Raw genomic sequence first — 57,671 nt, 5'->3', positions numbered from 1 at the left:
CGACCGCGAAACTTTAATGTACCCTAACAATTTGATTCTTACTCGCCCAGTGCTACTCAATCCGAAAGAAAAGTGGGGCGCAATGGGCAAAGTCGTCGCAAAGTCGAGTGTAGAAACGCCGGTGGTTAAGACAGAAGAAGCCAAACCACATGACGAGTTATTGTAAGCGCGTCTTCATTAAACGTTTTTCGCTTCTCTTATATAGCGGGTCATACTTTGAAGTAGCGCACGAAGCTTCGCTGGTTTTAGCGGCTTGGCTAGAAAGTTAACGCCTTGTGCTTTGCATTGTGTAACTAAGCTCTCATCTGGTGTTGCTGTTATCAGCGCTGCCGGCACTACGATGTTTAATCGATGCCTTATTTCTTCAATCAGCGCCAGCCCGTTTTTCTCGCTATCGTGGCTTAGCTGATAATCCATTAGTAAAATTTGAGGCTGGATAACCTCACAGACCTTCAGTGCATCATCCCAGTTATTCGCTAAGAAAACGTTCACTCTCCATTTTTGTAACAAGGTTTGCATGGCGTCCAAATTTTCCCGTTGGTCGTCCACACAGAGTACATTCATTCCAGTAAATGTAGTGCTGCGAGGTTTTGCAATAACATTAGATACCAGTTTGGGCTCAGCTTTGGTAAGCGAAAATGAAAAACAGCTTCCCTTTCCAACTTTCGAGTTAACGCTAATATCACTGTTTAACTGCAAACTTAAGCGGCGCACAACACCCAAGCCTAGACCTAAGCCATGCTCTTTACTTTCGTTCGCACGGAAAAAGTCGCCGAATATGCTGTCTTTTTTATCATTTGATATACCAATACCTGTGTCGATAACCTTGAAATAGACGGTTTCTTTCACCGGTTTTACGACAAATAAAACTCGACCCATTTCCGTGTACTTCACAGCATTTGATAGCAAATTCTGAGTTATTCGGTATAAATACGTTTTGTCAGCTTTAACCCAGCAAGGGCGAATTATGGCTTTGAAGGCCAGTCCTTTCTCGCGGGCTCGCATGGCCATTTCATCAACAAGCGGAGAGAGTAAGACGCGAACATCGATAGATTCAATGTCGGGCTTCATTTCACCTTGATCTAAACGCGCGATATCTAACAAGGTGCCGATAAGGGTTTCACTCGACGTGACGCTATGGCCAAGCTTTTGAATAATAGCTTGGGCCTGATCAGAGAGTTCCTGCTCTTCCAACGCACTTACATAGAGCTTAGCTGCATTAAGTGGCTGCAGTACGTCATGACTGGCAAGGGCTAAGAAACGAGTTTTACTGGCGTTGGCGTCTTCTGCGGCTTTTCGTGCCCTTATCAATTCTTTCTCGGCCTCTGAGCGGCGTTCTATTTCAAGGCGAAGCTCTGCGTTAATGGAGTGCACTTCTTCGGTGCGTTTCTTAATACGGGCTTCTAGATCAATATTCGATTCTTCTAACGCTTGCTGAATTTCCACGTGCCCGGTGATGTCGTTGAAGCTTGTTACAAAACCGCCGCCAGGTAGCGGATTACCTACCATTTCAATGACCCGACCATCTTTGCGCTGACGAGTAAAGCGATGGGGCATACCGGATCGCAAGTGCGCCAAACGTTTTTCTACTTCAGCATCGACATCGTGAGTTCCAAACTCGCCTTGCGACGCGTTGTATCGAATGAGCTTTTCAATGGGCGTGCCGACAGCAAGTAAGTTGTCTGGGTAGGGATAGAGGTTGGCGTAGCGTTTATTCCAAGCGACCAAATTCAAATGTTTATCTACCACGCTAATTCCCTGATCCATGTTTTCAAGCGAGGTTAATAGCGCCGTCATATTAAATTGCATCGCCTGCGTGGTATCGTCGAAGAAGTTAATGACCTCCGTAAAATCCATTTTTTTACCGCGCAGCGCACTGTCTAGTAATACCTTCGCGCTCGATGCTCCAATTACACCACCGAGAGCCCGTTCACAAAAGGATAAAAAAGACTCATCAGGCGTATCAGTATGATTTAGCTGGCAATTATTTAACTGCTGATATTGAGTAAGAAGTTGATCGCAGCGGCCTGTTCCCATAAAGGTTGAAAGCAGGGTGATAAGGTCAGACACGGTGACATTAGTCGCTTGTGATTTAACCGTATTAGTACCAGATATAGCGGGTGAAACAAACGCTTCTGCTTGCATTCTATCAATGAGGCGCTGGGGTGCAAAGTGGGAAAATAGAATGTAGACAAGGCTATTTGCTGCCAAGCTAATCATGGCGCCTTGACTAATAAGCTCGTTCTGTTCCATCTGAGACACTTGTTCACTCACAATGGGAAGCACTAACCACAGCACCCAGATAACAAGCCCTACCATTAGGCCTGCGTAGACACCATGGGCGTGAGCGCGTTTCCAATAAAGGCCGCCAACAATGGCAGGCATTAGCTGTATTACAAGAGAAAACGCAATAAGACCAATAGAGTGAAGAGACCGACTGCTGGTCATTTGCTGGTGGTATAAAAAGGCCATTAATAAAATGAAGGCAATAACGATACGGCGGATAAGGCGGATTCTTTTCGACACGTCTTTTTTATCATCAGTATTGCCGGAAAATGCAAGAATACGCGGCAATATCACGTCATTAGTAAGCATGGTACTTAGCGTTAACGTGGCGACAATAATCATAGCGGTGGCCGCAGAAAGCCCTCCCACAAAAACTATGACCTGAAGCAATGCTGACTCAGAAAACATAGCGAGTGATAAAACGTACGAATCGGGCTCAATGCCTTGGCCTGCAAAAATGGCTTTACCCGCAATAGCGATAACAGGAATAACAGCAGAAATAATGGTGAGGTACAGCGGAAACAGCCAGCGCGCTGTGCGTAAATGGCCTAAGCTCAAGTTATCAATAATGGCTACATGAAACTGACGAGGTAAGCAAACAATGGCTGCCGCAGCCATAATCGTTTGTGCGATGAAGCTGAATGAGCCAAATTGAGCAAGTGCTACCTCATTCGTGAAGCTCTCAAAGAATGCCCCTGATTGCGTGCGTTTCCAAGCGCTATAGCCGACAATGGCGACTAACACTAAGGCAAGTAGCTTAATGGTTGACTCAAAGGCTATGGCTAGCATTAGACCACGTCTGTATTCTGTAACGTCGGTTTGGCGTGTACCAAAATAGATCGCAAAAACAGCGATAAAGCCCGTGGCTGCAATGATAATTCCATTACTGTTGGGTTGCTGAGTTAACAGTTGAAAGGTTGCGCCAACCGCTTTTAATTGGAGCGCGATATAGGGGATGGTGGCGAGTAATGCAATCAGGGTTACTACCAGGGCAACGGTTTGTCGCTTTCCGTAACGAGAGGCAATAAAGTCGGAGATGGTAGTAATATGCTGCTTTTTACTGACTAATGTCAGCTTATAAATAAATTTGTATCCCAGCACATACACTAGGATAGGGCCAAGCATAATTGGCAGATAAATCCATGTATCTCTGCTTGCTTGCCCCACCATGCCAAAAAACGTCCAAGCAGTACAATAGATTGCCAGGGCCAATGAATAAATGGCGGGATGGGAAGTTAATGCTCTTGCTGTAGGCGAATTCTTCTCTCCCCAACTTGCCAGTGAAAACAGCAAAAAGAGGTACAAGACTGCAAGTGTTACCCAACCAAAAACCATAATCTTCCTTTAACCTAGTTTTAACAACTGTGCCGATATTATAATCATTTCGACCATGGTCTACCTACGACCATGGTCTCATTTTGAAATTCACACCTCAGGTCTAGAGTAGTAGCTGACCTCCTAGATGCTTGACTTTTGCTGCTTGGTTTCTGCTTTGTGCAAAACTTCCAAACGCAGCAATAACGTTAACAAAGCCGAGCGTTAGGGAATTGTAAAATCATAACAACTAGTTAACCTGACATGAGGGTGAAACAATGGCATTTAGAAACGAAGAGGACAAAAAAGCCTACTGGAGTGAAAACCTAGCACTCCTCGCTAAGCTTTTAGTCGTTTGGTTCATCGTATCATTTGGTGCCGGCATACTGTTTGTCGATATCTTAAATGAAATTCAGTTTTTTGGCTTTAAATTAGGCTTCTGGTTTGCACAACAGGGCTCAATTTACGTATTTGTTGCATTGATCTTTGTCTATATGGCGAAGATGAACGCCATGGACAAACGCTACGGCGTAGATGAGGAGTAAATCATGGACGTTCAAGCTTTAACATTCATTATCGTTGGCGCGTCGTTCGCGCTGTATATTGCAATTGCAATTTGGGCCCGCGCCGGGTCGACAAATGACTTTTATGTAGCAGGTGGTGGCGTACCGCCTGTTATGAACGGTATGGCTACGGCGGCAGACTGGATGTCGGCTGCATCGTTTATCTCTATGGCGGGCCTTATCTCATTCATGGGCTACGATGGTGCGGTATACCTTATGGGCTGGACCGGCGGCTACGTTCTACTTGCACTTTGTTTAGCACCTTACCTACGTAAGTTTGGCAAGTTTACGGTACCTGACTTTATTGGCGATCGCTACTACTCACAAACCGCACGTACGGTTGCGGTATTTTGTGCCATCTTCGTTTGCTTCACCTATGTAGCAGGCCAAATGCGTGGCGTAGGCGTGGTATTCAGCCGCTTCTTAGAAGTGGATATTGTGTCTGGCGTAGTTATCGGCATGGTTATTGTGTTTTTCTACACCGTGCTTGGCGGTATGAAAGGCATCACTTATACTCAAGTAGCGCAATATTGCGTAATGATATTCGCTTACATAGTGCCTGCCGTGTTTATCTCAATGATGGTAACAGGACACATCCTGCCACAAACTGGCTTTGGGGCAACTTTAGCTGACGGTTCGGGGATGCATATGCTGCAGAAACTCGATAATTTATCCGTCGAACTCGGGTTCAATGAATATACGTCAGGAACGAAAAGTACTATCGATGTATTCTTTATCACCTTTGCACTAATGGTGGGGACTGCGGGTCTTCCACACGTTATTGTTCGCTTCTTCACTGTGCCTAAAGTTCACGATGCACGTAAATCTGCCGGCTATGCCTTAGCATTTATCGCCATTCTTTACACTACAGCACCGTCGTTAGCAGCGTTTGCCCGTGTGAATATGATCGAAACCATTAACGGCCCTGAAATGACGGGTACCAGCTATGAAGAAGCGCCGTCGTGGATTAAAAACTGGGAACAAACTGGCCTTATCTCATATGAAGATAAGAACGGTGATGGCAAGATGTTCTATTCGGGTGATGAGCGCAACGAAATGAAAGTTGACCGCGACATCATGGTATTGGCTAACCCTGAAATTGCTAATTTACCAGCGTGGGTTATTGCACTCGTTGCCGCGGGTGGTGTGGCAGCAGCCCTTTCTACTTCAGCGGGCTTGCTGCTGGTTATTTCAACCTCTGTATCACACGACTTACTGAAGCGGAACTTTATGCCGAATATTACCGATAAAGCCGAGCTTATGTATGCGCGACTGGCTGCTGGTGTGGCGATAGTGATAGCGGGTTACTTCGGTATTAATCCACCTGGATTTGTGGCGCAGGTGGTGGCATTTGCCTTCGGCTTGGCGGCGTCGAGTTTCTTCCCGGCAATTATCATGGGTATCTTTAGCAAGCGTATGAACGATAAAGGTGCTATTGCTGGGATGATTTCAGGTATCGCGTTTACTGCGGCTTACATTATTTACTTTAAGTTTGTAAACCCAGCGGCTAATACGCCTGACAACTGGTGGTTTGGTATCTCTCCTGAAGGCATTGGTACTTTGGGTATGATGGTGAACTTCATTGTGGCTTTCCTTGTGTTCAAAGCAACAGATGAAGCGCCAGAAGAAATCCAAGAACTGGTTGAAAGCATTCGTTATCCTAAGGGAGCGGGTGAAGCATCAGCGCACTAAGCTAATGTTGCCTAAAGATAGGCTTTAGCAAAATAAAACCAATCTACTGGCGAAAGTGAGTAGGTTGGTTTTTTCTTTTTGTGTACCGGACAATTTCTATGACTGCAATGGCTAAGCAAGTTGAAGACTTTCTCAATACATCAGCGCCTTTCGAACTACTAGATAATGATCAGAAACACGCGTTGGTAAAGCACACAGAACTTATCTATTTAACTAATGAAAATGTTAACGATGTTTTCAAAGATAAGGTGTCGCTGTTTCTTATTCAAAGTGGACAGTTTTCTGTGAAAGATTCCGATGCTCCCACGCGCCACTTGAGTGATGGGGACTATTTCGGTTATACGAATATAATAGAAAAGAGCAATTTCCCACTAAGCATAACGGTCGACAGCCCTGGGTTGGTCTATTGTTTCGATGCGCTAGCCATTGAGCCTTTACTAGAGATCCCAGTAATACGGCACTTTTTTGATGGGCTTAGAAATAATGCACTTCAAAATCACGCTATAGCAGATAGTAATTCAATGTGGCTCTACAAAGGCCTTACTGATGCTATCGAAAAAGCCCCGGTTTCCGTTGATGCTCAAACACCCATTACGGTTGCTGCTCAGTTAATGACGTCGCAAAAAGTTTCTTCTTTGTTGGTTACGCAAGAAGAGAAGCTTATAGGCATTATTACTGATCGTGACTTAAGGTCGAGAGTAGTTGCGGCATCTTTAGACATTCATCTCCCTGTTAGTCAGATAATGACGGCTAACCCCGCCCAAATTATGGGAAACAGAACGCTTTTTGATGCATTAGCGCTAATGACAGAAAAAAATATTCATCATTTGCCTGTTATCGACAACCAAACGCAAGTGCCGCTTGGAATGGTAACGGCCAGCGATATTATTCGTCATCAGCGGGGGAACGTACTGTTTATAATTGGTGAACTAAGCAAAGCCGAGAACTTATATGAACTCACTCGCCTCTCGTGGCAACTGCCTCACTATTTCTCTGCTCACGCGAAAAAAGCGGGTGATTACGATATTGCTGGAAAAATACTGTCACAAGCAACCGATATTATGACCAGAAAACTCATTGGTTTTTTCCAACAAGCTAACGGTAAAGCTCCCATGATGTTTGCGTGGTTGGTGTATGGCTCGCAAGCTAGAGAAGACCAAACTATGGGCTCAGATCAAGACAACGGCTTGCTTCTTGCAGAACGACCTTCCGAAGCGCAATCCGCATACTTTTCAAATATGGCTCAGTACGTATGCAACGGGTTAGCGAAGTGCGGTATTAAGCTGTGCGATGGCAATATTATGGCCAGTAACCCCAAGCTTAGGTTGTCATTGGATGAGGCTCTTGAAGAGGCGAAACAATGGGTAAAAGCGCCCACCAAAGATGCGATTATGCATTTTAATATTTTTCTTGATGTTCGATGTGCAGCGGGAGATATAAGCTTATTCAAGCACCTTCAAAAACGGCGTGCGCCTTTGATGCAGCAAAACATGTTTTTAGCAGCACTTGCCAGGCATAGTAATGAAATATCTGTGCCGCTTTCCATGTTTCAGAAGTTTGTTTATGAAAAGGGTAGAAAACAAAAAGACCTTATCGATCTTAAAACCCGTGCTGTCGCTTTAATTAATAATATCGCCCGAATTTACGCACTAGCCGATGGCGTGACTTTACCTAATACACTTGCACGCCTAGAAGTTCTTTCTGAACGCTCTCAACTATCGAAGCGTGATGCAACAAATCTTCGCGATATTTGGCTTTTCCTGAATCGCCTGCGCTGGCGCCATCAACTTGAAAACAAAGTTACCGACAACCGAGTGTCGATATCCAGCTTGTCCTCAATTGAGAAACATCAGCTTAAAGCGGCATTTAAAGCGATAGAGAGAACCAATCAAGCTATGGTGATGAAGTTTTCTGGCGGCGTAAGTTAACCGATATGATTAAAGAGTGGATTAAGGCATGCTCACAGGCGCTCTCTAGCAAAGCTAAGCTGAAGCAGTGCTTTAGCAATTTTGACGTTTATAAAACATCGTTCACCGCAGTTGATTTGGAGCTTACGTCTCTAAACCCTTCTAAAACGCAAATTACTTCCGTGGGTTATGTGAGTGGTATAGGTAGTCGTATTGATTTGTCTTCTTGCGGCTATCATGTCATTAATACAACCGCAGATTTAGGGCAAAGCCCGGTGATTCATGGGTTAACCCTTGATGTTTTGCAAAAAGGAGAAAACCTAGCGCAGGCAATTGATGCACTCGCACCCTTATTTCAACAACACGTACTTATTTTTCACAACGCTAGGCTAGACTTAACGGCGTTAAACAGAGCTTTTAAACAGTGCGGCGCACCAAAGATAAATGTGCTTTACATTGATACCCTGCAGCTTGCGCTATATCAGCTAAATAAGCAGCATCAAGTTTTGCCAAGTAATAGCGCTACGCTAAGTGTCTGCCGCCAACGCTTGGGCCTTCCTGCTTTTAATGAGCATAATGCGCTAGATGATGCGTTGGCTACACTGCAGCTCTTCCTAGCTCAATTGACTGAATTAGGTATAACTAGAGAAGCCACGCTGGACTGCTTAATTCACACTGGGGCTGTTGGACGCATTCAATTAGGCGATAGCTAGACAGTTTTCTGTGGTTGTGAAGAGCCGATGGTCTTTTCTTTTTTTGCAGACGAGAGTGAAGGGGATACTAACCGATTTCTGCCAGAGGTTTTAGCTGAATACAAGTTTTTATCCGCCTCAAGCATTACGAAATCAATCGTTTTATCATCGTTGGCGTTTTTTATCGCTAAGCCAGCACTTAGTGTTACACGCCCATACTCAGACGAACTATGGATAATGTTGAGGTCGTAAACGGTTTGCAATAAACGTTCGGCGACAGCTACTGCACCCTCCCCGTCAGTGCCTGGCAAAATCACTAAGAACTCTTCACCACCAATTCTAACTAACTTGTCCATAGGTCGAAGGAGTGCGTCACTTATCGTTTTGCTGACCTTCCATAAACAGCTATCGCCATCTAAATGTCCATACATATCGTTAAACAGTTTGAAGTGATCAACATCAAAGATAACAAGAGACAAGGGAGAAGCGTTACGCTCGCTGTCTCTTACAAGTCGGGGTAAAAAGTCATCCAAATAGTGCCTGTTGTAGGCCCCGGTCAGTTTGTCGAGATAAATCAGCGTTTCTAAGAAATCGCTTCTAAGTTTGTGGTGAATATGTGACTTAACACGATTGCGCAGCGTACAGGCGTTGACAGGCTTTACTACAAAGTCCACACAACCCGATGCCCAACAGCGTGATTCTTCCTCTTCAGTTGAAGAAGACGTTACAAAAATGACCGGTATATGTTCGCAAGAGGGGGTGGCGCGAAGCAGCGCAGTGGTATGGTGTCCGTCCATTTCTGGCATGGAAACATCCATGAGGATCAAGTCAGGCGTGTTGTGCTTGCAATACTCGATAGCCTGTTTACCAGAGTCAACAGAAAAACAATTTACTGTTTCTTCGAGTAAAGTTTCTAATACGAGTCTGCTGCTAGCTTGGTCATCGACTATCAATACGTTGCAATCAGCTAACGTACGACCCCCGACTTGGTCAATATACACTGGATCTCCTAAACACATGGGCATGGTCGAGTTTTCAAATAGTAAGAATACGCCTGAATCAAGAAAAGAACATTAATCAAAAGTGTAATATTTAAGCGCTGAGCATAACTTCTGATTTATCTGCCTTTTCTCAAAAAACTTTAATCCCCTGCAGCTTTTTTCTAGAAAAGAACGCATCTATTCAGTTTTATCGACGAATTGTTGCTTTAGATAAATAGATTGATAAACGCGAGGCCATAAACGCCAAGCGTGCAAAGCGCGCCTATCATGTAAAAATAGCTTCTTGTGCTAGGGTTCTTTTCCGTGGCAACAGCATAGTAAAGCGCCATATGAATGATACGACTTACTGCGAATGCCCAGACCAAAATGGCGAGCACGTCTGTTTGCGCTCCAAGGAACATGCAAAGTAGGGCGGGCAGGGTAAATTGATGAATATTTTCAATCGAGTTATGAAAGGTTCTGTGGCTTCTAAATACAAAGCTATCATGGCTTAATTCTTCACTGACTTTGCCAGGAATGTAGTGAGACTGCTTTCTATGTGCAACAGCGGCTACGATGTTTTGAACAAACACAGTCAAACTAATGACTAGTAGCCCAGCAATACTGTATGTGTAAACCGCAAACATTTGAACTCCTTCTCTGGTTTAGTGATAGACCTTTGATATTTATAAGTCTAGTGACATCGAGTTGATGGCCTTTATCTATTTTCCATTCTTAGGTTTTGACAAGGTCATTTAAAGGCTTTTGTAGAATTGTCTTTAGTTACGCGGGAATTGTTGGAAGAGATCTATGTATATATTTAGAGGAGCAAAGACCAAGCATCGTTGGTCTATGCTCTTCATTTACATTTTTGTCGGATAAATTACAGTGACGCCCTTACATCGGCGGGAAGTAATACTGAATCGATAACATGAATAACGCCGTTGCTGGTCATCACATCAGCTTTGATAACTTGCGCGTCGTTTATCATCACTTTTTTCATAGTATTTCCTTTAGCATGTAAATAAAATGTAAAAAGGTACTTTAGTGCTATAATTTTAAACTATCGAGTAACTAGAAAAGGTGCCTTAATATGAATACTCGACTAGTTTTCTTGCTACTATTTTGTAGCTTACTCGGCGCTTGCCAGTCTACCGAAAGTAAACATACAGTATCGCCTCCTACTTTATTAAACGACAACCTCTTCCCGTCCTACCATTTGTTTCCCGTAGAGACCATCGACGAAATTTTTCGTTTAGGTGAAGACGCTCAGCTTTTTGCTGAAAAAGCGGTATATGTCAAAAGCATTTCTAAGAAAAATGTTAAAGGACTTGTGAAAGCAATCTTCGATCATTCAGATTACGGCATGCTATATCGCAATAGTGCAAATACTACTGCGGATTCAACGTTTAATAACCGAGCAGCAAACTGTTTATCTTTATCAATTATGACGTACGCGCTGGCAGAGCATGTAGGTTTAGACGCAACTTTCTACGAGGTAGATATTCCGGAATACTGGACGCGAAGAGAAGGATATAGCTTACTAAACGGGCATATTAACATGCGTATCTCAATGCCTAGTGACAGCCAAATAGCATTAGTCGGAGGGACATGGGCAGACGTGGATTTTGACCCGCAAATGCTGCGAAATTATTTTCCCCGCAGGCCTGTGACAAAAAACAAAATAGTATCTATGTACTACAACAATAAGGGGGCAGATGCACTGGTAGCTAATAGCTACACTCGTGCTTACAGCTATTTTCGTGCAGCCGCTAGGTTATCTCCCGAATTACAGCAAAGCTGGGTGAATTTAGGTGTGCTATATAGAATGGTCGATGCTTATGACCAAGCAGAGTTGACTTACAAACATGCACTGTCGCTCAATGATGAAAACCTTACTGCATGGGAAAACTTATCTATTCTCTACACTCACCAAGATAGACGTGAGGAAGCACTGCTTATTACACAAATGGTTGAAAAGAAGAGAAAAAGTAACCCTTTCTATCATTATATATTAGGGGAGCAGGCTTTTGAGTCTGGCAATATTGAAGTTGCGATAACGCATTATGAACGAGGGTTAAAACTCGATAGCGTTCGTCACGAGATTCTGTTCGGTATGGCCAAAGCATATCATGAATTAGGTGATGCCAGCGAAGCACAGCGTTATCTAGAAAGGGCAGTGAGACATTCACCAAATGAACAGGAAAAGCAGCGCTATTCGTCGAAGCTGGCAACATTGGTGAGCAGTTAAAAAAAAGCCGCAGACTAGCTGCGGCAAAAGAATAACACTACAAAAGGAACTTAATTTATATAACGCCCAGCTCACGAAGGCGCTCTTGCAGGTATGACCCTGCGGTATGACGTTCTGAAAGAACAACATCTGGTCTAGGGTGTAAGAACAGTGGCAATGAGATACGAGATTTCGTCATGTCAGCACCATCTGGGTTTACAACCCTATGCGTAGTTGATGGGAAGTATCCGCCTGATGCTTCTTGAAGCATGTCGCCAATATTCACAATCAAGTTCCCGAAATCACAAGGAACTTCAATCCAACTACCGTCTTTAGCTTGTACTTGCAATCCAGGCTCGTTGGCTGCAGGCAAGATAGTAATCAAATTAATATCTTCGTGAGCAGCTGCGCGAATTGCGTCTACTTCTTCATCACCTTTTAGTGGTGGGTAGTGCAGTATACGTAGCAAGGTTTGATCAGAATCTTTGATCATGTCACCTAGCGGTTGACTGTACTTATCGCTCACCTCTGAAGGAGAATGTTTTTCTATCCAACCCAATAGCTCTTTCGCTAGTGTATTTGCTTCCCCATAGTACTGAGAAATCTGCGGGTGTAGTGCTTCTGGACACTGACCCCACGGATAGAAGTGGTAATACTCTTTAATATCTTTTTTCGTAAAGCCTTTGGCTACCTCAGAAACGCTCTGAGGGAAAAATCCGTCTTGTTTACCCTTGTTGTACAGGTAATCGTTCTTCTCTTCACTGTCGAAGAAGCCCTGCCAATTGTCGTAAATACCTTGAACTAATGACTGTTGGATAGGGTGATTTTTTAAAACACCGAACCCTGTCTCGCGAAGTGACTTCACGAATTCTTCTTGTGCGTTTTCCGCTTGGTAATCAACAGCAACTAATTGCATAACTTTATCCCGTATATTTTGACTGCGGCATTATAAAGGTAGACGGGCTACAGAAAAAAGTCGCAGAAATTGACATAAATCAACCCCGCGAGGAATTTGCGCGTAATCTACAGAAACCTGACCAGTTAGTCTAGTAAAATCTTGACCAACTGGTCCAAATTAATGAAATTTAACCAAGAGAGAGGTAAAAGCCCGCTAGCGCGGCACTCATTAAGTTAGATAACGTTGCAGCAATAACAGCTTTTAACCCCAGTCTCGCAATTTCTTTTCTGCGTGTTGGTGCCATAGCACCAATTCCACCCATCAAAATAGCGATAGAAGAGAAGTTTGCAAAACCACAAAGTGCAAAGGTGATAATGGCCTGAGATGCTTCAGATAGCTGCGATTGGTTTTCTAAGAAGTTAAGGTAAGCAACGAATTCATTGACCACCATTTTCTGACCAATAAAGCTACCTGCAAGTTGTGCTTCCTCCCATGGTACGCCGATTGCCCATGCGAGAGGTTGAAGTACATAACCCAGGATCCCTTCAAACGTAACGTTTTCATAGCCAAATAGCTCTGCTGTCCAGCCAATAAGGCCGTTGAACATGGCAATTAATGCTATGAAAGCGAGTAGCATTGCACCTACGTTTAACGCAAGCTGCATGCCTGACGCTGCGCCACTGGCTGCAGCATCAAAAACATTGGCGTAGCCGGTATCTTCCGCATCTACGTCATGTAAATCTTCATTGGGCTTACTGGTTTCTGGCAGCATTATTTTTGCCATTAGTAAGCCACCAGGCGCCGCCATAAAGCTGGCCGCCAATAAGTATTTCAGCTCTACACCCATACCGGCGTAACCGGCCATTACTGAGCCCGCAATGGACGCCAGGCCTCCGACCATAATCGCGAAAAGCTCAGAACTTGTCATATGGGGAATGAAAGGACGAACCACTAAAGGCGCTTCGGTTTGACCGACAAAAATGTTGGCAGCCGAAGACATGGATTCAGGGCGACTGGTACCCAGCGTCTTTTGTAAGAAACCACCGATTACTTTGATGATGACACCCATCACTTTGAGGTGATAGAGAACCGCGATAAGGGCAGAGAAAAAGACAATAACAGGGAGTACATTGAAGGCAAAAATGAATGCAATTGACTTGTCGCCAATAGGGCCAAACAGAAAGTTTATGCCCTCTTGGCTGTAAGCAATGATGTTGGCAACAAACTTGGTTGCACTCAACAATACTTCTTTACCTGTTTCAGAATACAGGACAAACGCGCCAACTGATGCTTGAATAGCAAATGCGCCGCCAACGGTGCGCCAATTTATACTACGTTTCGCCGATGATAACGCGAAAGCAATACCCAGAAGGACTGCAATGCCCAGTAAACCTACCATAGTAATGTTCCCTTAAAGAAGCGCTTGCTGAATGTGTGATTTGATCACATCTAATGCAATTTGGTTTTTGCCACCTTGCGTCACTACTACGTCGGCAGTGAAGCGGCTAGGTTCGATAAATTGATGATACATAGGCTTCACAGTTTCTTCGTACTGCTTGGCCACAGATTCAATGCTACGACCGCGTTCTTTAAGGTCGCGCATCATCCGGCGCATCAAACAAATATCAAGAGGAGTGTCGATGAAAATTTTCACGTCGTACAAGGGTAACAAGTCTGTTCGAGCAAGCAACATAATGCCTTCAAGAATGATGACTGGGGCGGGGTTTAGGCGCTCCGTCTCCGGTAAACGCGTATGCGTTTTATAGCAGTAGTGTGGGTAGTCGATAGGTTGACCGTCACGCAATGCTTGCAGGTGTGCTTTCAATAACTCATGTTCAAACGCATTTGGATGATCGTAGTTATTCTTCTCACGTTGTTCCATGGGAAGATGATCTTGTGCGCGGTAATAGTGATCTTCACGCAGCACTTGAACAGGGCGGCCTTGAGCACTGAAGCCGTTAAACAAATTTTTTGTAAAAAGAGACTTCCCAGAGCCGGAAGCTCCAGAAATGGCAATAATTAGTGGCGATTGCATAGTACTATAAAGCTGGTTTTGTTGGTGCAAAGATACGCGTTTAGGCCTCGCGAATCAATGTTATATTCACAAGTTATCACTTTTGGGCGCGGTCTTTGCTAGAACTTTATTGTGTTTTCAAGGTATTGCGGGCTGTTTTTAAAACTCGCATAAAATACGAAAAAGTTCTCCAATTGGTCAGTTTTTAACTGAACAAGTCAAAATATCGCTAGCTACCAATTATCTCTATATCGTCGTCCTTTATACTCGGTAACGCATACGAGTGCTGCTTAGAGCGAGAGCCCTCGCCCTGAGCCCGAGGTGGATAGTATATTTCTTTTTCTTCAGTGAATCCGGCAAACACTTCATCAAGGGCTGCACGGATCTCGCTCAAGGTTTTGTCTAAATTCGCATTGAAGTCTGGCCTTTTGCGTTTAGTATGCCCAAGTTCAATCAGTCTACCAAAGCTCTTGTTAGCAAGAATCATAAGTTCATGTGGTACATCTTTATGCGGAGGAAGCGGCTGATTAGGGTACTCAATACAAAACTTAACTAAAGCAGTATAGAAACATAATGGCTTATTCTGTAGTGCAACCACCTTGTCATCAACACCGTTTGAAAGTGTTTTATCTTTGAGATTAATAATGAGCTTCGGTGTTGGCGGCAGCGATTCTTCTTCAACAGCCGACACTTTCTTACGCTTTTTCGTTGCAATAGAAAATACTGGAAGTAGTAAAAGTGAGCAGAGCAATGCTATAAAACTAAATCCTACTCCACTCCATGACGACTTACTGCGCATCTCAACTACAATACGCTGCTCTGCATTTATCAGTAAGGTAGATGTCACGTTAGGGTATTGTGTGAAATCTTGAGATTGAATGCTGATTTCCTGAATATGGCTCACTAAAATAGGATAGCCTTCTTTGATTAGTTCGCTATTTAATCTATCTAAATAGCTATAGATAGCATGCTGATTGACCGGCGTATTAAGCGTTTCATTGCCCACATCTAGAAATGCGCTGTCTAGGCTTATACGACGTTCGACTTTATCTTGCGCTTCATGAATATCAGCTTTAAATGAAAAGTACTGGCCAATGAGCGCGATAGTCTGTAAGCACAGAAATAGCAGTGCCCAGTTTAACGTTATGCATGCAGGCGATTTGAACTTAGGTTTGATCATTTGTTACACCCCGCTTCAAGTGTAATATTTTTGTAATATGGTCGCGGGTGAGCCATTGCTATTTCATGTACAACAGACTGCATAGCACAGAACAAATCGGTGTTTTGTGTCTGCATTTTCAGGTACCACTGCATTCCACCTATGCTTTCTTGTAACGGTGTTGCGTAATTTCTTGAAAAGCGATCACTGTCATCTTCAGCCCAATAAGACGAAATAATGTCAACCTCACCTGCTAACAGTGCTCTGCGAAGCTCTTGGTGGGAACTGTAATATACAATTGATACGTTTGTGTCGCTTAACCCTAAATTTTGTAGAATAGTTTTGGGTACAATGTGGCCTGAGCGACTACTGGGGTAATCTAATAAACCAATTTTTTTACCAAGCAAGTATTCTTTACTTAATTGCGGGCGTTCGCGTAACGCAATGAAAAAGGCGCTGTAATTAGGGTGCGATGCCACTTTAGACAGCCCATATATTTGGTCAGCGCCAAACGCGTCGACCACGTTCTTTTTCACTAATGCAAGGTCAACAACGCCGTGGTTGATGTAGCGAAACGTGTCGTAGTCGCTTTGACCGATGATAATTTTAACTTCGCCGAATTGCCTCTTTGTTGTGCTGTCAGCGCACAATCTATCTCTTGCCATTTCAGCAATGCGACCATCGGTAACGTACACTGAAAAAATGTCGCTATTCGCACTTAATTTAGTTTCACAGTATAAAAATTGACCGGTTTGTGGGGTGATGTCATTATAAACATTGTTTTTTTGTAAATAGCTAAAAGTACCGCACGCGATAGCGACGATGACAAATAATATCCACTTTCCGGAGGCAACAATTCTAAAATTCGCCAAAAAAACGACCAAATGAATTAACGATTTATGTGGGGATTTCATCAGTTAAGGTTATTTATTGCAATAGGTAAATTTATTTTAAGGCGTTAAGTTATTGAAATAGTGTTTATTTTTATAGGTAAACCTGATTTTTATTAAACGCTGTTTATTAGTCGCACATCTGCCAAGAATACAACTGTCCAATTGCTGCAGATAGACAACAATAATAACAAGTAAATTAACTTGACCATATGGTCAAGTAATTTTTTGCAAAGTCACTAGCGTCGGGCAATTGGTGTTAAACAAAAATGTAAAACTGTAATAAATTTGACATGAACCTCGATAACAATTTCTCGCGGTACTAGAATAGTAAGTGGTCTTGATAGGGACAACGCCCTGCGCAAGTCCATAAAAAAGTATTTTAAACAAAAAGGGAAACACACACATGAACTTCAAAGCAAAACTCAGCCGCGTTGCTATCGCTGTTGCTGTTTCTGCTGGCCTAGCTGGTACAGTTATGGCGCAGACAACAACGTCAGCAATTCGAGGCAACGTTGTTAGTGAAGCTGGTTCAAACCTTGCTGGTGCAACAGTTACCATCAAGCACGAACCATCAGGTACAGTATCTACTGCAACTACAAACGAAAGTGGTACCTTCTCAGCACGTGGTCTTCGTGTTGGTGGTCCATACACAGTAACGATTACAGGCGACGGTTTTGTTCCTACAAAAGTAGAGAACGTTTATCTTTCTCTTGACCAAGCGCTTGCACTACCAATCACTGTTGAATCTGCTCAAAGCACCGAAGTTATCGTTGTAACGGGTAGCAGTGCAGGTACTGGCTATACTAACGAAGGCTTGAGCACAAGCTTAGGTTTAGAAGCACTTAACCAAGTTGCTTCAATCGACCGTGACATCACTGATGCTGCTCAACTTGACCCGTTTGCGTCTGTTAACGTGCAAAGCGGTGGTGCGAAAGAACTAACAATTGCTGGTGCAAACAACCGTTTCAACTCTTTAACTGTTGATGGTGTAGCACTAAATGACCGTTTCGGACTTAACGCTAACGGTTACCCAACTCAGCGTTCACCAATTTCTTACGATGCAATTGAATCACTTTCAATCCAAACTGCTCCGTTTGACGTTGAGTACAACGGCTTTACTGGCGGTACAATCAATGCCGTAACTAAATCAGGTACTAACGAGTTCCACGGTTCAGTAGGTTACTACTACACTGACGACTCTATGATGGGCGACAAGAACGGTGATGAAGAGTTTAACTTCGACTTCGAAGAAAAAACGTTCGTTGCAACACTTGGCGGTCCAATCATCAAAGACAAGCTATTCTTCTTTGTTGCTTATGATAAATTTGATTCTGTTGCTCCACTAAATCGTGGTCCAGCGGGCTCTGGTGCAGTAAACGAAGTAGCTAACATCACTATGGATGATGTTGCACAAGTTGGCCAAATCGTATCTGACGTGTGGGGCTTCGATATCGGTAACTTCCAGAAAGACGATGTACAGGACGAAAAGATCCTTGCTAACATCGACTGGAACATCAATGCTGATCACCGTGCTAAGTTCACTTACATGAGTACTGAAGGTAACTCTATTAATGAACAAAACGGTAACAACTTCCTGACCAATGACGAAGTACTAGGTGCATCATCTGCATGGTACGACCGCTCAGAAAAAGTTGAAAGCTTCATTGCTCACGTATTCTCTGACTGGACGTCAAATTTCTCGACTCAGTTCAAGATTGCAAGTACGACACAAGAAACTGGCCAGAACTCACTTAACGGCGCGGAATTCCCTAACTTTGCTGTTTTCCTACGTGAAGTAGATGGCGATGAGAACTACCTAACAATTGGTCCAGACCGTTTCCGTCACGGTAACTCACTAGACCAAGATTTCTTCCAAGTTAAGTTAGTAGGTATTTACACTACTGGTGACCATATCCTTAAACTTGGTTACGAGCGTGAAGAAGTAGACGTAGACAACTTGTTTGCACAGAACTCTGAAGGTTCATACTTGTTCGACAGCATTGAAGACTTAGCAAATGCGCAAGCGTCTGCACTTCTTTATGATAACGCTGTTACTAACAACGAAAATGACCTTCGTGCAATCTGGGGTTATAACTACAACTCACTATACTTCCAAGATTCATGGGAAGCGTCAGCTGAGCTAACTATCGACGCTGGTATTCGTTATGATTGGTATGAGTCAGAAGGCTCTATCCGTGAAAACCAAAACTTTGTTGACCGTTACGGTTTTACAAATACTACAGACATCGACGGTCTTGACGTAATTCTTCCTCGTGTGTCTTTCCAGTGGTATGCGTCTGACTACACGACTGTTCGTGGTGGTATCGGTCGTTTCTCTGGTGGTGCACCAAGTGTTTGGATTTCAAACAGCTACTCAAATGACGGTGTAATTTCAGACAACTATGAAGACTTCGGTTCTGGTCAAACTTACCAAGTACCAACTACACCTGATGCGGCTACTGGCCAGTATATCCCTCAAAACGTACTTGATGCACTAGCGAATACAGCACCTGACGGTACTGTAAACGCACTAGCACCAGATTTTGAAATTCCTACTACATGGAAAGTAAGCTTGGGTGTTGCGCACGAGCCAGAAATCGAAGTACTTGAAGGTTGGTTGTTCTCTGCTGACGTTCTATATAACAAGCTTGAAAATGCGACTTATTGGTACGACCAGCGTTGTGAAAACCCTGTTGGTACAGCACCAGATGGTCGTGGCGTATACGACTGTAGCGAAGGTCCAGAAGCGATTGTTACAGGTTCTGTAGACGACGGCGACGCTATGCTATACGCATTGTCTGCGTCAAAAGCGTGGGAAACGTCTTACGGTTCGTTCGACTTCTTCACTAGCTATACATATGCTGATGTAGAAGATGTGGGCTACGGTACTTCATCTACTGCAACGTCAAACTACTCTGACTTCGCAGCTTATGACCGCCAAGCGCCACGCGCTGGTACGTCTAACTTCCAGACTGAGCACCTATGGAAAATGCGCTTTAACTGGAGCAAAGAGCTAATCGACGGTTACGAGACTAAAGTGTCTGTATTTGCTGAGCGTCGTTCAGGTCAACCTTACAGCTACACATTCGACGAAAACAACGCGTGTGTGCTAGATGTTGGTGGCGGTCGTTGTGCGCGTGAAAGCCGTAACGATGATGCGGGTCACTTGCTATACGTACCTAACGGTATCGACGATCCGTTGTTTGCTTCTACGTCATTCGGTGGCGACCTAGCTGCTCAGCAAGAGTTCATTGATTACATCAACAGCTCTGAGCTTGCACAGTACAAAGGCGGCATCGCTGAGCGTAATGGCGACAACTCTCGTTGGTCTACTATCATCGATGTACGTATTCAGCAGCAACTACCAGCTTTCTACCCAGAGCATAAGCTTACTGTGTTCTTCGATATCGAGAACTTTGGTAACTTACTAAATGACGACTGGGGTCGTATCGAGCGTACTCGTTACGAGTATGAGCGTGCAGTTGTTTCTGCAAACATCGTTGATGGTCAGTACGAGTACTTTGACCTGAACAGCGACAGCCGTATTAAGAACCTAGAAGTTCTTGACCAGTCTGTATGGCAAGTTCAGTTCGGTATTAAATACGACTTCTAATCCAATGGTGTGAACCAATTGTAGTGTTAGGTGCCACTTTCCTTAATCGGGGGTGGCACTTTTTTATGCCTAAAATTCAATAACTCCGCTTTTCCATTCATTAAGATTTTTCCAAAAACTGATCTAACGCCTCTCTTCATGCGAACCAACTTGCGCAAGATTTAAATAACCAAGCAAGGAGGAATAATGTCTAAACATGTATTAATGGTAATGACATCACACGAGCTAATGGGCGATACGGGCAAGAAAACCGGTATGTGGCTAGAGGAGTTTGCCGCACCTTACTATGCGTTTAAAGATGCAGGCTACACCTTAACGCTAACTTCGCCTATGGGGGGACAGGTGCCTATTGACCCCAACAGTTTGACGGATGACGCCATGACAGATGACGCTATCCGGTACACAAAAGATGAGGTAGCGCGTAGCGCCGTTGCCTCAACTATACCGCTTGAAGATGTACGCGCAGATGAGTTCGACGCCGTATTCTATCCAGGTGGTCACGGTCCTTTGTGGGATCTGTCAGATAACGCTCACTCAATCAAACTTATTGAAGACACAATTGCGGCAAACAAACCTGTTGGTGCCGTGTGTCATGCGCCAATTGTGCTTAAAGATGTGAAAACTCCAGATGGCAAGTACTTGGTGGACGGAAAAGCTGTGACAGGCTTCTCCAATAGCGAAGAAGCAGCAATGGAGCTTACCGATGTTGTTCCATACCTAGTTGAAGACGAGCTAGTGAAAAAGGGCGGTAAATATGAAAGTGCAGACGATTTCGCCGTAAAAGTGTGTACTGATGGTTTACTGGTGACAGGACAGAACCCACCGTCATCACGCCCAACTGCAGATGCGCTTATCAAATTACTGTCTTAAGGAAGCATTCGCTTAGGAGCTAGTTGGAAACCGCATCATGTATGCGGTTTCTTGTTTTCGGTTACCGAGTTCTTGACGAACTACCTAGACATTTTCGAATAAATCTTCAACGCGTTGCCTTAGCTCTTCAATTCTTGTTACATCCGCTGGCGCGATGAAAATAGTGTCGTCACCTGCAATGGTGCCCAAAACCCCGTCCTTTTTACTCAATGAGTCAAGCAAGCGCGCAATAAGCTGCGCAGCACCAGGGCTGGTTCTTATGATTACCATTACATTGTTGTGAACGATATCCAGTACCAGCTGTTTAAGAGGGCTTTTAGCCGTAGGCATACCTAGCTCTGGAGGCAAGCAATACACCATATCACCTCGGGCATTTCGCGTGCGTACCGCGCCGAATTTGCTTAGCATTCTAGAGATTTTAGATTGGCTGATGTTGTCGAAACCTTGTGCTTTTAAAGCATCAACAATCTCGCCTTGCGAACCATAACTTTCTGCTTTAAGAATTTCTTTAAAAGCTTTGATGAGTTGCTCTTGTTTTGCGTTTGCCATTAGCGCTCTTTTCTTTTTAAGGATTATCGTTAGGAATTATATTTAGTATGCGTATATTGTGCCGTACAGGTAGACTTTGCGCAATTTCTTTGCATAATCATTCATGATAATGAATATCGAGATAAAATCGCCATAAATAACGTTAATAAGACGATCCGGTGATTGAGTTTTCCCCCGCGTTGCATTAGTGTGACGTTCCGTTTAAATACGTGAAGTAATCCCATAGGAGAAATGGTATGAAAGTAGCCGTGTTAGGTGCTGCCGGTGGTATTGGTCAGGCGCTGTCTTTGTTGTTGAAAACACAATTGCCAGCAGGTTCAGATTTAGCGCTTTACGACGTAGCGCCAGTTGTTCCTGGTGTTGCCGTTGATTTGAGCCACATCCCCACTGCGGTAAAAGTAACCGGTCACGGTAAAGATGACCTAGCTGATGCACTAACTGGAGCAGACGTTGTTCTAATTCCAGCGGGTATGCCTCGTAAGCCAGGTATGGATCGTTCTGATCTGTTCAACATCAACGCCGGCATTGTTAAAAACCTAATCGAAGGTGTAGCTGATAACTGCCCGAACGCGTGTGTTGGTATCATCACTAACCCAGTTAACACTACTGTTGCTATTGCAGCTGAAACGCTAAAAGCAAAAGGCGTTTACGACAAGAACAAGCTTTTCGGTGTAACGACACTAGACGTTATCCGTGCTGAAACCTTTGTTGCTGAACTTAAAGGTGTAGACGTATCTTCTGTGCACGTACCGGTAATCGGCGGTCACTCTGGTACAACTATCCTTCCTCTACTTTCACAAGTTGAAGGCGTAGAGTTCACAGACGAAGAAGTTGCTAGCCTAACTACTCGTATCCAAAACGCGGGTACTGAAGTGGTTGAAGCTAAAGCGGGCGGCGGTTCTGCAACCCTATCAATGGGTCAAGCAGCGGCACGCTTCTGTCTATCTCTAGTTGCAGCAATGCAAGGTGAGAACGTGGTTGAGTACACTTATGTACAAACTGACGACAGCGACGACGCAGCATTCTTTGCACACCCAGTTCGCCTAGGCGCAAACGGTGTTGAAGAAATCTTGCCATACGGCGAGCTAAGCGCATTTGAAGAAAAAGCGAAAAACGACATGCTTGAAGGCCTACGTGGCGACATCAAGCTAGGCGTTGACTTCGTAAACGGCTAATAGTGCTAAAAGCGGATGCATTAGCATCCGCTTGAAAAGGCTGGATACGTAAGGCCTAGACAGACACGCCGAGATTCCATCCATGGAGGCTTGGCTGCATGCTGCAGACAGTCTGTTACGACCTTACGTATCCAGCCTTTTTTGTTGCGTCTTTGTAGGCTTTGTCGCGGCATCCTAGGCACAGAAGCGCCTATTTATTAAAGTACTGCCAATTAAGCATTTTACCCATAGCTAGCAATAAGTTTATTTCCTAATTGACTTACTGTGTCTGTAATGGCTCTATTCTAAACAACTTTATTGGGCCCATCGCGACTGGGTAGCCTTTGTGTAATGCGTATGTATAGCCGGAAATCATGTTGTCCGTAAGAACGAATAGGATAATCTTTGAAGCGAAAGTTGTGTGGGAAGCTTCAATTTCGATGACTCGAGCATCTATGCTTACATCGTCAGCAGTAAATGGTGATTGGACTTCCCTAAATGCGTCTTCCCCTTTTCTATAAACGCGCAGTGAGCCTTGTTCGCTTTCGTACAATTCGAGTAAAGCTAATTCGGGTCTATCTAAATACTGCATAACACCAATCCAAGTGCCAAAAGGATGATTAGCGATATGCTGCTTTGCATTAGATAGTATCTGCTTGCGGTTTTCTAAAAACTTTCTCGGCGTTGACTTTGCTTCCTGTTTAACGATTTGATAAGTCTGAGAAATATAACTTTCTTTGTCCTTATAGCTCGACTCTAATACGTTAAAAGCGTTATCTAAGTGAGGCGAAAGAGTAAGCGTGCGTGTAACATCACCTTCGATCGTTGTTTTAATTGTGCACCGGTTTTCTATGCAAGTGATGTCGTCATTGGTAAACGGTGTGCGACGCATTTTTTTGAAGCCTCCTGGGATGGCGATTTCAAAAAAGCTGTGTTCGCCACTTTCTTGTATTTGAAGCAACCTAAATGTCGTTTCATCTTGACTTATGCCTTCCCACAAACCCGGGGGTAATTCCATTGTGCTTGCGAAAGAGAGCTTATTAAACGAAAGCAAAAGCAAAGTAGAAAAGGTTAGTAGTAAAAATGTTCGCACTTTTTATTCCCTTAAAATGTATGGGGTACAAATTTTGTTACTAACTATATGCGTATTTTGTTGAGTCACAAATACATTCGTTATTTACTAGTGACTTGAAGCTCTTTTTGTTCGAATTAAACAAGGATGTGTTATGACTTTTTTTAAATGCGCTAGTTTACTTTCCATCACATTTTTTAGTTTATGCATTAACGCCAATACGGTTGCGGCAACAAGCAATACGGCGTCATTGGCAGACACTGCGTTTGCTCAGTTGCCTGAAGCATTAACGCTCAAAGGCGATGCACTTCCCTTTACCGATTACAAGGCATGGTTAGCACATGTGCAAAGTAATAATCAAAAAGTTGCGTTTGTGGATCGATGGCAAAAAGCGGTCAATCCTAAAAAGTTCAATGCACTCATGAAGGATACAAGTGCCCAGTGGATTGAATACGAGTCGGATGGATTGAAAATTTCAGGTGTTATGGTGTCGCCAAAGCATGTTGGTGACAAAAAACTCCCCGTGATTATTTATAATCGTGGTGGTAACCATAAACATAATGTAACGCGCATAGCCGTGGTTGAGCGTCTAATGCCGCTTGCGCAGCAGGGTTATATTGTCTTAGCGAGTAACTACCGCGGTGCTAAATTTAGCCAAGGTAAAGATGAATTTGGCGGCGATGATGTAAACGACGTTTTGCGACTGATTGAAATAGCCAAGCAGTTACCTAATGTCGACTCTAACAAGATTGCCTTATATGGCGTGAGTCGTGGCGGCATGATGACATGGCAGGCGCTTCGAAAGAACATAAGTGACATTGCCAGCGCAGTGATTGTAGCAGGCCCGTCTGATTTGCATACAACTGTGGCGCGCCGTCCAGACATGCAGGCGCTGCTTAATAAACTTGTTCCGAATATGGAGCAAAACCAAACAAAAGCCCTTGATGAACGCTCAGCGGTAAAATGGATTGATGAGCTAAATCCGAATGTACCTATTTTGCTAGTGCACGGAAGTGCAGATATTCGCGTTGATGTTTCCCATTCGCTTAATGCGGCACAGCATCTAAAAGACAATAACCACTCGCATAAGCTGGTTGTTTACGAAAACGGCGATCATAGTTTAACTTTCTATCGCGATGAAGTTGAAAGCGAAATCAATAGTTGGTTAGCGGTGCACTTTCAGTAACGCAATAAAAAAGCCCGCAACGAAATACGAAGCGGGCCTCTTTAATTTAAAGGGTTAGCGTACTTAACCTGTGTTACGCATACCAATGGCAATACCAGCAATAGTTACCATCATGGCGCGTTCTAGGCTGGTGTTCTGTGCATCGTCACCGGCTTTACGGATACGATCTAGAAGCTCAATTTGCAGGTAATGAAGTGGCTGAAGGTATCCTGCACGGATCTCCATCGACTCTTTACCCTGCGGGTCGTTCTTCATAATGTCGTCATCGCCTGTGATAGCCAAGAGTGACGAGATGCTTTCTTTAAGCTCGCTACGTAATGCTTCACCAAAGTGTTTAAGCTCTTTTGGTACCAAGCGCTCGTCATAAGCTTCGCTAATACGTGGGTCAGCTTTATGGAACACCATGTCTAGCATAGAAAGACGTGAACGGTAGAATGGCCATTCGCTGAACATCTCGTTAACGACTTTCTCATTCTCAGGGGTCTTCACGCTATCAATAGCACGCATAACGCCTAGCCAGCTTGGCAGTACCAAACGGGTTTGTGCCCAAGCAAATATCCATGGAATCGCACGTAGGCTCTCAATACCGCCTTGAGGCTTACGCTTCGCAGGTCGGCTACCTAGTGGGAGTTTGCCTAATTCTTGCTCTGGCGTTGCTACACGGAAGTAAGGTACGAATTCTTTATCGTGACGCACGGTTGCACGGTAGTTGTCGCGACCTTGGGCTGCCATTGCAGTTATAAGCTCTCGCCACTCTTCTTTTGGTGCCGGAGGCGGGAATAACATGGCTTCAATTATAGCGCTAGCGTAAATACCCAAGCTGCGTTTAGCCAGCTTAGGCATACCGAATTTATAGCGAATAGTTTCGCCTTGTTCTGTTACGCGGAAACCGCCTTCTAGTGAGCCAGGAGGTTGTGAGTAAATAGCCGCGTGTGCTGGCAATCCACCGCGGCCAATTGTACCGCCACGTCCGTGGAATAGGGTCAGGCTTACGTCAAACTCATCAGCAATGGCAACCAATGCTTCTTGCGACTGATACTGTGCCCAGCCAGCAGCCAATGCACCAGCGTCTTTCGCTGAATCAGAGTAACCGATCATAACGAATTGACGGCCCTTCACGTAACCGCGATACCAGTCGATAGACAACAATTTACGCATTACGTCAGGTGAGTTGTTCAAATCGTCTAGCGTTTCGAACAATGGTGCCACTGGCATAGGCCAATCTACACCACTTTCTTGAAGTAGAAGCTGTACGGCCATGACATCTGACGGCTCACTGGCCATAGAGATGATATAAATACCAAAGCCGTGCTTGCTGTGCTTCGCAATTACTTTACAGGTATCAAGCACTTCTTTCACGTCGTCAGACGCGTCCCATTGCGCAGGGAAAAGCGGGCGTTTTGAGCCAAGCTCGCGTAATAAGAAAGCTTGCTTGTCGGCTTCGCTCCACTGAGCATAATCACCAAGACCAAGATAGCGAGTGAGTTCGCTAAAGACGTCTGCGTGACGCTCAGAGTCCTGACGTACATCAAGGCGCAGAAGGTGAATACCGAATACTCGAGCACGGCGAATAGTGTCTAGTAACAGTCCGTTTGCCACGACCTGCATACCGCAGTCTAACAATGACTGGTAGCAAAGCATTAACGGCTCGATTAGCTCATCGTCGCTTTCTATCCAGTTTGAAGTATCTGGGTTCTTACCTGCTAAGTAGTCGCTAATGCCATCGCGGGTTGCGATGAACTTGTCAACGAGTGGACGAAGAAGGGCGCGGTATGGCTCGTTGGCGTCGCCGACTTTTTCGCGTAACGCGTCGTTGCAGTCGTACATTGAAAGCTCAACTTGTAAGCGATCAAGATCAATAGCGAAAAGTTTGGCTGCACGCTTTCTGGCAAGTAAGAGTACTTGCTCAGTCACTTTTGACGTTACAAATGGGTTACCGTCTCTGTCGCCGCCCATCCAAGAACTAAATTGAACAGGAGAAGCATCTAGCGGCAGTGAAACCTCATAATCTTCATTTAAACGGCCGTCAAGCTCGCGCATGAAATCAGGTACCGCTTCCCACAATGAGTTTTCAATAACCGAGAAGCCCCAGCGCGCCTCATCAACAGGTGTAGGGCGTACAGAACGAATTTCTTCAGTGTGCCAAGCCTGTGCAATAAGGTCGGCAATGCGGGTTTCAATTTTTTTACGCTCAACGTCATTAAGCGATTCTTGGTGAATGGCCTGAAGGCAGTTCGCCAATTCTTTATGTTTGTGGATAAGTGTACGGCGCGTAACTTCAGTAGGATGCGCGGTCAGTACAAGATCGATGTTTAGCTTAGCAACCGCATCTTGAACTTTCTCTGCGGTTAACTCAGCTTTATCTAGGTGTTTGAACAGTGCATCTATCGATGCATCAACATTCATTGCTGCGTTGTATTCTTGCTCGGCAATATTACCTAAGTTCAAGAATTGTGCGAAGGCACGGCCAACAGTAAGCAAATCGCTGTCAGACATTGTTTTGAAAGTTTCTTTCAGTTCTTCGCTACAAGTAGCGTCTCCCTGATAAGAAGCTCGGCCGCCTTTTCGAATCTTTTCAATACGGTCTAGCCACTCCTGACCTAATTGATTTTTGATTGTTTCACCAAGGGTTTTACCAAGGTATCGAACGGTATCTTTCAGTTCAGCATCGTAGTGTGTTTGCATGCTTTCCTCCTAAATATATGGGCCTAACCATACTGTGTCCTTTGCGACTTGTCTAACCACTTTCGGTTATAATTTACAACATTTTGATACTTTTGCACCCTAGTTAACATTGCTCAAAGCAAGATATTTTGTGGTGTGATACACTCTTGCACCGGAAAATGCAGAAACATTCTCGCGTTATGCGTTTTGTTTGAAATTTGTACTGCATTTGTAATTTAATTTCAGGAGTTCTTGTGACTGATACATTCAATACAGTAGAAACCCAAGCAAGTTACGGCATTGGTTTTCAAATGGGTCAACAATTACAATCAAATCCGTTTGACGGACTAGCGATTGACGCTGTTGTAGCTGGCCTAAAAGACGCCTTCGCAGGTCAAGCGCCTCAGGTTGATAACGACACACTACGTGATGCGTTCGGCGAAATTCACAAGCGTATGCAAGCGGCTAAAGAAGAAGCTAGCAAAGCGGTTATTGAAGAAGGCACAAAGTACCTTGAAGAAAATGCGAAGCGTGACGAAGTAACCGTTACTGAATCTGGTCTTCAGTACGAAGTTATCGCTGAAGGTGACGGTGAAACGCCAGTTGCGGCTAGCACTGTACGTGTTCACTACCACGGTACACTTATCAACGGTACCACTTTTGACAGCTCTTACGAGCGCGGACAGCCAGCTGAATTCCCAGTAGGCGGCGTTATTAAAGGTTGGACTGAAGCACTTCAACTTATGAAAGTAGGTGCTAAGTACCGTTTATACGTGCCACATGATCTTGCTTACGGTGAGCAAGGTGCGGGCGCAGCTATTGCACCATACAGCACGCTTATCTTTGACGTAGAGCTTCTAGACGTTCTAGGTTAATGTGTTGTTCACAGGTGTGCAGTTCTGTACACCTGTGTTCCATCTTTTCTTATTCATAGTTCATAACGTTTTAAAAACTAGCCCGCACTTCGTTAAATTTAGCGATATGGCCTAATGTTTCTTTTTCCTATCTCTTTTCTTCTCTGTCTTTTCTCGTAAATACAAAGCAAACCTAAATTTGGCACGTTGTTTCATTGGTGTCGCCTTGCGTTTGCGATATGCTAGGTTTCATCTGCTCCGAGTTGTTATCAGTGGCTTCGGCATTACAATAGCCCCACGCTCAAATAAGGAAAATTATTATGGTTATCAAGCCTAAAGTGAGAGGCTTCATTTGTACAAACGCGCACCCTGTTGGCTGTGCAACGGCGGTTGACGAACAAATTGCTTATGTAGAAGCAAAAGGCGACTTAGGCGAAGGCCCTAAAAATGTATTGGTTATTGGTAGCTCTACGGGATACGGCCTAGCATCACGCATTACTTCTGCGTTCGGCTATGGCGCTAAAACGCTGGGTGTGTGTTTTGAAAAAGCACCAACGGAACGTAAAACGGGTACTGCCGGTTGGTACAACACCGCTGCATTCCACGAAAAAGCCAAAGCAAAAGGCTTGTATGCAGAAACTATTAATGGCGATGCGTTTTCCGATGAAATCAAAAATGAAACCATCGAAAAAATCAAAGCTGAAATGGGCAAGGTTGATTTGGTCATTTATAGCCTTGCATCCCCGCGTAGAATCGACCCAGAAACAGGCGTAACGTATAAATCTACGCTTAAGCCTGTAGGGCAGGCGTACACTACGAAAACCTACGATACTGATAAAGACAAAGTGCATGAAGTATCGCTAGAGCCAGCCAACGACGAAGAAATCCTTAACACCATCAAAGTGATGGGCGGTGAAGATTGGGAACGTTGGATGGACTTTTTACGTGAAGCCGATGTGCTTGCTGAAGGCTGTAAAACCACCGCATATACCTATATCGGTAAAGAACTAACATGGCCTATTTATGGTCAGGCGACGATTGGTAAAGCGAAAGAAGACCTAGATCGCGCTGCCGCAGCCATTATTGGTAAAAACAGTGATTTGCTTGTGCAAGCCAATGTGAGCTCGTTGAAAGCACTAGTAACGCAGGCAAGCTCAGCCATTCCTGTAATGCCTCTGTATATTTCACTTATTTACAAAGTGATGAAAGAGGAAGGCACCCACGAAGGGTGCATTGAGCAGATTCACGGCTTGTTCACACAGTGCCTGTTCGGCAATACACCAACGTTAGATGAAGCAAATCGCTATCGCATGGATGGAAAAGAGACTAACGATGCAACACAGGCAAAAATTAAGGCGCTTTGGGATCAAGTGACACAAGAGAACTTTCATGACTTAAGTGACTACAAAGGTTACAACCATGAGTTCTTAAAACTGTTCGGTTTCGACATTTCAAGCGTTGATTACGACAGTGAAGTTGACCCAATGGTTAATTGGTAAAACCTAAACTTACCATTAATTAACCTAATGCTTATATGCGCAAAAGCCGTCTGATTTGACGGCTTTTTTGTACCTGATTACAAGTTGATACGGCGTATGGATTCGCAAAATGTAAATGAATAAGACCAAAGGTTTACATTAAATTGTAGAAAAATTTGCCTTTATCTTGAAATAGCGTGGCACAAACGTATGGGTTAATGCTAAAATCCCGAAATTAAGTAGGGGTCTTTTCTGCCTCTACCAAAACGGCAGTGGCGATTGCAGCAACACAACAATAATAATAAGTGTGAATTTCTGCTGGTGGTCTATAAAGAAAGGGCGAGTAAGCGTCCGCAAAAAGGAATTATGCGTTACGGCTTCATAACAGGCTGACCGTAGCAATTGCAGCAAGTTCCATCAATCAACAACGAAAAGGTGTTCTACACCTGTTAATAGTGCGCTTTTGCATGCTGACAGGCAGGTTTTCTGCGGTCATGCAAAAGGGTATTTCTATTAGAGTAGTGCGATTACATATGATAAAAATCAAGAAAGGTCTCGACCTCCCAATTGAGGGAGCGCCAAAGCAGGAGATTGCTGATGCATCTGCTGCAACGCGCGTTGCCATTCTGGGAGAAGAATATGTGGGTATGCGCCCTACCATGCACGTCCAAGTTGGCGATGTAGTGAAGAAAGGTCAGGTTCTTTTTGAAGATAAAAAGAATCCTGGCGTTAAATTCACTGCCCCAGCAGCGGGTGAAGTGGTAGAGGTTAACCGTGGTGCAAAACGTGTTCTTCAGTCTGTAGTTATCAAAGTGAACGGCAGCGATGCTGTGACATTTGATAAAATTGCAGCTGACCAGATCGCGAGCGCAACACGCGAGCAACTTCAGTCAATCCTTGTAGAGTCAGGCATGTGGACAGCGTTCCGTACACGTCCATTTAGCAAATCTCCTAAGCTAGACTCTGTTCCAAGTTCAATTTTCGTTACAGCAATGGATACCAATCCACTAGCAGCAGATCCTGCTGTGATTATTGCTGAGCGCCAAGACGATTTCGTAAATGGTCTTAAAGCGTTAACGCAATTGAGCGGCGGCAAGACTTACGTTTGTAAAGCGGCAGGTGCTTCTGTTGCTACTGGCGATGCGGCAGTTGATGTTGAAGAATTTGGCGGTCCTCACCCTGCGGGCCTACCGGGTACTCACATCCACTTCCTTGATTCTGCTGGCATGAACAAAACGGTTTGGCACATCAACTACCAAGACGTAATGGCAATTGGTGCATTGTTGACCTCTGGTGAGCTAGATAACCGTCGTGTTATTTCACTTGCAGGTCCTGCAGCAACTAACCCACGCCTAGTGCGCACCGTAATGGGCGCAGACTTGACCGAGCTTACTGCTAGCGAGCAAGTAGACGGTGAAGTACGTGTTATCTCTGGTTCTGTACTTAGCGGTACGACAGCGATGGGCGTTCACGGCTTCCTTGGTCGTTTCCACACCCAAGTTTCACTACTAAAAGAAGGTCGCGAGAAGAAATTGTTCGGTTGGATCCTACCTGGTTCAAACCAACACTCAGTGACTCGTGCTTACTTAGGTCACCTAAGTGGCAGCAAGAAATTTGATATGACAACAACTACCAATGGTTCTGAACGTTCTATGGTTCCAATTGGTAATTACGAACGCGTTATGCCCCTAGATATCATTCCTACGCTTCTGCTTAGGGACCTGATTTCTGGTGATACTGACGGTGCTCAGACGTTGGGTTGCTTAGAGTTGGACGAAGAAGATTTGGCATTGTGTACTTATGTATGCCCTGGCAAATATAACTACGCTCCTATCTTACGCGACTGTTTGACCACGATAGAGAAAGAGGGTTAAGTCATGGGTTTAAAAGCGTATTTAGAAAAAATCGAACCAAACTTCGAACCAGGTGGTAAGCATGAAAAGTGGTATGCGCTTTACGAAGCTGCGGCGACCATTTTCTACACCCCAGGTAAAGTAAACAAAGCTAACACGCACGTGCGTGACAGCATTGACCTTAAGCGCATCATGATCATGGTATGGATGGCAACATTCCCAGCTATGTTCTTTGGTATGTATAACATTGGTTTCCAAGCGCAAGAAGCTATTGCTGCTGGCGCAGGAACACTACCTGATACGTGGCAAGCAGGCCTATTCGCTGCCCTTGGCGGTGACTTGGCAAATGCGGGTACACTAGGTCTATTCTTCTATGGCGCATGTTTCTGGCTGCCAATCTACGCGGTTACGTTCGCGGTAGGTGGTTTCTGGGAAGTATTGTTCGCGTCTGTGCGCAAGCACGAAGTTAACGAAGGTTTCTTCGTTACATCGGTACTGTTTGCACTAACACTTCCAGCTACTATTCCTCTATGGCAAGTTGCACTAGGTATTACCTTCGGTGTTGTAATTGCTAAAGAAGTATTCGGTGGTACAGGTCGTAACTTCCTTAACCCAGCATTGTCTGGTCGTGCATTCCTTTACTTTGCGTATCCTGCACAAATTTCAGGTGACCAAGTATGGGTAGCGGCAGATGGCTATTCTGGTGCAACGTCTCTAAGCCAAGCGGCTTCTGGCAACCTTGATTACGCGAACATGGATCAGTGGATGAACAGCTTCATCGGTACTATTTCAGGTTCAGCGGGTGAGGTGTCCACCCTTGCTATTATTCTTGGTGGCTTGTTCATCATGTACATGCGTATAGCAAGCTGGCGCATTGTTGCTGGTGTAGCAGTTGGTGTGGCGTTCTTCGCAACTTTGCTAAACCTAATCGGCAGCGATACTAACCCTATGTTTGCAATGCCTGCTCATTGGCACTTTGTTGTTGGTGGTCTTGCTTTTGGTATGTTCTTTATGGCGACAGACCCAGTTTCTGCGTCGTTCACAAACCAAGGTAAGTGGGCTTACGGTATCTTCATTGGTTTCATGACGGTACTAATCCGCGTCCTAAACCCAGCCTTCCCTGAAGGTGTAATGCTAGCAATTCTATTTGCTAACTTGTGGGCGCCACTGTTCGACTATTTCGTCGCACAAAGCAATATCAAGCGGAGGGTAGCACGTGTCGGCTAAGAAAGAATCTTTAGGCAAAACGGTAGGTATTGTTGTTGCCGTATGTTTAGTTTGTTCAATTGTTGTTTCTGGCGCGGCTGTTGGCCTTCGCTCTCTACAACAAACAAACGCAGCTCTAGATAAAAAGAGCAACATTCTTAATGCTGCAGGCCTTTATGAAATGGGCATGAGCAATAGCGCAATTGAAAGCACGTACAGCGAGCGAGTAGAGCAGCGTTATGTAAATCTTGACGAAGGTACTTTCGTAGAAGCGCCTAAGCCAGATTACGATATGTATAAAGCAGCCAAAGAAACTGAGTACAGCACTAAGGTAACTAACAGCAATGTTGGTTTTCAACGCCGCCCTAACGTGGCAAGTGTTTACTTAGTTCGCGACGACGCAGGTGATGTATCTCGTATCATCCTTCCTGTGCACGGCAGCGGCCTTTGGGATCTTATGTACGGTTTCTTAGCGGTAGACGCAGACGGCCAAACGGTTCGCGAGCTTATTTACTATCAGCAAAAAGAAACGCCAGGACTAGGTGGTGAAGTGCAAAACCCTGCTTGGCAGGACAAATGGGACGGCAAAGAGCTTTACGAAAATGGCGAAGTTGCTATTCGCGTAGTGAAAAATGCTAACCCTAGCAATCCTCACACTATCGATGCGCTTTCAGGTGCAACCCTAACCAGCAACGGTGTTGAAAACACTATTCGTTACTGGGTAGGCGAGCAGGGCTTCGGCCAGTTCCTGAAGAACCAAGCATGGCGTTCATAAGGGAAGTCTCATGGCAGATACTAAAGAAATGAAAAAGGCCCTCTTTGGGCCAATCCTGGACAACAACCCGATCGCCCTACAGGTATTGGGTATCTGTTCAGCACTGGCAATTACTACTAAGCTGGAAACAGCATTGGTAATGTCGCTTGCGCTTACAAGCGTTGTAGCGTTCTCAAACTTGTTTATTTCACTAATTCGTAACCAGATCCCATCTAGCGTTCGAATTATTATCCAGATGACCATCATTGCATCGTTGGTAATCGTTGTTGACCAAATTCTGAAAGCGTATTCGTATGAAATATCGAAGCAGCTGTCGGTATTCGTTGGTCTGATTATTACTAACTGTATCGTAATGGGTCGTGCTGAAGCTTACGCCATGAAGAGCCCACCTCTGATGAGCTTCCTTGATGGTATTGGTAACGGCTTGGGTTACTCTTTCATTCTAATTGTTATTGGTACAATTAAAGAGCTATTTGGTTTCGGTACTATTTTAGGTTTCGAAATCCTTCCACTGGTTCAAAACGGTGGCTGGTATCAGGGTAACGGTTTGTTAATCCTACCATTCAGCTCATTCTTCTTAATCGGCGGTATGATTTGGTTTATCCGTACTATCCGTCCAGAGCAAGTAGAGCCTAAGGAGTAAGTCATGGAACATTATTTGTCGTTATTTGTTCGCTCAATTTTCGTTGAGAACATGGCGTTATCACTTTTCTTGGGTATGTGTACATTCCTAGCGGTATCTAAGAAAGTTAAAACTGCTATGGGTCTTGGTGTTGCAGTTATCGTGGTACTAGGTATCTCTGTACCCGTTAACCAAGTTATTTATGTAAACATTCTTGCTCCAGGCGCACTAGCATGGGCAGGTTTCCCAGAAGCTGACCTAAGCTTCCTTAACTTCCTAACGTTTATCGGTGTTATCGCGGCGTTGGTACAGATTCTAGAGATGAGCTTAGACAAGTTCTTCCCTGCGCTTTACAACGCACTAGGAATCTTCCTTCCGCTAATTACCGTTAACTGTGCAATCTTCGGTGGTGTGGCGTTCGCGGTACAGCGTGAATACAACTTCACTGAAAGCATCGTTTACGGCGTAGGTAGTGGTATGGGCTGGGCACTAGCAATTGTATTGCTAGCGGCAGTGCGTGAAAAGCTGAAGTATGCTGACATGCCTGATGGTGTTCGTGGTCTTGGTTCTGTATTCATGATCGCTGGCCTAATGGCACTTGGCTTCCAGTCATTCACTGGTATTCAGCTGTAATAGAGCTCGGGAGCATATAAATGAATAATGTAGAAATATATCTAGGCGTAGGCATGTTCATTGCCATCGTTCTAGCGTTGGTATTTATTATCATGTTTGCCAAGTCTAAATTGGTGCCAAGTGGTGATGTTACTATCACTATCAATGGTGACCCAGATAAGGCAATCAAAACTGCACCGGGTGGCAAACTTCTTGGTGCACTAGCTGACGCAGGTTACTTCGTATCGTCTGCGTGTGGTGGCGGTGGCTCATGTGGCCAGTGTCGTGTAGATGTACACTCAGGTGGTGGTGAAATCCTTCCAACTGAACTAGACCACATCACAAAAGGTGAAGCACGCGAAGGCTGCCGTCTTTCATGTCAGGTTGCTATTAAGCAAGACATGGAAATCGAGCTAGAAGAGTCGGTATTTGGTGTTAAGAAGTGGGATTGTGAAGTTATCTCTAACGATAACAAAGCAACCTTCATCAAAGAACTGAAGCTTAAAATTCCTAACGGTGAAAGCGTACCTTTCCGTGCAGGTGGCTACATTCAGATTGAAGCGCCAGCGCACCACGTTAAGTACAAAGAGTTCGATATTCCTGAAGAATACCGCGGTGACTGGGAGCGTTTTGGCTTCTTCGACATCGAGTCTAAAGTAGACGAAGAGACTATTCGTGCTTACTCAATGGCGAACTACCCAGAAGAAGAAGGCATTATTATGTTGAACGTGCGTATTGCTACGCCGCCACCTAATAACCTAAGCCTACCTGCGGGTAAAATGTCATCGTATATTTGGAGCCTGAAAGAAGGTGACAAAGCGACTATCTCTGGTCCATTCGGTGAATTCTTCGCGAAAGAAACTGACAACGAAATGGTATTCGTAGGTGGTGGTGCTGGTATGGCCCCAATGCGTTCACACATCTTCGATCAGCTTCGTCGCCTTAAGTCTAAGCGTAAGATGAGCTTCTGGTACGGTGCACGTTCACTTCGTGAAATGTTCTATACAGAAGACTTCGACGAGCTAGCAGCAGAAAACGATAACTTTGAGTGGCACGTAGCACTTTCTGATCCTCAGCCAGAGGACAACTGGGAAGGTTACACAGGGTTCATTCACCAAGTACTTCTTGAGAACTACTTGAAAGATCACCCTGCACCAGAAGACTGTGAGTTCTACATGTGTGGACCACCTATGATGAACGCGGCCGTAATCAACATGCTTAAAGATTTAGGTGTTGAGGACGAAAACATCATGCTAGATGACTTCGGTGGCTAAGCTACTCGCTTAAAAACTCAAGCATATTAAAAGGGGCGTAAGCCCCTTTTTCGTTGAAGCAAAACGCATAATGCACATAATACCCGTTTCGTTTTGTGCATATTAGCTAAGGACAACATCGTGATTCGATTTGCTATTCGAATATTCCTCGCCTTTGTTGCGGTAGGTATTCTACTTCTCGCAAGCTGTAGCGACGAAAAAACGCCTGTAGTGCACCTTCAAGGGCAAACAATGGGCACAACCTACAATATAAAATATCTTGTAGCAGAAGCGCCGGTGGAAGGCTTACAAGCTGAAATAGACGCCCGTCTTGTTGAGGTAAACAAGATGATGTCTACTTACGACCCAACGTCAGAGCTTTCAAGGTTTAACCAATATCGCTATACCGACAATTTCGCCGTATCGCCAGATACGCTAACCGTGGTTAATGAGGCGTTACGCTTGGCAAACCTTAGTGGTGGTGTGCTTGATGTTACCGTTGGTCCATTAGTTAATGTGTGGGGGTTTGGCCCAACCAAGCGCCCTGAAAAAGTACCAAGCCAGACAGACATCGACGATATTCGCGAATATGTGGGTTATAAGAAGCTGTCAACCACGCCTACAGGCTTAAAGAAAACTCACCCAATGCTTTATGTCGACCTGTCGACTATTGCAAAAGGTTTTGGCGTTGATGAAGTGGCGGAGATCCTTGAAAAGCACAACATTGAAAACTACCTTGTAGAAATAGGTGGTGAAATGCGTGTGAAAGGTGAACGTGGCGACGGCAGTGAATGGCTTATTGCCATTGAAAAGCCAGTTACCACTGAACGTGCTGTTCAAAAAGTTGTCTCAATAGGAGAAAACGCGGTTGCTACATCAGGTGACTATCGCAACTATTACGAAGAAGACGGCGTTCGTTATTCGCACCTAATCGACCCCACAACGGGCAAACCAATTTCACACAACTTGGTGTCGGTCACCGTTGTCCACCCTTCGTCGATGACGTCTGATGGCTTGGCAACAGCGTTTAATGTGATGGGGTGGGAACAAGCAATAGCAGTTGCAGAGCAAGAACAACTTGCTGTATTTCTCATTCGTCGCACAGAAGACGGATTTGAAGAGTATGCGTCGCCAGAATTTGATAAACTGGTCACAGTTCATAATTAGGGGGTAGCAATGTCTACATTTATCCTTGCTTTTGGTTTCTTTCTAACAATGGTACTGGCTATGGCCGTAGGTTACCTTTTTCAGAAAAAATCAATCTCTGGAAGCTGTGGTGGCTTAGGTGCACTAGGTATTGAAAAAGCCTGTGACTGTCCAGAACCGTGTGATCGTAAAAAGTCGCGCATGGAAAAAGAAGAAGCCCGCCAGAAAAAACTAAACGAGTGGAAGCAGAACCAAATTTTGTAATGCTTAACCCACCGTTGGTTTAAGGTTTAAAAGCGCTGTTTGATACTAATCGACAGCGCTTTTTTTGTGGGCATATCTATTACGTTCTTTAATATTGAGATCTATTGACGTTGTTTCGATAAATTCGCTCACACTGTGACATTGGTTGAAATGTAGCTAGCCGAGCCATCAATTTTTTGGGAGATCACAACGAAATAGTGTAATTCGGCACTAATAATAATATACTGTCTTTTTATACAGTTTTGCGTAAGCACGTAAAGAACAAAGGCACGTAATGCGAAAAATTATCCACGTCGACATGGATTGTTTTTACGCCGCAGTTGAAATGCGCGACAACCCAGCCTTGCGCGATATTCCCATTGCGATAGGCGGCAGTGCCGACCGTCGAGGGGTTATTTCTACCTGTAACTATCCCGCCCGAAAATTTGGTGTGCGCTCAGCTATGGCTACAGCGTATGCTTTAAAGCTATGCCCAAACTTGACCCTCGTAAAAGGGCGCATGGATGTGTACGCTGCCGAGTCGCAAAAAATACGTAAGATATTTGCTGATTATACCGACCTCATTGAGCCTTTATCATTAGATGAAGCCTACCTAGATGTGACTAACAGTGAATTTTGCGGTGGCAGCGCCACGTTAATTGCTGAAGAAATACGTGAACGCATTAAAAATGAACTTGGGCTTACAGCTTCAGCAGGTGTTGCGCCTTGTAAGTTTGTGGCAAAAGTGGCGAGCGATGAAAATAAGCCCGATGGAATTTGTGTTATTACTCCTGATAAGCTCGATGAGTTTGTACGCGAAATGCCACTAAAGAAAATACCGGGCGTAGGCAAAGTCACCATGCAAAAGCTTCAGCGTATGGGGCTTAATACCTGCGACGATGTTCGCCAATACCCTTTTGAGCGCATTCAAAAAGAGCTGGGTAAATTTGGCAGTGTGCTGTGGGAGCGAGCTCACGGTATTGATGAACGTGAACTATCGGTATCTCGTGAACGCAAGTCTATTGGTGTGGAGCGTACGTTAAGCGAAGACATCCACACCTTCGAGCAGTGCATTGACTTCTTGCCACATTTATTTGAAAAGCTTCAAGAGCGAATGGAAAATCACAAGAAGCGAACGGGTAAGCCTGTACGTATTCGCACGCAGGGCGTTAAGCTTAAGTTTAACGACTTCCAACTAACTACGGTAGAGCACCGCTGTGCCACGCTTGATGAAGCGTATTTTCGCACGTTAATGCAGGAAGCCTTCGAACGAGCAACAGGGCGGGGTATTCGTCTTGTTGGCGTTCATATAGGTCTTGCTGCCGATCAATCAACACAGCAATTGGTGTTACCTTTTGAACCGATTTAGCCAATAAGCTCACTTGTTAAGTACTAACATGCAGTAGCCTCAATCTAACCACTTGTTATACTTAACGCACTGATACTATGCGATAGACTGACAGTTTTGTATTACCCGATTAAAGGCCAATCCCACAGAGTTTAGTTTCTAAGACCATTTAATCTTTGGCAAATGAAAGCGGTTGGCTAACCCTTACTATTTTTTCCCACTTTAATGAAGGACGTTATGGACTCGAAAGAACTTAAAACCCCTGGTCGCTACAAACATTACAAAGGTAATTTATACGATGTATACGAAGTGGCGACGCATTCAGAAGATGAAAGTAAGCTAGTGGTATACCGCCCATGCTACGGCGAAAAAGCGCTTTGGGTTCGTCCCCTAGATATGTTTGTTGAGTCGGTTGAAAAAGACGGAGAAACACTCACCCGTTTTGCTTATGTTGGCAATATTCCCGATGATGAAAAAATGATCTAATTGTGAAATTAGGTCATAGTGTAAGAGGTCTTTAATAAACAGGCTTCTTACAAGGAAATAATAATGAAAACTGCACCTCGTCTTAGCGCACACATTTTGGCTGCGTTTATTGCTTCGAGCCCTTTGGTTTATTCAACGATTAATCCCGCAAATGCACAAGATAGATTTGCCGATGTCGAAGTTAAAGCGACAGCGATAAAAGGCTCAGTGCACATGCTTACAGGTGCAGGTGGAAATATCGGCGTATCTGCTGGGGAAGACGGTGTTTTGATCATCGACGATCAATTTGCGCCGCTTGCAGAAAAGATAGCGGCCCAGCTTGGTGAGCTCGGGAGTGACAAGCCAAAGTATGTGATAAACACACATTATCACGGCGACCACACAGGCTCTAATGCGTTTTTCCACAGCCACAAAGGTGCGACCATTCTGGCGCACGAAAATGTGCGTGTTCGTCTAGCTAACGATGAAAAGATAAAACCGGAAGCGCTGCCAACTATCACCTATGAAGACGGCATAAAAATTTACTTCAATGGTGAAACCCTTCACGTCATGCACTTAGCGGTAGGCCACACCGACGGCGATAGCGTAGTGTGGTTCGAGCAACCCAACGTTATGCACACCGGCGACTTGTTCTTTAATGGTCGCTTTCCCTACATCGACCAAGGTGCTGGCGGTAATGTGGAAGGCTATATGGACTCAGTAAAACAGCTGCTTGCTAAAATAGACGATGAAACCGTTATTATTCCTGGCCACGGCGACATCAGTAACAAGCAAGAATACAGCGCATTTTTAGCTATGATCTCTGAAACGTTCAGCTACGTTAAGGCACTTAAGCAAGACGGCAAAACCCTCGATGAAGTTAAAGCGATGGGCTTAGACGATAAGTGGGCCGACTGGAGCTGGAATTTCATCAATGAAGAGAAGTGGATAACTACACTCTATACTGACGCCTAAATAGTATTGGTTACACTTTAATATCGAGCGAGTGTGCAGGGGAGTTTTCTTTACGACCCTGCAATTTCGTTAAAATGGCACTATCACTGGGTTTTTGAGGACTAACTTCAAAGGCAATAGGTTAGGAAACGCAGGTTTGCGAGCACCAAGTCTAGGGGCGAAAGCTGCCAAACGTCTACTAAGCGGTTTCTCGTATTTTAAGCTCAAAGGGTAGAACTTGGCTCGCTTGTTCAACGTCTTCGCCCTCTATTAGCGATATCAATGATTCAGCTGCCATTTCTGCCATCTTACGGCGCGGGACTGATACGGTGGTTAGGGCAGGGTAAATTGAGCGCGCAAAACTCAAGTCGTTGAAACCGCAGATATCAATATCCTTACCAGGCTTGATACCTCGTCTATTACATTCCATCACCGCGCCAGCAGCAAGCTCGTCACTCACAAAAAATAGCGCATCAGTATCCGGCCATTTATGCAGTGTTTCTGAAAGAAGCTCAGCACCAGCTTGAAATGTGGCGTCGGCTCTAGAAGAAACATATCGCTCGGCGGACAACTCAGCATTGTCCAGTGCGGTTGCCCAGCCCTGTTTTCTCAATATTGCGCGCCAATCTAAAAACAAAGAGCAAAAAGCAATGTTGCGGCGCCCTTTATCGATGAGATGTTGGGTCATAGATTGGGCTGCTAATTCGTTATTTACCCCATAGTTAATATCAAAGGGCTCACTAGAAATATCCATAATTTCGGCCACAGGCGTCCCTGTGGCTAGCAGCATTTTTCTCGTTTCTTCTGTATGGCGCGTCGAAGTAAGAATGAAGCCACTCACGTTCTGTTGAATGTAAGATTCGACAGTACGCTCCTCGCCAAGCTCGGTATAGGTCGAGTCGCCAATCATCAGTGCATAATTGGCTTTGTCGGCAACGGCCTTTACGCCTAACATCACATCGTTAAACACATTGTTTCCAAAAGACGGAAGCAATAACGCGATGGTTCTATTATTGTCTGAGCATAATGACTGGGCGGCGCGGTTCGGAATATAGTTTAGCTCTCGCGCTGCATTTTTGATCTTAAGGGCGAGTGATTTAGAAATGCCACTAGAATTATTAAGCGCGCGAGATACGGTAGTTTTGTGAACCCCCAAATGATTGGCTACGTCTGATATTTTTGTGCGTGACTTTTTTACCTTACTCATTCTTCGATCTTTTTATGTGCTGCTAGGTCCGCTAATCCGCGCGGAAGTGAGTGTTAATGTCGTGATGTTTAATTCGATATCAAAGGGCGTATAAAGTCTTCCGCCTGCTGAGAAACACACTCGAAAGTTTGTGTAACATCAATAATGAATGCGTTGTCTTTAGAAGGCAGCTCTAAGGCTGCAAACTGGCTTTCGAGCATAGCATCACCGTTAAAAAAATGCTCCCGTTGTTTTAATCGCGCACTAAGCACAGACTGTGACGCATGAAGGTAAATAAAGTGGCAGTGAGACGCGATATCTTTGGTTAGCACGTCTCGATAGGCTGAGCGCAGCGCTGAACAGCTTATAACCACGTTCCGGCCGGCGTGAATGTGTTGCTTGGCAATCATGTTTAACGTAATTAACCACTCCCATCTGTCTGCATCCTGCAGTGGTATACCTGAAGACATTTTTTCAACGTTTGCCTCGCTATGGTAACGATCTCCTTCTTCGAAAGGCATGTCAAAACGTTGGGCTAAATGCTGGCTCAATGTCGACTTTCCCGTTCCTGAAACTCCCGAAACGAAAAATACATGGCAATGGGTCATAAGCTTATCTCTCACATTAAAGTTCAGGAGTACATCAAGAGCGAGTTATTTGGTCTCCATCTTACTCATAAATATTAGTTTGGAAACCGGTTGCGTTCAAGGGGTGATTATAATAGTGTTACCAGATAGCTATCTTGTATTAATAAATATTTAACATTGACTGGGTTGTTCAACTTAGCTTGTAAAGGTAGCGGGTGATTTCCGTATTATGGCTTCGTCAACATGAAGACAATGTCACTAACAGGTACCAGAGAGCACGTATGACCGATACTTTTTCCCTTCTTTTTGTCGCCATTTGTAGCATTGTGCTTCTCACATATTTAGTTGTAGTTAGAAAAGTTCATGCTTTTATCGCTATTCTTGTGGCAGCAGCGTTTGTTGGCCTGGGTACGGGAATGCAAGCGGCCGACGTACTGGCTTCCATGCAGTCAGGCATGGGCAACACGTTGGGATTTGTAGCGACCATTGTTGGTCTTGGTGCTATGTTCGGGCAATTCTTAGAAGAATCGGGCGGCATTGATAGGCTTTCGCAAACTATCAACAATAAATTTGGTGATAAGAATAGTCAGTGGGCGGTTGTGTTAACGGGGTTTCTTGTTGCTATACCTGTCTTCTTTGAAGTGGGGCTTATCATATTAATGCCTCTTATTTACTCGTTAGCAAAGAAATCAGGAAAGTCGCTTATTTATTACGGAATCCCGCTCACAGCAGGGCTCGCTGTCACCCACGCTTTTATTCCTCCAACACCAGGACCTGTAGCGGTAGCTTCAATTTTAGGGGCGGATATCGGCTTAGTCATTTTGTTTGGCTTTATCGTTGGTATTCCTTGCGCGTGTTTAGCCGGCCCAATTTACGCAACATTTTTAGCGAAACGCCTGCATGTACCTGTCCCAAACCATATCATTGAAGCTTCACATAAAAAGCCAAAGGAACTCCCCAGCTTTGGTTCAGTTGCGGCGCTACTGACATTTCCGCTAGTGGCTATTCTGGTGGGTACGTTGGCAAAGTTTACGCTTTCCGAAGGTGTCTTGAAGGAGGCGTTGCTATTTATTGGGCATCCCTTTATCGCCCTGACCATTGCAACCATTGCTTGTTTTAAAGTGCTAGGGAAGAAGCAAGGCTTATCAAGCGAACAAATTAGAAACATTGCATCAAGAGGGTTAGAACCGGTTGCCCTAGTCATACTGGTGACAGGCGCGGGTGGCATGTTTAAACAAGTGCTCATCGATTCTGGGGCGGGGCAGGCCTTCGCCGATGTTGTCGCATTATCGCCGCTCCCACCATTGGCAGCCGGGTTTCTTATCGCAATTTCAGTCAGAATTATTCAGGGCTCGGCTACGGTGGCCATGTTAACGGCTGCTGGTTTAATGGGCCCTGTAGTGCAGGAACTGGCGTTTTCACCATCAGTACTCGCCCTGATGACAATTGCAATAGCGGCAGGCGCTACGGCCATGTCTCACGTGAACGATACGGGGTTTTGGATCGTAAACCGTTATTTTGATATTTCTGTGAAAGACACGTTTGTGTCTTGGACGTGTATGGCAACCCTAATAGGTTTTATTGGGCTTTTTCTCGTACTAATGCTTGGTTTATTTGTCTAATGTCCCAAGCGGCTCAGACCCACTTGAATCGTTTTTGTGGAAACCGGTTTCAAGCTTTTGCAGCTCAAATGGCTTTAAGATTCACCATTTGAGGCATTATTACTAAACGTCTGTATATAAAGCTGCTCTACTTTATCTCGCGCCCATTGGGTTTTTCTAAGAAACTTAAGTGACGATTTAATCGAAGGATCGTTATTAAAGCAGTTCACTTTGATGCGGTAATACAATCCATCCCATCCGTAACGCTCGTGAAGTTGCGTGACGATTTTCTCTAGCGTTAAGCCATGTAAGGGATTATTAGGTTGTTGATTCATAAAGTGCCGATGCTTGTTCTAAATTAAGACCCTATTCTAGCACGAACCCACTTGCTGCGTATCAATGCGCTAGGCTTTACTTTCAATTGTTTCACCCGTAGGTATTTGTTTTGTGTTCGGTATCAAAGGTTGGCTAGCGTCGTTCACTTTCGTCGATGGACTTCGCACTACTCTAGGCTTTCGCGGTGTTTTATAAAGCGGCCAAATAAGCTGTTCTTTCCAGTTGGCGTAAAACATCCCCTCAATACCGTATTGTGCAGGATACTGCCTGGTGATCTTAGCGGTTCCAAATAGTACATCCCAGAAGAACAACAGGTTTCCATAATTACCTTTATAGTTGGTCACGCCGTCATCGGCTTTTAATCCGTGATGCGCACTATGTGTTGAAGGCGTTGATATCGTGCGTTCAATTACCCAGGCTACAGGATGTAACCACCGAATATTGTACAGTCTCTTATCCCATTTCCACTCCGCGTGGGCGCCAGTGATAACGGTAAGTTTAATCACCAAGTAAAAGGCATAGGTCCAACCCAATCCTAGGTAAATCAGTACTCCGGAAAACCATAGCGAAGGCATAAACAGGTAATAGAAAAAGTTATTTCTGTAAATAATGCGAACGCTCATGTACTTAGCGTTATGGTGGGCTCTATGTAAGTTGTAAAGAAATCGAGTGGAATGTGAAAGCCTATGCCACCAATATTGCATCATGTCATCGAAAATCAAAAGTAGCGCTATGTGCAAGAGAATAGGGGAATCTACAAGTATTCCCTGATATTGGGGAAATGCTAGTGCCATCATTGTTGCAGAACAAAATAGAACCAGTGGCTGAGTTACAATAAATAAGAGTAACGTACCTATGAGCTCTACTTTTCCATCATCGCTCACTTCTGTCGCTTTTTTAAATAGCTTACCGTTCTTCGCTTCCAGCAAAGCAAACGTGATAAAAACCGCTAAAATTGCCCATTGATAACCCATGTAATAACTCCCACCGAGAGATTGTTGAGAGTGAATTTACATTGCGTTAACATGCGAGAATATATACTTGTATAGATTTGAATGTCATGTCTTACATTCACGGCATACAGCAAACCATTATGCCTGACGAATACGTCGAGCTTTGTTTGCCCTTTGGAACGCTAAGAACCTATGCGGCTACTTCGACCATCCACGAAAGGGGAATTAAAAACAAAGGGTTGTCTCTTGTGGTATCAGGAGAAGTAAAGATTGGTAATTATGGCCTGGACGGCAGTTATCAAATTACTACTGTATTGCGACGAGGAGATACGTTTGGCGAGTTCACATTATATGCATCACTTGCAAGAACGCATAACGCTGAAGCGCTAACGGAATGTAAAGTTTTACAAATCCCTGAACCTGCTTATCGTTCTCTCACAAGCCAACACCCAGCGATTACAGAATTCATCACCCGTTCACTGGCAGTAAAGCTTCATTCGGCGCTGGAAAGGTTGGATGATATTCGACGTTTACCTACTCACGTCCAGTTAGCTAAGCTAATTTATCAATCGTATCTTACATCTAAGCACGTCTTTATACCCTTAAGGCAAAGCGATTATGCTGAAAGGTTGGGCGTTACCGTACTTACCGCACATAAATCGTTAACTAAGCTGTATGCTCTAAAGTTGATTGAAAAGCGCTACGGGGGCGTGGCTATTACCCATGTCGAGCGACTGGAAGGTTTTTTAAAAGAAAGTTCGTCACTATTACCATTGTAAGAGCGGTTAATGCGCTCCACATGCGAGAGCGCCAAAAGACCCTCCCTCAAATTTATTCCACGCCCGTGGCAACTCATGCATCAAGTATTACGCTGGCTTTAGCCCGCCTAAAATAATGTGCTGGATGTTGCTTAGCGTGCCCTCGAAGAAAGCGGGATCGCTTAAATCTTTACCAGTTACGGCTTTGATCTGCACGCTGAAATCGGCGTAATGCTGAGTAATGGCCCAAATGCTGAATATCAAGTGTATAGGATCAACAGGCTTTAGCTTACCCGCTTCAATCCATTCGATAATGACGGCGCTTTTCGCGTCCAGCAGTGTTTTGAGCGGCGTTTCTAATTCCTTTATTAAAAGAGGGGCACCTTGTACCACTTCCATACAAAAAAGCTTAGATTCAGCGGGATTGTCCCTCGACATTTCAAGTTTTACTTTAATGTAGTCGCTCAGGGTTTCTATAGGGTCTTGTTCTGCTGAAAAGCTCTGAAGGGGCGTTAACCACACATCTAAAAGGTGGGTAATAACCGATAAGTACAAACCCTCTTTACTTTTAAAGTAATACAGTAAATTACTTTTTGAGACATTCGCTAGTTCCGATACTTGCTCTACAGTGGTGCCACTCACGCCGTTCTTTGAGAACAAGGAAAGGGCAGCATCCATAATGCGAGTACGCTTTTCTAATAACGCTTTTTCTCTTCGCTTTTGCGTGGTCGGGCTAAATGCTCTCGCTGATTTCGTAATTGTTTGACCTTCAGATTTACTCACTACTTGTCTCTTCTTTACCGGAATTTCCGTGATCAGGCGCTTAGTTTACGTGGAGTTTTCGTCGCTATAAACCCATTTGCACAAATATGCACCAATTAAGTTCAATTGCACTGGACTTGGTGTTCCAAATTGAACCACTAAGTCCAATTTGGTGTGTTGAAATTTTTAAGTTACTGAATTTTATAGATTAAATAAATTGGCCTGCTTTATGCTGTTCACTAAGTATACCGCCACTTCAATGTTTTGAATTCGGCAACCTTAAAAAAAGCGGGATAAACCGCTTAAAACGCATACAAGCAGAGGTACAACATGGATATAGGTGTATTTATTCCGATTGGGAACAACGGCTGGCTAATTTCGAAAAATTCGCCTCAGTTCAAACCTTCCTTCGATCTCAACAAAGAGATTGTAATGAAGGCTGAAAAGTACGATATGGATTTTGCGCTCTCTATGATCAAGCTACGAGGGTTTGGCGGTGAAACCGAATTTTGGGACTACAACTTAGAGTCGTTTACGTTAATGGCAGGCCTTGCCGCTGTTACCTCAAAAATTCAACTATATGCCACGGCTGCCACACTAGTCTTGCCGCCTGCAATCATGGCGCGCATGGCCAGTACCATCGACTCTATCTCCAACGGACGTTTTGGCGTAAACCTAGTGACTGGCTGGCAACGCCCTGAATACTCGCAAATGGGTATGTGGCCGGGCGATGAATTTTTCGGTAACCGCTATGAGTATTTGGATGAATACATTCAGGTAGTCAAAGAATTATGGGAAACCGGAAAAAGCGATTTTAAAGGCGAGCATTTCCAAATGGATGATTGCCGAATGTTGCCCAAGCCACAGCGAAAAATTCCACTTATCTGTGCCGGTCAAAGCGCAGCAGGCATGGATTTCTCTGCCCGTCATGCCGACTATAATTTCTGCTTTGGTAAAGGCGTAAATACACCTACCGCTTTTGCACCAACCGCAGCGCGCTTAACTGAAGCGGCTGAAAAACACGGTCGCAGCGTAGGTTCAGCGGTACTTATCATGGTTATTGCCGATGAGACGGATGAAGCCGCCATGGCGAAATGGGAAAGCTATAAAGACGGCAAAGATCAGTCAGCGTTGGACTGGATGGCAACGCAAGGAGCTGCTGATAAGAAATCGGGTAAAGACACTAACATCCGAGACATGACCAACCCAACCTCAGCAGTAAACCTGAATATGGGTACCCTTGTTGGTTCTTACGAATCAGTCGCTTCTATGCTTGATGAAATAGCGACGGTGCCAGGCTGTGAAGGTGTACTGCTTACCTTTGATGACTTCCTTAAAGGTATGGATGATTTCGGCACTAAAATTCAGCCGTTAATGAAGTCCCGTCAGCATCTACTTGAAACATCGGGAGCCGCCTAATGTCTGCCGGTGAAGTATTTGAAGTGTCAGGGTGCTTTCAAGCGCGCCAAACAGGGCAGCCCGTACTACCAGCTAAGCCTGAACCGTTGACGTTAAACCCTGCGGAAACTGCTGTAATTGTGGTGGATTTGCAAAACGCTTATGCCAGTAAAAACGGTTACTTAGATAAAGCGGGTTTTGATGTGTCTACCACGGCACCAGTCATTGAGAATACCATTAAAGTGCTGGAAACGGCGCGGGCTGTTGGTATGCCGGTGGTGTTTTTACAAAATGGATGGGATGCCGACTATAAAGAGGCGGGCGGCCCAGGTTCGCCGAACTGGTATAAATCTAATGCCCTTAAAACCATGCGTAAACAACCAGAGCTTAAGGGCAGTTTGCTTGCCAAAGGCACTTGGGACTATGCACTCGTAGACGCATTAAAGCCTCAAGCCGACGATATCGTTATCCCTAAAACACGTTACAGCGGTTTTTATAACACCAATCTAGACAGCATGCTGCGCGCACGCGGTATTCGCAACTTAGTGTTTACCGGCATTGCCACTAACGTGTGTGTGGAGTCGACGCTGCGCGATGGCTTTCACCTGGAATATTTTGGTGTGGTGCTGGCCGATGCGGCATATCAAGCTGGCCCGCCAGATATTCACGAGGCCTCACTTTTCAACATTCAGACGTTTTTCGGGTGGGTGTCTACCACCGCGCAGTTCTGTGAAGTGTTTGAAGGGGCGAGTTAGGCGTTTCTTCTTAGCTTCAACTAGCTAGACAGACAAAAACAACGCGATAAATCAGTTTACACGATTTGAAATAAACCATTTATAGGCGCTAGGCAGCAATGCATAGAAAGCGCAATGAAAAGGATAAGAACATGCCAAAGAAAGCCATTATTCCAGCAGGTACATCAACGCCAATAGCCCCTTTTGTTCCAGGCTCTATGGCTGACAATATTCTGTATGTGTCAGGTACCTTACCGTTTGATGAAAACAACGACGTAGTCCACGTGGGCGATGCTGAGGCACAAACGCGCCACGTTTTAGAAACGATTAAAAGTGTTATCGAAGAAGCGGGCGGCACTATGGATGACGTCACCTTTAACTCAATTTTTATTACCGATTGGGATGACTATGCCGCGGTAAACAAGGTGTATGCCGAATACTTTCCAGGTGAAAAACCGGCGCGTTACTGCATTAAAGTTGGGCTGGTAAAACCAGAGGCCTTAATTGAAATCGCATCTGTAGCGCACATTGAGTAGACGGTTATGTTTGGACTACCCGCGAACTGCGCCCATTGGTTTTATATAGGTGAGCTTTATGCATTCTGATGCGCAGGCAGGCTACGCCCACATGAGCGGCGAAATGAACGGTGAAGTGGGCAACAAGTTACATTACGAGATTCACGGTTTAACGTCGCCCGACGCACCTACGATTGTGTTTAGTTCTGGACTGGGCGGGGCAGCAAAATTTTGGCAGCCTCAACTGGCTGACTTTACCCAAGATTACAGAGTGATTACTTACGATCACTATGGCACGAACAAAAGTGTGGGTGACTTGCCAGCGAATTACAGCATTTCAAATATGACGGATGAACTCGCTGCACTTCTTAGAAAACTTGAAGTGCAAGCGTGCCATTTCGTCGGTCACGCGCTGGGTGGTTTGGTGGGGCTTGAGCTTGCTTTGTCTAAACCTAAGCTTTTACAAAGTTTAGTGCTGGTAAATGCGTGGAGCAGTCCAAATCCGCACACATTGCGCTGCTTTAATATACGCAAAGCGTTATTGGCGGCAGGCAGAAAGGACATGTATTTGCAACTTCAGGCGCTGCTGCTGTTTCCGCCTGATTGGATAGCCGCGAATGCCGCCCACTTGGCAGAGGAAGAGGCGCACTTACTCAACCATTTCCCTAACGAAGAAAATCTGCTCGCCCGCATTGGTGCCCTTAGTACGTTCAATATTGATAAGAGTTTGCACGCCATCACCACACCAACGTTAGCGCTTGCCAACAAAGACGATACCTTGGTGCCGTGGCAGCGTTCACAGATGTTGGCTGAAGCTATGCCCAACGCCGAATTGTCGGTCATGGAATACGGCGGGCATGCATCAAGCATTACAAACCCAATTGCGTTTAATGAACTGCTGCGCAGCTATTTAGGGCAAGTGGCCTAACGTGAACACGACACTGCATCAAGCTATGAGGTGTTTCTCAACTGATGAGGCGTATGCATTGTAAACAAGCTGCAAAGCTACAGCTTCAATAACGTGATAGCTAAAAAAGCGCTAAGCGTAAAAACCGAGAGCATAGCGTAGCGCTTAAAAGATCTGATAAAACTGGAATGAATTTAAAATGACTGATACACAAAATACAGAGTTTAAAGCAACTAGCCCGCTTGCCGAGGCTGGACTAGCCCAACTCTTTACCGATGCGCATACCCACACCAAATGGCACGACAAACCTATTTCAGAAGCCGTGTTGAAACAGCTGTACGATTTAGTAAAAGTGGGCTCGACATCGGCGAATTGTAGCCCAGCGCGATTTGTTTTTATTACCTCAGATGAAGGGAGAGAGAAGCTCAAACCTTGCCTTTCAAGCGGTAATGTTGAGCAAACCATGACCGCACCCTGTACGGTTATAGTGGCCTACGACGAAGAGTTCTACGAAGAGCTTCCTACCTTATTCCCTTATGCAGATGCGAAAAGCTGGTTTACTTCAAGCCCAGAAGCGGCCAATGAGACTGCCATGCGCAATAGCTCTATGCAAGGGGCTTACTTAATAAGCGCCGTTCGTGCCTTAGGCCTTGACGCTGGCGCCATGTCTGGCTTTAACCCTACATTACTCAACGAGACTTTCTTTTCTGATAGCACGTGGAAAGTGAATTTCTTACTGAACATTGGCTACGGCGATAAAGAGAAATTACATAAACGCTTGCCTCGTTTAAGTTTCGAGCAAGCCTGCCAAATCGTGTAACGCCAACTTAAAGGATATTTGTATGACTATTACAGCAATAAAAAACGCAGTAACAGAAGTGCTTCCCCCGGTAACTCCCGAAGCTTATCGAGAAGGTATGTCGAGTTTAGCGGCAGCGGTAAACGTCGTTACAACCATTGGCCCAGAAGGGCGTGCAGGCTTTACGGCGACCGCCGTATGTAGTGTAAGCGATACTCCTGCAACTTTGCTGGTTTGTTTGAATCGCGGTGCGTCTGTACATCAGGTTTTCAAAAACAGCACGCATTTGGTTATCAACACCCTTACCTCACAGCATCAGTTAATTTCAAACACATTCGGTGGTAAAGCGCCCATGAACGAACGCTTTGAAATTGGTGATTGGGTTGAATCGACGACCGGCTGCCCAAGACTTGCCGATGCTGCAGTAAGCTTCGATTGCATAATTACAGACGTTAAAAGTGTGGCCACTCACGACGTTATTTTTTGCCAGGTGGTGGATATCAAGCAAGACCCAGAAGCCGACGCGCTTTTATATTATCAGCGCGGCTATCACAGCGCGTGCAAAGACGCATAATTAAAGGATTAGACAAATAATGAAAGTAGTAGGCCACTTTATTAACAGTGAAACCTGTACCCCAAAGGGGCGCATGCAAGATGTCTATAACCCAGCGACGGGCGAGGCAGAAAAACTGGTTTTACTGGCGTCAAAAGCGACGGTAAACGACGCTATCGTCAGCGCGCAAAATGCGTTTGTTGAGTGGCGTAATACGCCAGTGAGTAAGCGCGCTCGCGTTATGTTCAAATTTAAAAGCTTACTTGAAGAGCATGCCGATGAAATTATTGCGTTAATTGGTGCGGAGCACGGCAAAATAAGCCACGACGCGGCAGGCGAATTACAGCGCGGTATCGAAAATGTTGAGTTTGCCTGCGGTGCCCCCCAGTTGTTAAAGGGCGAGCACAGTAAAAATGTTGGGCCAAGCATAGACTCTTGGAGCGAGTTTCAGCCTCTTGGCGTGGTGGCGGGAATTACACCATTTAACTTTCCGGCCATGGTGCCCCTTTGGATGTTTCCGCTTGCCATTGTATGCGGCAACACCTTTGTTTTAAAACCCTCTGAGCGAGATCCAAGCTGCGCTATTTTCCTAGCAAAGCTACTTAAAGAAGCAGGGCTACCCGACGGCGTTTTTAACGTTATAAATGGCGACAAAGAAGCGGTTGATCAAATACTTGATGACGAGCGCATTAAAGCAGTGAGTTTTGTGGGTTCAACGCCCATCGCCGAATACATCTATTCGAAAGCCAATGCTAATGGCAAGCGCTGCCAAGCATTAGGTGGCGCTAAAAACCACGCTATTGTGATGCCCGATGCCGACATCGACAACGCAGTGAATCAGCTTTTAGGTGCTGCTTTTGGCTCGTCAGGCGAGCGCTGCATGGCGTTGTCTGTCGTGGTTGCCGTAGGTGACAAAGTGGCAGATGAAATTGTAGATAAAATGCAATCAGCCATGGAAAGCTTAAAAGTAGGGGCTTTTGACGATGCGACTAACGATTTCGGCCCGCTTATTACACTTCAGCACAAAGAGAAAGTAGAAGGCTACATAACCAGTGCGGCTGAGCAAGGGGCTGATGTAGTCGTTGATGGCAGAAACCCTAGCGTAAAAGGCTACGAAACGGGGTTCTTCTTAGGTGCAACGCTTATCGACAAGGTTACGCCGGAAATGGCCAGCTACAAAGCTGAGATTTTTGGCCCTGTACTACAAGTTATGCGCGTTAAAAGCATGGAACAAGCCATGCAGCTCATTGACAGCCATGAATACGGCAATGGTACGTGTATTTTCACCCGAGATGGCGAGGCTGCCCGCTACTTCTCAGACAATATCCAAGTGGGCATGGTAGGCATAAGCGTACCGCTGCCAGTGCCCGTGTCTTATCACAGCTTTGGTGGTTGGAAGCGCTCACTCTTTGGTGACCTTCACGCATACGGCCCGGATGGCGTACGCTTTTACACCAAACGCAAAACCATTACTCAACGTTGGCCTTCAAGCGGCATTCGAGAAGGAGTGAGCTTTTCATTTCCAAGTTAATGTCATGGCGTATTGATCTTGATTAACCATAAATGACCATAAGTACTTTACCCACGCCAGGTAACTATTATGCCTTTATGACAAATAGTTGCTCGCAGCAGGTAAAAGAACAGAGATTTAGGCTCAGCCATGAGCCATCAATAATAACAATTTAAAACCGCAAGCCTTTGGCAGTTCCTCTCCAGTCCTGCCTTAGGTTTGCACCCCAGTGGCAATCGATATGCAGTTCACGTCGACCGTTACTCTTATAAAAATATCGGGACAACACCGCCGCAAGGCTTGTTAAAAAGAACTATAAACGAGAGTAAAACATGCATACGTTAAACACACACAAGCGTCTGCTGGCGTTAACCGTAGCTATGGCGTTAAGTACGCCAGCGGCCTTTGCTGCAGAGAATGTTTGGGAAAGCATTGAAGTTACCGCGCAAAAGCGCAACGAGAATATAAGCGATGTAGGGATCGCTATTACTGCGTTTTCTGGTGAACAACTAGAGGCACTTGGCCTTGAAAGTAGTACTGAGCTTATCGCGTTTACCCCTGGCGTATCGTTGGCCGGTGATATTGGTGGTCAGCGTGCTATTTTCAATATTCGAGGCGTGGTGCAAAACGATTACGCTGACTTGGCGGAAGCGCCGGTGGCCGTATACGTTGACGGTGGCTATTTAGCAAGTACGCAAGCACAAACCTTTGGTTTATTCGATGTGGCTCGCATCGAAATTCTCAAAGGCCCACAGGGAACACTATTCGGAAGAAATGCCACAGGCGGACTGGTTAATACGATCACTGCCAAGCCCACTGCAGATACAGAAGGCTACGCGGAATTTACTGCTGCACGTTTCGAACAATACCGCTTCGAAGGGGCGATATCAGGCGAAATAGCAGACGGCATTTATGGTCGCTTTTCTGGGTTTACCAACCAGCAAGGTGAGATACTAGAGAATATTTATGAAGACGGTGCTGCACCCGATACCCGTTTAGGCTCTGTGGGAGGCGGTGAAGATGGGTACAACGATGATACCAAAGCATTTCGTGCTCAGTTACTGTTTGACATTGGCGAAGAAGGCTCGCTGCTACTAAGCGGTAACTGGTCAGATACAACCAAAAGTGAAGGCCCTTATCAGGTGGTGAACACCACCGAGATAAAAGATGCCGACGGCAATGTAATTGACGTTATTTATGCTGCTGACGACCCGCTAGGCTGTGACACTATTCAATCTGGTGTGTGCGTAGACGGCAACTTCAATGGCGACCCTTTCCGTCCTGTGCAAGGCGGCGACTTCAACGGTAACTTCGACCCTGATGGTTCGGGTAATAAAGTAAATAAAGACTTCGCTTTTGATGATCAAAACAAAATCAAATCGAAAGGGCTTGCAGCAACATTAGACTATGCCTTCGAAGAATTCGATTTCTTCGCCATGTCTGATTATAAAGAATTTAAACGTACCGTTGGCCTCGACTCCGACCAAACCGCGTCACCCGAACTTATTTTCCAGTCCAACAGCACCATAGAGCAGTTTAGCCAAGAGTTTCGCTTTTCTGGTGAAACTGCTGACTTGAAATGGGTTGGGGGGCTTTATTATCTGTCTATCGATACAGACTATAGCCAAGGCTTGGCGGGTTCACCCACCACCTTTTTCTTGGGCGGTGAAGAAAATAACACTTTAGTGTTTCTTGAAACCGAGTCTTATTCTGTATTTGGGCAAATAGACTATAGCTTGACTGACGACCTTGTTCTGGTTGGTGGCTTACGCTATACCCGTGAAGATAAAGACTTTGTGGGTAATGTGTATCAAAACGAGAATACTAACGACCGCGTCATTGAAATTGATACCACAACAACATCTTTAGAAACTTTGGTCAATTCTAACGATCAAAATCTGTGGTCGGCCAAGCTACAGCTGGAATACAGTGTGGGTAATAGCTTGTACTATGCAGGCATCAATCGGGGCGTAAAAGCGGGGAGTTTCAATGCCCCGCTTCAAGGAGGTTTCAGCTTATACGAACCTGAAGAGCTTACTGCGTATGAAGCGGGTTTAAAGCACAGTTTTATGCAGGGAAGCGGCGTTTTTAATGCCAATGTTTTTTATTATGACTACAGCGATTACCAGTCGTTTTCGTGGGTGAATAATGCGGGGGTGGTGTCAAACGAAGAAGCCTCATTTAGCGGCGTTGAATTAGAAGTGTTCTTGACCCCGACAGACAGCTTAGATGTAATGGTTAACTTTTCATATACCGATGCAGTGGTTGAAGACTTAGAAGTGGCTTCTGGGTACTTTGCTGATACAACACCGCCATTTACACCAGAGTATCAAGCGTCTGCCATGCTTCGCTATAACTGGGACGCCTTCGACGGCAATATGGCAGCCCAACTGTCAGCCAATTATCAGTCGGAAACCTTTCATAATGCGCGGAATTTTACCGCTCATGAAATTGATAGATATGCCACGGCTGATACTCGTTTAACCTGGGTAGACGCTGAGGACAAATGGCTAATAGCGGCTTATATAGATAACCTGTTTGACTCAGACCATGAACTAATTGGCTTTGACGTAACTGGTTTTTATGGAACCAGCCAGATTTCCTATGCGAAGCCTAGGACGTATGGCGTAACGGTAAGACGTAATTTCTAATTAGCGTAGTTGCGCTTTATTTAACAATATAAAGCGTATTACCTACTTCTAAAAAGAAACGTGCGTAGCTAACCTAAATACCGACGTAGCAAAACGGTATTTAGGTTTTGCGTTAACAAAGCGCGCGAAGCGGCAGTATTTTTGCTTTTCTTTTTTGCTAGGGGCTGTTGACCTTTGTTGTACACCAAAGATCAGCAAGCCCCAATAAAGGTTAGCAGCGAGCCTCTAATCTAATCGTTACGCCGTTGAGAGCGCTGATGCATTTTTTAACCTACCGCTTTGCCGAGCATGACGCTGTGTAAAAAGAAGCAACAAGTAATAGCAAACCCAATAAGGAAATAGATCGTGGATAACACCAACAATCAGACCATGACAAAACCTTCCCATTACGATGGCGATTTATGGAATGAAGATTTAGCGCCAACCAACGCGGAAACCAGAACCTGGGTGTGGAAAGACTATGCGGCATTATGGGTTGCGATGGTGGTTTGTGTACCTACTTACCTCTTATCTGCCGGTCTGGTATCAGAAGGCATGAATTGGTATCAAGCGGTTATCACCGTACTGTTGGGCAACATCATCGTGCTTGTACCTATGATGCTAATTGGTCATGCAGGTGCAAAATACGGCTTACCTTTTCCCGTATTATTACGTAGCGCATTTGGCACCAAAGGCGCGAAAATTCCTGCTTTGGCCCGAGGGCTTGTTGCATGTGGCTGGTTTGGAATTAACACATGGGTAGGCGGCAGTGCCATTTACGTTATTTTAAATAGCGTGAGCGGCGACGCATTTGTGGGGCAGGCACTACCATTTTTAGGTATCGATATCACACAAACTCTGTGCTTCTTCGCTTTCTGGGCGATGCATTTGGTTTTTATAAAACACGGCACCGAATCTATTCGTTGGCTTGAAACTTTTGCTGCACCATTTTTGATCTTAATGGGCTTAGCGCTTCTTGGTTGGGCATACGTTAATGCTGGTGGGTTTGGCGAAATGTTGTCAACGCCGTCTCAGTTTGTTGAAGGTGGAGCCAAAGAAGGGCAGTTTTGGACAGCCTTCTTCGCGGGCTTAACCTCCATGGTGGGCTTCTGGGCAACCATGGCGTTGAACATTCCCGATTTCACGCGTTTTGCAAAATCACAAAAAGACCAAATGTTAGGCCAAGCTATTGGTTTGCCGTTACCTATGGCGCTGTTTGCCTTTATCGGTGTAGCGGTAACGTCAGCAACCGTAACCATTTACGGTGAAGCTATTTGGGACCCTGTGGCACTTGCCGGTCGAATGGGCGGCATGGGGGTTGTGTTGGCGCTTGCTGCGTTAGCACTTGCCACGTTAACCACAAATTTAGCCGCTAACATGGTAGCCCCAGCCTATGGTTTTTCGAATATGGCGCCTTCAAAAATAAGCTTCAAAATGGGTGGCTATATAACCGCTGGTATCGGCGTCGCTATCTTCCCCTGGAAGCTGCTTGAAACCGCGGGTGGCTATTTATTTACTTGGCTTACGGGATATTCTGCGCTACTTGGCCCTATCGCGGGTATTCTAATTGCCGACTATTTTATCTTAAGAAAATCGACCTTAAACATAGATGCGCTATTTCAACACACTGGCGAATATTGCGCGAACAACGGTTGGAACATGGCGGGGGTGACTGCACTTGTTATTGGTATTTTGCCTAATATTCCTGGCTTTATGCACGCGGCAGGGTTTGTAGAAAGCGTGCCAGCCGTTTTCGATACGCTTTACGCCTACGCATGGTTTGTAGGGTTAATCATCGCCAGCATGGTTTATCTACTACTATCCAACAGGGTACCCGTCACTATGCAGGCAAAAAGCGCCTCCCAATAATGGGGTCAGAGTCTGAGGTATCCCCACA

50 protein-coding genes and 1 pseudogene (1 of these 51 running past the window's edge) are annotated in these 57,671 nt (G+C 44.9%); 34 read left to right on the top strand and 17 right to left on the bottom strand.

Annotated elements, in window-relative coordinates:
• Positions 1–166, top strand: partial view of a mechanosensitive ion channel domain-containing protein gene (locus tag ACX5KA_RS12035; RefSeq protein ID WP_458731245.1) — the 3' portion only. It extends 458 nt beyond the left edge of the window; only the last 166 of its 624 coding nucleotides appear in the window; the start codon falls outside the window, past its left edge; it ends in the stop codon at positions 164–166.
• Positions 167–177: 11 nt separating this feature from the next.
• On the opposite strand, the gene ACX5KA_RS12030 is transcribed toward ACX5KA_RS12035, so the two are convergent.
• The gene (locus tag ACX5KA_RS12030; protein WP_458731244.1) at positions 178–3,621 is read right to left on the bottom strand and encodes a PAS domain-containing hybrid sensor histidine kinase/response regulator; all 3,444 of its coding nucleotides are present in this window, start codon (positions 3,619–3,621) and stop codon (positions 178–180) included.
• Positions 3,622–3,878: 257 nt separating this feature from the next.
• Here ACX5KA_RS12030 and ACX5KA_RS12025 point away from each other — a divergent pair, with 257 nt between their 5' ends.
• From ACX5KA_RS12025 to ACX5KA_RS12010, 4 genes are all read left to right on the top strand, one after another.
• A complete protein-coding gene (locus ACX5KA_RS12025) occupies positions 3,879–4,145 on the top strand; it encodes a DUF4212 domain-containing protein (RefSeq protein WP_039216401.1) in 267 nt (88 codons plus the stop codon).
• A 3-nt stretch (positions 4,146–4,148) separates the two neighbouring features.
• Positions 4,149–5,855: a sodium:solute symporter family protein gene (locus tag ACX5KA_RS12020; protein ID WP_039216400.1), complete on the top strand. Its 1,707-nt coding sequence runs from the start codon at positions 4,149–4,151 to the stop codon at positions 5,853–5,855.
• A gap of 98 nt (positions 5,856–5,953) precedes the next feature.
• On the top strand, positions 5,954–7,783 hold the full coding sequence (locus tag ACX5KA_RS12015) for a putative nucleotidyltransferase substrate binding domain-containing protein (protein ID WP_239302092.1): 1,830 nt from the start codon (positions 5,954–5,956) through the stop codon (positions 7,781–7,783).
• A gap of 5 nt (positions 7,784–7,788) precedes the next feature.
• Complete coding sequence (locus tag ACX5KA_RS12010; RefSeq protein WP_239302093.1) at positions 7,789–8,475, top strand: 3'-5' exonuclease; 687 nt, start codon at positions 7,789–7,791, stop codon at positions 8,473–8,475.
• Here ACX5KA_RS12010 and ACX5KA_RS12005 read toward each other — a convergent pair.
• The 3 genes and pseudogenes from ACX5KA_RS12005 to ACX5KA_RS11995 all read right to left on the bottom strand — a co-directional run.
• Positions 8,472–9,455: a diguanylate cyclase gene (locus tag ACX5KA_RS12005; RefSeq protein WP_239302094.1), complete on the bottom strand. Its 984-nt coding sequence runs from the start codon at positions 9,453–9,455 to the stop codon at positions 8,472–8,474. The two genes, ACX5KA_RS12010 and ACX5KA_RS12005, sit on opposite strands and share 4 nt — an antisense overlap.
• 206 nt (positions 9,456–9,661) lie before the next feature.
• A complete protein-coding gene (locus ACX5KA_RS12000) occupies positions 9,662–10,081 on the bottom strand; it encodes an MAPEG family protein (RefSeq protein ID WP_239302095.1) in 420 nt (139 codons plus the stop codon).
• Positions 10,082–10,317: 236 nt separating this feature from the next.
• Positions 10,318–10,428, bottom strand: a pseudogene (locus ACX5KA_RS11995) (fasciclin domain-containing protein); the annotation flags it as partial.
• 99 nt (positions 10,429–10,527) lie between these two features.
• On the opposite strand from ACX5KA_RS11995, the gene ACX5KA_RS11990 reads away from it, so the two are divergent.
• Positions 10,528–11,685 carry a tetratricopeptide repeat protein gene (locus ACX5KA_RS11990; protein WP_458731243.1) on the top strand — a complete coding sequence of 386 codons (1,158 nt, stop codon included), beginning with the start codon at positions 10,528–10,530 and terminating at the stop codon, positions 11,683–11,685.
• Between the two features lie 55 nt (positions 11,686–11,740).
• Here the strand turns inward: ACX5KA_RS11990 and ACX5KA_RS11985 are convergent, their stop codons facing one another.
• From ACX5KA_RS11985 to ACX5KA_RS11965, 5 genes are all read right to left on the bottom strand, one after another.
• Positions 11,741–12,580: an isopenicillin N synthase family dioxygenase gene (locus ACX5KA_RS11985; protein ID WP_014950810.1), complete on the bottom strand. Its 840-nt coding sequence runs from the start codon at positions 12,578–12,580 to the stop codon at positions 11,741–11,743.
• Between the two features lie 169 nt (positions 12,581–12,749).
• Positions 12,750–13,961 carry a NupC/NupG family nucleoside CNT transporter gene (locus tag ACX5KA_RS11980; protein WP_458731242.1) on the bottom strand — a complete coding sequence of 404 codons (1,212 nt, stop codon included), beginning with the start codon at positions 13,959–13,961 and terminating at the stop codon, positions 12,750–12,752.
• 12 nt (positions 13,962–13,973) lie between these two features.
• Positions 13,974–14,597, bottom strand: coding sequence for a uridine kinase (gene udk / locus ACX5KA_RS11975; RefSeq protein ID WP_014950808.1), 624 nt, complete (start codon positions 14,595–14,597; stop codon positions 13,974–13,976).
• A gap of 208 nt (positions 14,598–14,805) precedes the next feature.
• On the bottom strand, positions 14,806–15,756 hold the full coding sequence (locus tag ACX5KA_RS11970) for a hypothetical protein (protein WP_039216394.1): 951 nt from the start codon (positions 15,754–15,756) through the stop codon (positions 14,806–14,808).
• Positions 15,753–16,649: a PhnD/SsuA/transferrin family substrate-binding protein gene (locus tag ACX5KA_RS11965; RefSeq protein WP_039216393.1), complete on the bottom strand. Its 897-nt coding sequence runs from the start codon at positions 16,647–16,649 to the stop codon at positions 15,753–15,755. The genes ACX5KA_RS11970 and ACX5KA_RS11965 overlap by 4 nt, the downstream gene beginning before the upstream one ends.
• 382 nt (positions 16,650–17,031) lie before the next feature.
• Here ACX5KA_RS11965 and ACX5KA_RS11960 point away from each other — a divergent pair, with 382 nt between their 5' ends.
• Both ACX5KA_RS11960 and ACX5KA_RS11955 read left to right on the top strand, forming a co-directional pair.
• Positions 17,032–20,241, top strand: coding sequence for a TonB-dependent receptor (locus tag ACX5KA_RS11960; protein WP_159627735.1), 3,210 nt, complete (start codon positions 17,032–17,034; stop codon positions 20,239–20,241).
• Positions 20,242–20,427: 186 nt separating this feature from the next.
• Entirely contained in the window at positions 20,428–21,111 is a 684-nt protein-coding gene (locus tag ACX5KA_RS11955; protein WP_278344137.1) for a type 1 glutamine amidotransferase domain-containing protein, read from the top strand.
• A gap of 84 nt (positions 21,112–21,195) precedes the next feature.
• Here ACX5KA_RS11955 and argR read toward each other — a convergent pair whose 3' ends face one another.
• Complete coding sequence (argR, locus tag ACX5KA_RS11950; RefSeq protein ID WP_025253953.1) at positions 21,196–21,660, bottom strand: transcriptional regulator ArgR; 465 nt, start codon at positions 21,658–21,660, stop codon at positions 21,196–21,198.
• Positions 21,661–21,896: 236 nt separating this feature from the next.
• Here argR and mdh point away from each other — a divergent pair, with 236 nt between their 5' ends.
• Positions 21,897–22,835: a malate dehydrogenase gene (gene mdh, locus ACX5KA_RS11945; RefSeq protein ID WP_014950802.1), complete on the top strand. Its 939-nt coding sequence runs from the start codon at positions 21,897–21,899 to the stop codon at positions 22,833–22,835.
• A 259-nt stretch (positions 22,836–23,094) separates the two neighbouring features.
• Here the strand turns inward: mdh and ACX5KA_RS11940 are convergent, their stop codons facing one another.
• A complete protein-coding gene (locus ACX5KA_RS11940; protein ID WP_458731241.1) occupies positions 23,095–23,907 on the bottom strand; it encodes a hypothetical protein in 813 nt (270 codons plus the stop codon).
• A 133-nt stretch (positions 23,908–24,040) separates the two neighbouring features.
• Between ACX5KA_RS11940 and ACX5KA_RS11935 the strand changes: the two genes are divergently transcribed.
• Positions 24,041–25,072 (top strand): alpha/beta hydrolase family protein, encoded by a 1,032-nt coding sequence (locus ACX5KA_RS11935; RefSeq protein WP_239302100.1) that lies wholly within the window; start codon positions 24,041–24,043, stop codon positions 25,070–25,072.
• A 63-nt stretch (positions 25,073–25,135) separates the two neighbouring features.
• Here the strand turns inward: ACX5KA_RS11935 and ppc are convergent, their stop codons facing one another.
• Entirely contained in the window at positions 25,136–27,757 is a 2,622-nt protein-coding gene (gene ppc / locus ACX5KA_RS11930; RefSeq protein WP_039216389.1) for a phosphoenolpyruvate carboxylase, read from the bottom strand.
• A 233-nt stretch (positions 27,758–27,990) separates the two neighbouring features.
• Here ppc and ACX5KA_RS11925 point away from each other — a divergent pair, with 233 nt between their 5' ends.
• From ACX5KA_RS11925 to ACX5KA_RS11865, 13 genes are all read left to right on the top strand, one after another.
• Positions 27,991–28,611 (top strand): FKBP-type peptidyl-prolyl cis-trans isomerase, encoded by a 621-nt coding sequence (locus tag ACX5KA_RS11925; RefSeq protein ID WP_014950800.1) that lies wholly within the window; start codon positions 27,991–27,993, stop codon positions 28,609–28,611.
• A 299-nt stretch (positions 28,612–28,910) separates the two neighbouring features.
• Positions 28,911–30,089 (top strand): enoyl-ACP reductase FabV, encoded by a 1,179-nt coding sequence (gene fabV, locus ACX5KA_RS11920; protein ID WP_458731240.1) that lies wholly within the window; start codon positions 28,911–28,913, stop codon positions 30,087–30,089.
• Positions 30,090–30,601: 512 nt separating this feature from the next.
• Complete coding sequence (locus ACX5KA_RS11915; RefSeq protein WP_061095910.1) at positions 30,602–31,942, top strand: Na(+)-translocating NADH-quinone reductase subunit A; 1,341 nt, start codon at positions 30,602–30,604, stop codon at positions 31,940–31,942.
• A gap of 3 nt (positions 31,943–31,945) precedes the next feature.
• Entirely contained in the window at positions 31,946–33,148 is a 1,203-nt protein-coding gene (locus tag ACX5KA_RS11910; RefSeq protein ID WP_039216387.1) for an NADH:ubiquinone reductase (Na(+)-transporting) subunit B, read from the top strand.
• Complete coding sequence (locus ACX5KA_RS11905) at positions 33,138–33,902, top strand: Na(+)-translocating NADH-quinone reductase subunit C (protein WP_014977464.1); 765 nt, start codon at positions 33,138–33,140, stop codon at positions 33,900–33,902. Before ACX5KA_RS11910 ends, ACX5KA_RS11905 begins: the two co-directional genes overlap by 11 nt.
• Positions 33,903–33,912: 10 nt before the next feature.
• On the top strand, positions 33,913–34,545 hold the full coding sequence (locus ACX5KA_RS11900) for an NADH:ubiquinone reductase (Na(+)-transporting) subunit D (protein ID WP_014950795.1): 633 nt from the start codon (positions 33,913–33,915) through the stop codon (positions 34,543–34,545).
• 3 nt (positions 34,546–34,548) lie between these two features.
• Complete coding sequence (gene nqrE, locus ACX5KA_RS11895) at positions 34,549–35,157, top strand: NADH:ubiquinone reductase (Na(+)-transporting) subunit E (protein ID WP_014950794.1); 609 nt, start codon at positions 34,549–34,551, stop codon at positions 35,155–35,157.
• A gap of 20 nt (positions 35,158–35,177) precedes the next feature.
• Positions 35,178–36,410, top strand: coding sequence for an NADH:ubiquinone reductase (Na(+)-transporting) subunit F (gene nqrF / locus ACX5KA_RS11890; protein ID WP_039216386.1), 1,233 nt, complete (start codon positions 35,178–35,180; stop codon positions 36,408–36,410).
• Positions 36,411–36,530: 120 nt separating this feature from the next.
• Positions 36,531–37,556, top strand: a complete 1,026-nt coding sequence (locus ACX5KA_RS11885; protein WP_458731239.1) for an FAD:protein FMN transferase — start codon at positions 36,531–36,533, stop codon at positions 37,554–37,556.
• 9 nt (positions 37,557–37,565) lie between these two features.
• Positions 37,566–37,799, top strand: coding sequence for a (Na+)-NQR maturation NqrM (nqrM, locus tag ACX5KA_RS11880; protein ID WP_014950791.1), 234 nt, complete (start codon positions 37,566–37,568; stop codon positions 37,797–37,799).
• A 274-nt stretch (positions 37,800–38,073) separates the two neighbouring features.
• Positions 38,074–39,147, top strand: a complete 1,074-nt coding sequence (dinB, locus tag ACX5KA_RS11875; RefSeq protein ID WP_014950790.1) for a DNA polymerase IV — start codon at positions 38,074–38,076, stop codon at positions 39,145–39,147.
• A gap of 216 nt (positions 39,148–39,363) precedes the next feature.
• On the top strand, positions 39,364–39,612 hold the full coding sequence (locus ACX5KA_RS11870; RefSeq protein WP_039216429.1) for a DUF1653 domain-containing protein: 249 nt from the start codon (positions 39,364–39,366) through the stop codon (positions 39,610–39,612).
• A 63-nt stretch (positions 39,613–39,675) separates the two neighbouring features.
• Positions 39,676–40,566 carry an MBL fold metallo-hydrolase gene (locus tag ACX5KA_RS11865; RefSeq protein ID WP_049586953.1) on the top strand — a complete coding sequence of 297 codons (891 nt, stop codon included), beginning with the start codon at positions 39,676–39,678 and terminating at the stop codon, positions 40,564–40,566.
• Positions 40,567–40,744: 178 nt separating this feature from the next.
• Here ACX5KA_RS11865 and ACX5KA_RS11860 read toward each other — a convergent pair whose 3' ends face one another.
• Both ACX5KA_RS11860 and ACX5KA_RS11855 read right to left on the bottom strand, forming a co-directional pair.
• Complete coding sequence (locus tag ACX5KA_RS11860) at positions 40,745–41,752, bottom strand: LacI family DNA-binding transcriptional regulator (protein WP_039216383.1); 1,008 nt, start codon at positions 41,750–41,752, stop codon at positions 40,745–40,747.
• A gap of 68 nt (positions 41,753–41,820) precedes the next feature.
• Positions 41,821–42,339: a gluconokinase gene (locus ACX5KA_RS11855; protein ID WP_458731238.1), complete on the bottom strand. Its 519-nt coding sequence runs from the start codon at positions 42,337–42,339 to the stop codon at positions 41,821–41,823.
• Positions 42,340–42,599: 260 nt separating this feature from the next.
• Between ACX5KA_RS11855 and ACX5KA_RS11850 the strand changes: the two genes are divergently transcribed.
• Positions 42,600–43,940: a GntP family permease gene (locus tag ACX5KA_RS11850; protein ID WP_014980360.1), complete on the top strand. Its 1,341-nt coding sequence runs from the start codon at positions 42,600–42,602 to the stop codon at positions 43,938–43,940.
• Positions 43,941–44,014: 74 nt separating this feature from the next.
• Here the strand turns inward: ACX5KA_RS11850 and ACX5KA_RS11845 are convergent, their stop codons facing one another.
• Together ACX5KA_RS11845 and ACX5KA_RS11840 are read right to left on the bottom strand one after the other, a co-directional pair.
• On the bottom strand, positions 44,015–44,254 hold the full coding sequence (locus ACX5KA_RS11845; RefSeq protein ID WP_014950784.1) for a VF530 family protein: 240 nt from the start codon (positions 44,252–44,254) through the stop codon (positions 44,015–44,017).
• A 69-nt stretch (positions 44,255–44,323) separates the two neighbouring features.
• A complete protein-coding gene (locus ACX5KA_RS11840; protein ID WP_458731237.1) occupies positions 44,324–45,229 on the bottom strand; it encodes a sterol desaturase family protein in 906 nt (301 codons plus the stop codon).
• 86 nt (positions 45,230–45,315) lie between these two features.
• On the opposite strand from ACX5KA_RS11840, the gene ACX5KA_RS11835 reads away from it, so the two are divergent.
• Entirely contained in the window at positions 45,316–45,987 is a 672-nt protein-coding gene (locus tag ACX5KA_RS11835; RefSeq protein ID WP_458731236.1) for a Crp/Fnr family transcriptional regulator, read from the top strand.
• Positions 45,988–46,074: 87 nt separating this feature from the next.
• Here the strand turns inward: ACX5KA_RS11835 and rutR are convergent, their stop codons facing one another.
• A complete protein-coding gene (gene rutR / locus ACX5KA_RS11830) occupies positions 46,075–46,749 on the bottom strand; it encodes an HTH-type transcriptional regulator RutR (protein WP_458731235.1) in 675 nt (224 codons plus the stop codon).
• A 309-nt stretch (positions 46,750–47,058) separates the two neighbouring features.
• Between rutR and rutA the strand changes: the two genes are divergently transcribed.
• From rutA to ACX5KA_RS11785, 9 genes are all read left to right on the top strand, one after another.
• Positions 47,059–48,147 carry a pyrimidine utilization protein A gene (gene rutA / locus ACX5KA_RS11825; protein ID WP_039216377.1) on the top strand — a complete coding sequence of 363 codons (1,089 nt, stop codon included), beginning with the start codon at positions 47,059–47,061 and terminating at the stop codon, positions 48,145–48,147.
• Positions 48,147–48,881 carry a pyrimidine utilization protein B gene (rutB, locus tag ACX5KA_RS11820; RefSeq protein ID WP_458731234.1) on the top strand — a complete coding sequence of 245 codons (735 nt, stop codon included), beginning with the start codon at positions 48,147–48,149 and terminating at the stop codon, positions 48,879–48,881. The genes rutA and rutB overlap by 1 nt, the downstream gene beginning before the upstream one ends.
• A gap of 131 nt (positions 48,882–49,012) precedes the next feature.
• Positions 49,013–49,396 carry a pyrimidine utilization protein C gene (gene rutC, locus ACX5KA_RS11815; protein WP_039216428.1) on the top strand — a complete coding sequence of 128 codons (384 nt, stop codon included), beginning with the start codon at positions 49,013–49,015 and terminating at the stop codon, positions 49,394–49,396.
• 58 nt (positions 49,397–49,454) lie between these two features.
• Entirely contained in the window at positions 49,455–50,303 is an 849-nt protein-coding gene (gene rutD / locus ACX5KA_RS11810) for a pyrimidine utilization protein D (protein ID WP_218163405.1), read from the top strand.
• Positions 50,304–50,481: 178 nt separating this feature from the next.
• Entirely contained in the window at positions 50,482–51,102 is a 621-nt protein-coding gene (locus tag ACX5KA_RS11805) for a malonic semialdehyde reductase (RefSeq protein ID WP_458731233.1), read from the top strand.
• A gap of 22 nt (positions 51,103–51,124) precedes the next feature.
• Entirely contained in the window at positions 51,125–51,655 is a 531-nt protein-coding gene (locus ACX5KA_RS11800) for a flavin reductase (protein WP_039216374.1), read from the top strand.
• 19 nt (positions 51,656–51,674) lie between these two features.
• Positions 51,675–53,165 carry a CoA-acylating methylmalonate-semialdehyde dehydrogenase gene (locus tag ACX5KA_RS11795; protein ID WP_458731232.1) on the top strand — a complete coding sequence of 497 codons (1,491 nt, stop codon included), beginning with the start codon at positions 51,675–51,677 and terminating at the stop codon, positions 53,163–53,165.
• 311 nt (positions 53,166–53,476) lie between these two features.
• A complete protein-coding gene (locus ACX5KA_RS11790; RefSeq protein WP_458731231.1) occupies positions 53,477–55,795 on the top strand; it encodes a TonB-dependent receptor in 2,319 nt (772 codons plus the stop codon).
• Between the two features lie 345 nt (positions 55,796–56,140).
• A complete protein-coding gene (locus ACX5KA_RS11785) occupies positions 56,141–57,643 on the top strand; it encodes an NCS1 family nucleobase:cation symporter-1 (RefSeq protein ID WP_458731230.1) in 1,503 nt (500 codons plus the stop codon).
• Positions 57,644–57,671 lie beyond the last annotated feature (28 nt).

Source organism: Alteromonas alvinellae (assembly GCF_902705805.1).
This window is presented reverse-complemented; position numbering and strand designations above follow the sequence as displayed.

What these genes read in the sequence shown, in the direction of transcription:
- ACX5KA_RS11935 (WP_239302100.1), top strand. Translation starts at nt 24,041, where the DNA reads ATGACTTTTTTTAAATGCGCTAGTTTACTTTCCATCACATTTTTTAGT.
- argR (WP_025253953.1), bottom strand. Translation starts at nt 21,660, where the DNA reads ATGGCAAACGCAAAACAAGAGCAACTCATCAAAGCTTTTAAAGAAATT.
- ACX5KA_RS12020 (WP_039216400.1), top strand. Translation starts at nt 4,149, where the DNA reads ATGGACGTTCAAGCTTTAACATTCATTATCGTTGGCGCGTCGTTCGCG.
- ACX5KA_RS11980 (WP_458731242.1), bottom strand. Translation starts at nt 13,961, where the DNA reads ATGGTAGGTTTACTGGGCATTGCAGTCCTTCTGGGTATTGCTTTCGCG.
- ACX5KA_RS11790 (WP_458731231.1), top strand. Translation starts at nt 53,477, where the DNA reads ATGCATACGTTAAACACACACAAGCGTCTGCTGGCGTTAACCGTAGCT.
- ACX5KA_RS11795 (WP_458731232.1), top strand. Translation starts at nt 51,675, where the DNA reads ATGAAAGTAGTAGGCCACTTTATTAACAGTGAAACCTGTACCCCAAAG.
- ACX5KA_RS11800 (WP_039216374.1), top strand. Translation starts at nt 51,125, where the DNA reads ATGACTATTACAGCAATAAAAAACGCAGTAACAGAAGTGCTTCCCCCG.
- ACX5KA_RS11955 (WP_278344137.1), top strand. Translation starts at nt 20,428, where the DNA reads ATGTCTAAACATGTATTAATGGTAATGACATCACACGAGCTAATGGGC.
- rutD (WP_218163405.1), top strand. Translation starts at nt 49,455, where the DNA reads ATGCATTCTGATGCGCAGGCAGGCTACGCCCACATGAGCGGCGAAATG.
- ACX5KA_RS11915 (WP_061095910.1), top strand. Translation starts at nt 30,602, where the DNA reads ATGATAAAAATCAAGAAAGGTCTCGACCTCCCAATTGAGGGAGCGCCA.
- ACX5KA_RS11990 (WP_458731243.1), top strand. Translation starts at nt 10,528, where the DNA reads ATGAATACTCGACTAGTTTTCTTGCTACTATTTTGTAGCTTACTCGGC.
- ACX5KA_RS12000 (WP_239302095.1), bottom strand. Translation starts at nt 10,081, where the DNA reads ATGTTTGCGGTTTACACATACAGTATTGCTGGGCTACTAGTCATTAGT.
- mdh (WP_014950802.1), top strand. Translation starts at nt 21,897, where the DNA reads ATGAAAGTAGCCGTGTTAGGTGCTGCCGGTGGTATTGGTCAGGCGCTG.
- ACX5KA_RS11965 (WP_039216393.1), bottom strand. Translation starts at nt 16,649, where the DNA reads ATGAAATCCCCACATAAATCGTTAATTCATTTGGTCGTTTTTTTGGCG.
- ACX5KA_RS11865 (WP_049586953.1), top strand. Translation starts at nt 39,676, where the DNA reads ATGAAAACTGCACCTCGTCTTAGCGCACACATTTTGGCTGCGTTTATT.
- ACX5KA_RS12030 (WP_458731244.1), bottom strand. Translation starts at nt 3,621, where the DNA reads ATGGTTTTTGGTTGGGTAACACTTGCAGTCTTGTACCTCTTTTTGCTG.
- rutC (WP_039216428.1), top strand. Translation starts at nt 49,013, where the DNA reads ATGCCAAAGAAAGCCATTATTCCAGCAGGTACATCAACGCCAATAGCC.
- ACX5KA_RS12015 (WP_239302092.1), top strand. Translation starts at nt 5,954, where the DNA reads ATGACTGCAATGGCTAAGCAAGTTGAAGACTTTCTCAATACATCAGCG.
- ppc (WP_039216389.1), bottom strand. Translation starts at nt 27,757, where the DNA reads ATGCAAACACACTACGATGCTGAACTGAAAGATACCGTTCGATACCTT.
- ACX5KA_RS11850 (WP_014980360.1), top strand. Translation starts at nt 42,600, where the DNA reads ATGACCGATACTTTTTCCCTTCTTTTTGTCGCCATTTGTAGCATTGTG.
- ACX5KA_RS11910 (WP_039216387.1), top strand. Translation starts at nt 31,946, where the DNA reads ATGGGTTTAAAAGCGTATTTAGAAAAAATCGAACCAAACTTCGAACCA.
- nqrM (WP_014950791.1), top strand. Translation starts at nt 37,566, where the DNA reads ATGTCTACATTTATCCTTGCTTTTGGTTTCTTTCTAACAATGGTACTG.
- rutA (WP_039216377.1), top strand. Translation starts at nt 47,059, where the DNA reads ATGGATATAGGTGTATTTATTCCGATTGGGAACAACGGCTGGCTAATT.
- ACX5KA_RS11970 (WP_039216394.1), bottom strand. Translation starts at nt 15,756, where the DNA reads ATGATCAAACCTAAGTTCAAATCGCCTGCATGCATAACGTTAAACTGG.
- ACX5KA_RS11855 (WP_458731238.1), bottom strand. Translation starts at nt 42,339, where the DNA reads ATGACCCATTGCCATGTATTTTTCGTTTCGGGAGTTTCAGGAACGGGA.
- ACX5KA_RS12010 (WP_239302093.1), top strand. Translation starts at nt 7,789, where the DNA reads ATGATTAAAGAGTGGATTAAGGCATGCTCACAGGCGCTCTCTAGCAAA.
- nqrE (WP_014950794.1), top strand. Translation starts at nt 34,549, where the DNA reads ATGGAACATTATTTGTCGTTATTTGTTCGCTCAATTTTCGTTGAGAAC.
- ACX5KA_RS11835 (WP_458731236.1), top strand. Translation starts at nt 45,316, where the DNA reads ATGTCTTACATTCACGGCATACAGCAAACCATTATGCCTGACGAATAC.
- nqrF (WP_039216386.1), top strand. Translation starts at nt 35,178, where the DNA reads ATGAATAATGTAGAAATATATCTAGGCGTAGGCATGTTCATTGCCATC.
- dinB (WP_014950790.1), top strand. Translation starts at nt 38,074, where the DNA reads ATGCGAAAAATTATCCACGTCGACATGGATTGTTTTTACGCCGCAGTT.
- ACX5KA_RS12025 (WP_039216401.1), top strand. Translation starts at nt 3,879, where the DNA reads ATGGCATTTAGAAACGAAGAGGACAAAAAAGCCTACTGGAGTGAAAAC.
- udk (WP_014950808.1), bottom strand. Translation starts at nt 14,597, where the DNA reads ATGCAATCGCCACTAATTATTGCCATTTCTGGAGCTTCCGGCTCTGGG.
- ACX5KA_RS11985 (WP_014950810.1), bottom strand. Translation starts at nt 12,580, where the DNA reads ATGCAATTAGTTGCTGTTGATTACCAAGCGGAAAACGCACAAGAAGAA.
- rutB (WP_458731234.1), top strand. Translation starts at nt 48,147, where the DNA reads ATGTCTGCCGGTGAAGTATTTGAAGTGTCAGGGTGCTTTCAAGCGCGC.
- fabV (WP_458731240.1), top strand. Translation starts at nt 28,911, where the DNA reads ATGGTTATCAAGCCTAAAGTGAGAGGCTTCATTTGTACAAACGCGCAC.
- ACX5KA_RS11860 (WP_039216383.1), bottom strand. Translation starts at nt 41,752, where the DNA reads ATGAGTAAGGTAAAAAAGTCACGCACAAAAATATCAGACGTAGCCAAT.
- ACX5KA_RS11870 (WP_039216429.1), top strand. Translation starts at nt 39,364, where the DNA reads ATGGACTCGAAAGAACTTAAAACCCCTGGTCGCTACAAACATTACAAA.
- ACX5KA_RS11805 (WP_458731233.1), top strand. Translation starts at nt 50,482, where the DNA reads ATGACTGATACACAAAATACAGAGTTTAAAGCAACTAGCCCGCTTGCC.
- ACX5KA_RS11960 (WP_159627735.1), top strand. Translation starts at nt 17,032, where the DNA reads ATGAACTTCAAAGCAAAACTCAGCCGCGTTGCTATCGCTGTTGCTGTT.
- ACX5KA_RS11840 (WP_458731237.1), bottom strand. Translation starts at nt 45,229, where the DNA reads ATGGGTTATCAATGGGCAATTTTAGCGGTTTTTATCACGTTTGCTTTG.
- ACX5KA_RS11900 (WP_014950795.1), top strand. Translation starts at nt 33,913, where the DNA reads ATGGCAGATACTAAAGAAATGAAAAAGGCCCTCTTTGGGCCAATCCTG.
- ACX5KA_RS11845 (WP_014950784.1), bottom strand. Translation starts at nt 44,254, where the DNA reads ATGAATCAACAACCTAATAATCCCTTACATGGCTTAACGCTAGAGAAA.